Source organism: Rickettsia fournieri (genome assembly GCF_900243065.1).
GTDB classification, from domain to species: Bacteria; Pseudomonadota; Alphaproteobacteria; order Rickettsiales; family Rickettsiaceae; genus Rickettsia; species Rickettsia rickettsii.
This window is the reverse complement of record NZ_LT978484.1, coordinates 912,181-959,805: the sequence shown is the minus strand read 5'-3', so window position 1 is coordinate 959,805 and position 47,625 is coordinate 912,181. Positions and strand designations below refer to the sequence as shown.

Sequence of the window (47,625 nt, the reverse complement as noted above, 5' to 3'; positions counted from 1 at the left end):
TTCCAGATGATAAATCAATTCAAAAGATAATATTTTTAGCCTTGCAAAATGCGGCTAAAAAATGGACTATGCCTATAAAAGATTGGTCATTAGCTTTAAATCAATTTGAAATACTTTGTGGGAATTTTAAATATGATTTATTGGAAAATAAAAAATGAACTTACACAAAAAAAATGATTGACTCAATGACGTCGAAATATATCACATATTATTGTAATAGTTGAGATTAAATCTTACATTTAGTAAAATAAATTAATTATTAAATGGAGATGAAAAATGAACTTAAATCAAAAAATAATAAAGCCAAAAATAGGGTTACTAGAACTAGCTAAGAGTCTTGGTAGCATATCATCAGCATGTAAAGCGATGGGCTATAGTAGAGATAGTTATTACAGATTTAAAGAACTGTATGAAACTGGTGGCGAAGAGGCATTGTATGAAATTAGTCGAAGAAAGCCAATAATAGCGAATAGAGTTGATCCAGCGATAGAGAAAGCAGTAATGGATATGGCAATAGAATATCCAGCATATGGACAGCTAAGAGTATAAAATGAGCTTAAGAAGAGCGGTATACTTGTATCGCCTGGAGGAGTGAGATCAATTTGGTTACGTAATGATTTAAACAATATCAGTAAAAGGCTTAAAGCATTAGAAGCAAAGATGGCTCAGGATGGTATTGTTCTTACTGAATCTCAATTACAAGTGCTAGAGAAGCGTCGTAATGAAAAAGAAGCTCATGGAGAAATTGAGACGCAGCATCCAGGTTATTTAGGATGTCAGGATACGTATTATGTAGGTAATTTCAAAGGTATAGGTAAGGTTTATTCTCAGGTATTTATTGATAGCTATACTAGGGTAGCTGATGCTAAACTATATACTGATAAAACAGCTTTAACTGCTGCTGATATGCTTAATGACCGCGTGTTACCATGGTACGAGACTCAAGGGATACCAATACTTCGTATTCTTACAGATTGTGGGGCAGAATATAAGGGAAATATAGAGCATCATGCTTTTGAATTATTTCTAAGTATTGAAGGTATAGAGCATACTACTACTAAAGCATATTCTCCTCAAACAAATGGTATGTGTGAGCGTTTTAATAAAACCATGAAACAAGAATTCTTTGATACAGCTATGCGGAAAAAGATTTATACAGATCTTGATGATTTACAATTAGATCTTGATATTTGGTTAGAGCATTTCAATAATGAGCGACCACATTTAGGAAAATATTGTTATGGAAAAACTCCTATGCAAACTTTTAAGGATAGTAAAAAATTAGCTGTTGAAAAGAATAATGAAATCTTGTATCTTGAATACGTCTCTGACAGTCAAAATTTAACTGACAATCAGGTGCAAAATTTATAGTGTCTGTAAGATCAAATCTTGACTTCTACATATTAATAGTCCTCTTATCTACACTAAGTGCTGCCTCTTTTATAGCCTCGCTTAAAGTTGGGTGAGCGTGGCAGGTTCTTGCTATATCTTCTGAAGCTGCTCCGAATTCCATATAAGCCGTAAGCGAGGCAATTAATGTACCTGCATCAGCTCCTATAATATGCGCTCCTAAAACCCTATCGGTTTTACTATCGGCAAGGATCTTAACCATCCCTTCCGTACTACCGATTGCTCTTGCTCTACTATTTGCTAAAAACGGAAACTTACCGACTTTATAATTAATGCCTTTTTCTTTTAGCTGTTCTTCCGTTTCACCGACGCTTGCTACTTCAGGATAAGTATATATTACGCTTGGAATTAAGTGATAGTTAACATGTCCTGCCTGCCCTGCCATAATTTCCACGGCAGCTACAGCCTCTTCCTCGGCTTTATGAGCAAGCATAGCTCCTTTTACCACATCACCGACTGCGTAAATATTTGAAATTGCTGTTTGGAACCGGTCATTAATCTCAATGCTACCTTGCTTATCCGTAATAATACCGACAGACTCAAGTCCTAGATTTTGCGTATAGGCTTTTCTGCCTACCGCCATCAACACAACATCGCTTGTTACTACTGAACTCTTACCGCCCTCCTCTATTGTCAGATTTACTTTTCCTGACTTTACTTCAGCAGATAGCACTTTAGTATTCAGTTTAAACTCTATACCTTGTTTTTGCTGTAGTTTCATAAATTGTGTAGCAATTTCTTTATCAAGCATAGGTACAATGCTCGGTGTATACTCAATAACCGTTACTTTAGCTCCCAAACGACGCCAAACTGAACCAAGTTCTAATCCTATATACCCTCCGCCGACTACTATTAAGTTCTCAGGTACTTTAGAAAGTTTCAAAGCACCGGTAGATGAAACAATAAATTCTTCGTCTATTTTGATATTTGGTATTTCTATGACGCTGGAACCTGTAGTAATTAGGATATTTTTGGCTTTAATTTGCTCTTTATTTACTTCAACGATATTACTAGAGCTAATTTTAGCTTCACCTTTTATCCTAGTAACTTTGTTTTTGGCAAATAGACTTTCTATACCTTTTGTAAGATCAAGAACTACTTTATCTTTATTAGCTAGCATTTTTTGTAAGTCTAGTTTTACATCTGCAGTAATACCTATATTCTCAAAATGTTTTAGAGCTGCTTCATATTTTTCGGAAGAATTAAGTAAAGCTTTCGATGGTATGCATCCTATATTTAAACAAGTGCCGCCAAGAGTATCGCTTTTCTCAATACACGCTACTTTCATACCAAGCTGAGCAGCCCTAATACTGCCTGTATAACCGGCTGGACCGCTACCTATTACCACTAAATCAAATTCTTGCATATTTGTTTGACCTTAATAAATTGTTGGATCGTCATTGCAAGCAGCCATAGGCTGCGTGGCAATCTTGTCAAATATCCTGAGATTGCTTTGTCAATTACTTACATAATTTCCTCGCAATGATGTAATACTGCTAAAAATACACCATTATCACCTTTATAACAACTTTAATCTTATACTATTCTTATTTGGTGAAGCAATAAAACTAATTAAATTAATATTATCTTCAAAGCCGTTTGTATAATTTTGTAGTAAAGAAAACATCTTTTTAGAAATAGCATAATTATGACTAGCATTTAGTGAATTTGCCTCACCTATATTTTTTATTTCTCTCATTAAAGCTAAAGGATTATCAAATTTTAGCTCTATATTTTCATAGTCAACAATTACTTCGGCAAATCTTGCTTGCGAAAATAAAATCGGAACATGATCAAAATGAATAAAAGGAGCAATATGAGGAGAGTGTTTAAAATCACTTGCTATTTCGGCATCTATTAAGGATTTACGTAAATTCTTTAAGCTATTTCCTCCGACAAAATGACCGATAAAAATACCGTCAGACTTTAAAAATATTCTTATATTAGATAAAAAGCGTTGTACATCATTTATCCAGTGTAACCCTAATGAATAAATAATTAAATCAAAAGAGTCTTTTGGCAATTCTAAATCTTCATCATCGATTAATAATTTATGATTATGCTCAAAAGAATCAAGCAATAAAGGCGACATATCTGTTACGGTAATATCGGCACTTCGATAAGCATTTTTTAGTAAGCTCGTAAGATAACCGCATTTAGCCGATATTTCTAGAATATCCGAAAAATCCTTATCAATCATTCCTAATCGACTTATTATATCATTAGCTGCATGCTTGATAAATAAGCTGTTACTTATCCCCTCTACTGCATTATTTCGGTGATTTTTTAGCTTTAGTCTGTTGAATATATAATCCTCTCCTATCTTGAATTTTCTCTCCTAAAATTGTTGGTGGCGGTCGAGAAATAAAACCCCCCTAAAAAATCTCCTAGCAAACTATTTTGAACAAGTTCTCTCTGTCTTGCAGTGCGAATATCATCCCCTTTAACTCTATCTAGCCCTTCAAAATTCTCCTGAATATCTACAATTATAGGTTGCGTATTGTTATTATTAGGTGATAAAGGTTCTAAACTCAACAGGCTTTTTTCTGTAGGATTTAAATCCGAAGTTAGATCAAAATGCTCTAAGTAGAAAGGTTTTAGTTGTTTATCATTACTAGAAACTTTTTTTCTTTCTATCGCTGAAACATTGTTCTCGGTCTTATTAGATTCTCCTAGAGATTTATAAAACACAACAATACTAATATAAATTTCTTTAACATAAATAACCCTGTATATTATTACAGTTAATATAAATTAAATAATATATGCATCAAGTACTGAAATAAATTAAGGGAATTATATACTTGTATAACCTATATTTTCTTTTTATTTATCCAAGATGTAAATTCAGACATACTAAACGACTTCTATTAAATTACTGCCAACTTGATCCTTGAGCCATTTCAAGGTTTCTTTTTTATATCCATCACCATCAATTATTATTATAGTATCATAAATTCCTTGTTTTTTTTAGCACAAGATAAGTATATTTTTCCTCAACCGATCCTCCTGATTGTTGCCACTTAGATTCTATAACTAGGCAATTAGAGTGACGTTCTGGATGATATAATATAAAATCGCATTTCCATTTAGTATCATAAATATTTTTGCCAACTTCAAACTGTCTAGTATAAATAAGCTGCTTAAGGATCCTAGCTGCACTAAATCTTTTATTAGGTACAAAACAATATCCTTCTCTTTTTAGTCGATCATGTATAAAAATCTCAAGTTCGTTTCCAGTTTTATTAGCTTGTAAAATTGCAATTTGTTTTACCATTGTACTAATAATTTCTTATTAAAACTTCATTAGCTCCTTGCCTACTGTCGGATTTACAATTTATGCTTCTTGGTGCATTTACTATATCTATACTAAAAAACTTGTATAAGTTCTTTATAAAATCGCTATCTGAATTTGAAATAAAATATACCCCTTTCTTATTTAATGCTCTGCATTTTTCATAAAACTTAACCTGATCTGCCTCTGTAAAGCCAAGCTTTGTATATTTTGTAAATGAAGTATTATTAATAGGTTGATATGGCGGGTCTATATAAATGAAATCTTTAGGCTTAGGTGAAATATTGCTGAAATCCTGATATATTATTTCAGCATTTTGTAAAGCTTTACTACACGCAAGTATGTTATCCTTATCAAGAATATTAGGATTCATATAAGTCCCATCGGGACATTGCACTCTCCTTTGCTATTTACTCTATAAAGACCATTATAACAAGCCTTGTTAAGGTATATGAAACATGTTGCTATCTCAATAGGGTTATCGCTATTTGCGTTCTTTCTAACAGCATAGTAATAATCTTGAGAGTGATTAGCTTTATGCTTAGCTAACAGCTCAATTAATGCTCGAGCTTCATCCTTAACTGCCTTGTATGAAATCTAAGTTTATATCTGATATAATAGCTTTGTCTGGAACGAGTGCAAAAAAAGTGCTCCTCCTCCTATAAAAGGCTCATAATGATTATTGTAACTAGCAGGTAAGCGTAAGCACAACTCTTTGATAAGGCTTCTTTTTCCCCTGCCCATTTTATAAATGGTTTAAGGATTTTATCTTCTTCAATCTCTGGAGAATTAATTTTTAACGGAGCTTGACCTATCACTGCTAAAACCTCGTTAAAAGATAATTCTCCGTTTTTAACTACTTTGAGTTTCATACCGACCTACCAAGGCTTTATAAGATAAATAATTACCTGTATTTAAAAGTATAGCATTAAACATATTGCTTACATTATAGTTTTTATGGTTGCATCTAAATACAAACTCGCTTAAATATCTCTCTATGTGTTTTTTGCTAATAGAATAAGAGTCCCGATTATACCACGCTTAAACACCGCCCAAAAGTTTTCTATCGTGTTTGTGGACACAGACTCTCTTATATATTTACCTAAGTCGTGATTTATATATTCATGATTATATAACTTTTCTAATACCTTGTAAGCTTCCAATTCATCAGATAAAATAGTTGACCCTATTAGAATATTATTTATTGCAATTTTTTCTATGGTCTTTGAATTAACCTTTGTTATAACTTGAGCCTTAGCGTTACCGTTTCTCTCTATCATGCCGATTACAACGGTTTTTGTCTTTGTGCTGCAACCTTGTGTACCTTTAGTTTTTTTATTTTGATGTTGGTTCTTTTCTTTACCACCAATATACGTCTTATCTATTTTTACAGTGCTTTTTAAGGAATACTAAAACTTTCTAGTTTAGTCACTTCTCTAATCCTATGAAGCATAAACCATGCAGTTGTTTGGGTAACATTAATATCTCTTGAAAGCTGTAACGATGATAAACTTTTTTTTGCGTAGTAACTTGCAAAACTGCTGTAAACCATTTCTTTAAAGAAATCTTACTATTTTCAAACATTGTGCCGACTTTGATACTAAAACGCTTTTTACATGCCGAACATTTGTGATTCGTTCCATCCGCATAATGAAAAATCTTTTGGTTGCCGCAATACGGACAATAAGCTCCGTTAGCCCAACGTATATCAGTAAAATAATTATGCACTTTTGTTCAGTAGGTAATTGTTCGAATAAATCAACAACACTTTTAAAATCTAACACTTAACTATACTAACACAATTTTATATAAAATTATTATATCGAAACAATTTAGGTTATACAAGATATATAGTTGCCTTAATTAATTATTTCTAAAGATATTATCTTCGTATTTTTTTCTATAATATATTTTGTAATTCTCATTTCTTATATAATTAAACCATTGGTCTTGTTGTTTTTTAATATAATAATTTAGGGAATTAGATTTACTTTTACTAGTTTGAAAATTATCTTCACAAAATTTTAAAAAACCTGATATTAAAGTTTCTACTCCATTAGTCTTAGATTTTTTCTCAAGAAATTGCATAGAAAAATTAGTAGGGTTATTATGTTTTAAATAAAATTGTTTATATTTCTCATGAATTTTATTTTCTTTTTTTATTTGTTGTTCTGAAAAAGATAATTTTTCCTCTAATAATTTATGAATTTCGGTACAATCACTCCAAGGTAATTCTATTATTAATTGTTCTTCCTGATATTCAAAATTATCTTGAATATTGTTAAAATCGGCATTTACTTTTACTGCACTTACTAATATTAAAAAACATGTAATTAATTTAATATTCATAGAATTAATTAATTTTAGCAGGAACCGGTATCATAATACTACTTCTGTATCTTTTATTGCCACTAAAAAGTGATTTTTTTTGAACTTTGTTATTATTTACTGGAATTGTATCTTCTAAAGCCCCTTCATTATTATTTAGATAACTATGTAAGGATGCTTTATAAAGAGCCATATTACTTGCTATTTTAACTACATCTTGTTTATATTTAAACCCTAAAGAATGTGTAGCCGAATGATAATGAGCTATCGCCTTGTGCCAGCTCCCTAGCTGATCATATTTTGAACGCAAAAATTCTGCACCGTAACGAATGTTATTATTTGGATCAAATGCCTGTTCAAGGGAATTAAAAGCCCCTAAATGATGCCTTAAGTTAATCTGCATGCATCCGACATCAATACTCTCTCGCCCTTTTATAAGCTCTATTCTAACAAAACTTACGGCTGCTCTTTTTGTGTTAAAATAATAGCCTTTTCCTTCAACGTTTACCGTCCAAGGCCATACTACTCTAATTTTACGGGTTGTATGTTTTTTTCCCGATTCTTTTAAAGCTATTGAATGTAACGTATTAGATGGGATATTAAATTTTTTTTCAAAGTAAGGAAAAAGTTTTGAACATTTAAAGGATTCAGCTATTTCAGGATCGGCAATAGCCGGCTTAGAGAAGAGGATAAAGGATAATAATAGGAGTAGTATGGTTTTAACGTCATTGAGAGGAAAATTACTGAGTAATTGACGAAGCAGTCCAGTAAAAAATTCTGATTTACAGAATTTTTTTATTGTTTTGCTGGATTGCCACGCTCCTTGTAGTCGCTCGCAATAACAATTTTGGCATAATTCCCAAACCATACCGGCAACGCTAAAATAACTTGAGTTACAATAAGATAAACTAGCCTACCATAACTTATCTTATGAAGCAAGGGAAGTTATAGCATTTAAGAGGTAAGGATTTAATCTAAATCCCAAGCAGCATCATTAGTGTTTTGAGGATTACCTAATATATCGGGTACCATATCCAACAAATTATTAATATCGCCTCCTGTCGCTTGCAAAAGATTACTTACTTGTGTTACAACGTCTTCAGCAGTGCTACCTTGAGCATCTTGAGGATTAGTAGTCCCATCTAAAGCTTGCACTCCGGCATTAATTAATGTTACTAAATCCTTAAGCTTGCATACCTAAAATAGTATCTTCTGTACCGCTCTCTCCCCTATTAGAACTAGTAGAAGGTTGTATATGTGGTATTTCCTCCCTGTTAGCGTGAGCAGTTGCTTGATGAACCAAAGCTGCAAGTTGTTGATCGTTAAGATTATTTTGTTCCTTTGACATTTCGGGAGATATAGTAGAATCATCCTCAGATAGATCAATTAGATCTTTTTCTTGCAATATAGAGCTTGTATCCACATATAGCTTAAAGCTTGTAACATTGAAAAATCCTCATCTTTAATTATGCTTTCATACCATTTTTTATGTTCGTTAGCTGCATGTTTTGCATTTTCATTATTTTTATAATTATTTGGAATAGTGTATAAGCCGTATTCTCCTTTATCTGCTTCGTCTATTATGATTTTAGCTATCTTCAGCTCATCTATACTTAAGTCAATATTTTGTTTCACTTTGTTTAAAAGAAGTTTCAGTATCTGATCGCCTTGTGCTGCCCCTGTATTATTTTCCCAGCCTCTTATTAAACTACAATAATCTATACCTAATGTTTTAGCATGCTCTAATACTGCTTTTATAGCTTTCCATTGATTATTAGCTTTTTCATTTTCACCTTGCTGCTCATCTTTAATAGCATTCTCAGCCCATTTAGCAAGTTGAGCATATGATGCTAGCTCCCCTATTGCATTAAATATGGATACATGTTTACCTGGATAATCTACTTTTGTAATTATTTCAGATAGATCAAATTTTTGAACTAATTTCGGTAATTCAACAAGAAATTCATCATAATATGGTTTGTTTAAACTCCATTCTCTTCCATTTTGCTTGATTTCATTTATAGTTTCTTGAGTAAAGTTATATAATGAATATTTATTCATAATTTGATCCCTTTGTAATTATTGGTTAAATTTATATTTAAAAACCACGAAGCATGGTATTTTTTTAAAAATGCTTTAAATTGTTAGGTACTGTACACTTTTGATTAATGATTATAATTTTGAGATATTTTTTAGCAAAAATTAATAAGATTTTTGCAGAAATAGTTATTCATATTTCAAAAAAATCTTATAATTTGCAGCTAAAAATAGCCATAATTATGATTATTCTATTACAAGAGTACAGAACCTAATTGACTGATTAAATAAAAATGTTTATTATCAATCCAAATTAAATGTAAAAGTATATTTTATGAAAGTTGTTAGCTCATTAAAATCGTTAAAAAAACGTGATAAAGATTGTCAGATCGTTAAAAGAAGAGGCAAAATTTTTGTAATAAATAAAAAGAATAAAAGATTTAAAGCAAAACAAGGTTAATTAATCGTTTTTGGAGAAAAAAAATATACTCGATGAACTTGAAAAATTAGCTACGTCGTCTTTGTAAGTCCTCGGATGCTGAGTATTTATTATATGCTCCGCTCCTCGGTTTGCAGACTCCTTGCTCTTTTTCAAGTTGATCTTCGTATATTACTTTTCATTTTACTTCAGAGTATATAATACTACTTTTGAAAGAAAAGAAATAAATATGGCCGGTCATTCAAAGTTCAAAAATATTCAGCATCGTAAAGGGGCTCAAGATAAAAAAAGAGCAAAAGTTTTCACTAAATTAATTCGTGAAATAGTTACTGCAGCTAAAACCGGTTCTTCTAATAACCCTGAAAATAATCCACGTCTTAGAAATGCTTTAACCGCTGCACGTAGTCAAAATCTCCCTAAAGAAAGAATAGATAAAGCTATTAATAGTGCTAATGATTCTTCTAATACCGAAAATTATACGGAAATTAGATATGAAGGTTATGCATCGAATGGTATTGCTATAATAGTTGAAGCTTTAACCGATAATAAAAACCGCACTGCTGCAGAAGTACGCTCTAGTTTTACTAAATATGGTGGGAGTTTAGGCGAAACCGGTAGTGTCAATTATTTATTCAACCATTGCGGAGTTATTCAGTATCCAATAAATATAGCATCTAATGAAGATGTTTTAGAGGCAGTCATAGAGGCCGGGGGGTATGATATTATATCAGATGATACCACCCATACAATCTATACGGATATTGAAAATTTCTCTAAAGTTCTAGAATTTTTAACTGGCAAATATGGCATACCTGAAGATTCGTATATAGGCTGGATCCCATTAAATACAATAATTATAGATGATAAGGAAAAAGCTGAAAAATTACTAAAGCTTGTGGAAGTTTTAGAAGAAAGCGATGATGTGCAAAGAGTTTTTGGGAATTATGAGTTATCTGATGATGTTTACGAAATAATACAAGGAGAACCATGACTTATAACGATGCAAATTATCAAATAATTATTTTAGCAGCCGGTAAAGGTACTAGAATGGAGTCCGATTTACCGAAAGTAATGCATAAAGTCGGTGGAGTTCCAATGCTTGAAACGGTATTAAAGAATTCGCTTAATGTTACAAATGATGTAATTATAGTTTATTCAGAAGAACTTAAAAAATATTTAACGTCCTATGAAAATATGTGTCGCTTTGTACTGCAAGAAGAACCTAAAGGCACAGCTCATGCTACTTATGCAGCAATAGATTTAATTAATAAAAATAAAACAATATTAGTTTTATACGCTGATCATCCTCTTATTACTCCAAAACTTATGCATGAATTAATAGCTTATTTAAGCCTTACTAATTCTGCATTAGTGACTTTAAGCTTTGAGAGAGCAAATCCGGTTCAATATGGGAGAATAGCTACTGATAAAAATGGTGAATTTTTAGAGATAATCGAACATAAAAATGCAAGCGCAGAAGAGAAAAACATAAAGCTTTGTAATTCAGGTATTATGGCTTTCAGTAGCGAAATTTTAAATAAATACTTACCTTTATTTGCTACTAATACTAACGGTCATAAGGAAGTTTATTTAACTGAAATAGTAAAAATATGTAAAAATCACGGTGAAAAAGTTTCATATTTATTATCTACTGATCATGATTTAATTGTTGGTGTTAATACTAAAAATGAGCTAGAAGAAGCTAATAATATTTTTTCTCAGAATAAGTCTTAGCTTTGTCGTATGGATACCCGAGTCGTCATTGCAAGCGACTAAAGGCTTTGTGGCATAGATCGTTTTATGTCATTCCCGCGAGAAAGCGGGAATCCAGTAAAACCTATAAAAAACAAGTTTTTTATAGGTTTATTTTTTGGGATCCTCGCTTCCGCTGGGATGATATCGAGTAGGCTTTTTACTCTATGCAACAACATCAATACCTTGTGAGAATGACATAGGCAGCCATACAGGCAATGTTAAAAATTTGGGAGAGATGGCCGAGCGGTTTAAGGCGCACGCCTGGAAAGCGTGTTCACGGCAACGTGTCGGGGGTTCGAATCCCCCTCTCTCCGCCAGCTCAGTTTATGGTATACTCGCATGATTTCAAGCATTGAATTTGTTATCAAATGGTGAGTGTGTACAGTTTATACTTGATAAGTGAGTATGTGAATTCATGCAGATAACAAAGAGCAATTCTTAAAAGCAGAAGAGTATGTTATGCTCGTTTATTTTCTTTATAATACTTAGTATATTTATCTAGTAAAGGAACATGTGCAGTTGCTGCTTCTGATTTAAAAAATTCTACGCTCTCTTTACTTAAAGAAATGGTTACTTTTACTGAATCATCTTTTAATAAAAGTTCTCTAGGGTGCGGCAAGAAATCTTTTACTATTTTTACTTCCCATATTTCCCCATCAGTGTATTTTATTCTCTTGCTCATAAATTCTCTTACCTTTGCGCCAGTATCCTGCTCTAAAAATTCTTATATGATTATCTTGGAACGTAAAACGGCCTGTTAAAATATTACCATCAACTTTACCTAAACAAAAATATCTTTTGTAATACTAACTTACCACGCTCTAGTCTGGACAGTTAGCCAATTTTTGTAGTTTATCGAACCGGAAAGCCAAATAGTAATCAAGGTTTCCACTGTCGAGTATTTAAAAGTTTCATATGCATTTGTTATTACATTTATAAAGTCTAAAAGCTTTTTACAAAGCTTATCGTCTACTAATTACCTCATATTGATAGTCTTTTAATTTCTATTTTTACTTTTATAATAGGTAAAAAGCTTATGGAATATTTAGAAGAAATAGTAAAAAAATATAGCTCCAAATATAGCCCCGTAATCGTTGATCTTACTTCTGGTTATCGACGTGCTAAAGACAGTACGCATATATTTTATGAAGTGCTAGGTTATCATAATTCCGGAGAAATGGCTAAATTATATTTAAGAAAAGAGTTATGAAGAATGAATCTGTACAGAATATACGTTTAACCACTGCAACCGTTGCTGATTACCCTATAATCCAAAATATGGTACGGTTTTATATATATGATATATCGCGTTATTGTGGGTTTGAATCAGATGAATATGATTGGACATTGCCACGAGATGGTTTATATGAAGCTGATGATTACAAAAAATATTTTATAGAAACGGATAGGAAAGCCTATTGAATTAAAGTAAATGACGAAATAGCAGGTTTTATATTGCTTAATAAGGTTGGAACGCATTATAAAATCGATTGGAATATGGGGGAATTTTTTATTATAGCAAGATTTCAAAATAAAGGAGTTGGTAGGCAAGTAGCTAAGCAAATTTGGCAAGTGCATAAAAGATTATGGGAAGTTGCGGTTATTCCTGACAATAAACCGGCATTAATATTTTGGCGGAAAGTCATTAACGAATTTACCAAAGGTAATTTATCTTGAAGAAGTTAAACTTGTTCAAATTAGTGATTATAAGGCCGAAAGAGTTATTTTTGAATTTGGTGCCAATATATTATTTGTAGAAGTCAAGATTTGATCTTACAGACACTATAAATTTTGCACCTGATTGTCAGTTAAATTTTGACTGTCAGAGACGTATTCAAGATACAAGATTTCATTATTCTTTTCAACAGCTAATTTTTTACTATCCTTAAAAGTTTGCATAGGAGTTTTTCCATAACAATATTTTCCTGAATGTGGTCGCTCATTATTGAAATGCTCTAACCAAATATCAAAATCTAATTGTAAATCATCAAGATCTGTATAAATCTTTTTCCGCATAGCTGTATCAAAGAATTCTTGTTTCATGGTTTTATTAAAACGCTCACACATACCATTTGTTTGAGGAGAATATGCTTTAGTAGTAGTATGCTCTATACCTTCAATACTTAGAAATAATTCAAAAGCATGATGCTCTATATTTCCCTTATATTCTGCCCCACAATCTGTAAGAATACGAAGTATTGGTATCCCTTGAGTCTCGTACCATGGTAACACGCGGTCATTAAGCATATCAGCAGCAGTTAAAGCTGTTTTATCAGTATATAGTTTAGCATCAGCTACCCTAGTATAGCTATCAATAAATACCTGAGAATAAACCTTACCTATACCTTTGAAATTACCTACATAATACGTATCCTGACATCCTAAATAACCTGGATGCTGCGTCTCAATTTCTCCATGAGCTTCTTTTTCATTACGACGCTTCTCTAGCACTTGTAATTGAGATTCAGTAAGAACAATACCATCCTGAGCCATCTTTGCTTCTAATGCTTTAAGCCTTTTACTGATATTGTTTAAATCATTACGTAACCAAATTGATCTCACTCCTCCAGGCGATACAAGTATACCGCTCTTCTTAAGCTCATTTTATACTCTTAGCTGTCCATATGCTGGATATTCTATTGCCATATCCATTACTGCTTTCTCTATCGCTGGATCAACTCTATTCGCTATTATTGGCTTTCTTCGACTAATTTCATACAATGCCTCTTCGCCACCAGTTTCATACAGTTCTTTAAATCTGTAATAACTATCTCTACTATAGCCCATCGCTTTACATGCTGACTATATGCTACCAAGACTCTTAGCTAGTTCTAGTAACCCTATTTTTGGCTTTATTATTTTTTGATTTAAGTTCATTTTTCATCTCCATTTAATAATTAATTTATTTTACTAAATGTAAGATTTAATCTCAACTATTACATATTATGAATATAAATTTTACTAAAACCTAATCTCTGCTTTTGCTAAATCTTTTAAAGTGCGTGATCCGGTGCATAGCATGGTAATTTTAAGCTGCTCGATTATCAATTGTATCTCTTCGAAAAGCAAGCTTTCAGAAGTATCTGCCGCTTTTAAAAATTGACCGGCAAGTCCAAAAATATTAGCTCCTATACGAATTGCTTTTGCACCGTCAATGCCGGATTTTAACCCGCCACTGGTAATAATCGGAATATCTTTTGAAACTTCCCGCACCATTTTTAGAGAATCTAAAGTCGGGATTCCCCAGTTAATAAAGCTACTAGCTATACGGTTTTGTAACGAATTTGTAGCACGATAAGCCTCTACTTGACTCCAAGATGTCCCACCGCTCCCTGCAATATCAAGAACCTTAACCCCTGCGTCAATAAGACTCTCAGCAACTTTTTTAGATAAACCGTATCCTACTTCCTTAACAATTACCGGAATAGAGAGGTAATTAACCACTTCTCTTATCTTAGGTAACAGCTTTTCCCAGTTTCTATTACCTTCCGGCTGAGTCAGTTCCTGTAATATGTTTAAGTGTAAAATTAAGGCATCGGCTTTAATAGCATCCACTAAATACTGACATTCTTTAGGTGTCACTCCGTAATTAAGCTGTACTGCACCGATATTGGCTAGTAAAGGGATATCGGGAGCTATATGCCTTACTGCAAATGTCTTGATTGTATCCGGTTCCGTTAACAAAACCCGCATAGAGCCAAGCCCCATAGCAATACCGGCTTTTTGAGCGACCTGTGCAAGTCTATAGTTAATATCTCTAGCTCTAGTCGTGCCTCCGGTCATACTAGAAATTAGGATAGGTGCTTGTAAAGATTTTCCGAGGAAAGTAGTAGTTGTATTTACGCTATCGTAGTTAATTTCCGGTAATGCATTGTGAATAAATTGAATAGATTCAAAACCGCTTTTAAGTGTAGATTCAACGTTTTTCGTAAGATTAATTTCAATATGGTCTTGCTTTCTTTCTATATCTAAATTCTGATCTTTTAGCATTTTCTCACTAATTCTTTTTACACTTAATCTATATTAATATATCTAGGTTCTGTGAAGATTTCTAATTGATTTTTTATTTTGAAGTATTTTTTAGCGAAAATTAATAAGATTTTTGAAGGAATAGTTATTCATATTTCTTTCAAAAAAACTTATAATTTGCAGCAAAAAAGAGTCATAATTATGATTATTCTATTAAATGTCCACAGAACCGAAATATAGAGTCTATAATAAAATTTGTGTAAGTTGCAAAAAAAGCAGTAAGAGATTACTGTAAAAAGAAGTAACTAAAACAAAGGGAAATTATGGCTAAAGAAATAGGTAAAGATAAAGAAAAATTAAACATAAGTAATCAGCTAGTAGAAGAATTATTATCAAAAGCAGACCCATCAGAGTTATTTGGTCGAGATGGTTTATTTCAACAGCTAAAGAAACAAATAGTTGAGAAAATATTAGCAAGTGAGTTAGATCATGAATTGGGCTACTCAAAGCATAGTAAAGTAGAAAAAGTAGACAATAATCGTCGTAATGGTAGCTATGAAAAGACAGTAATTGATGATGATAGTCGTAAGTTGACATTAGAAGTACCAAGAGACCGGGAAGGTGAGTATAATCCACAATTAATACCAAAAGGGCTGAGGAGATTTAATGGATTTGATGAGAAGGTAATTTCACTTTATGGTAGAGGTATGACAGTCAGTGAGATTCGTGGTCACTTAGAAGAAATATATCAAACTGAAGTATCTAGTGATTTAATATCAACCATAACAGATGGAGTACTAGAGGAGGTAACTAGGTGGCAAAATCGCTATTTAGATAGGATATACCCAATATTGTATTTGGATTGCATATATGTTAAATCTAGAGATAATCATATAGTAATAAATAAAGCTGTATATTTGGCAATTGCGGTTAATATAGAAGGCAAGAAGGAGTTATTGGGCATTTGGATAGGAAAAAATGAAGGCTCTAAATTTTGGATGCAAGTATAACTGAATTAAAGAATCGAGGTGTAGAACAAATTTATGTTGCTTGCGTTGATGGTTTAAAAGGTTTTTCTGAGGCTATCAGTAGCATATTTCCTGCTACTATAGTACAACTATGTATAGTGCATATGGTACGCAATTCAGTAAAGTACGTGTCACATAAGGATTTAAAAGAGGTAACATCAGATTTAAAACAAATTTACACGGCAAATAACGAAGAAATGGCTCGTTTAAAACTGCAACAATTTAGTGTAAAATGGGATAAAAAATATCCAGTAATTTCTGATATTTGGCAGCGTAGTTGGTCAGGAATAATACCATTTTTTGCCTTTCCTGAGGAGATTAGAAAGGTGATTTATACCACGAATACCATAGAGTCTATAAATCGTCAAATTAGGAAAATTATTAAAAATAAAGGTGTATTTCCAGATGATAAATCAATTCAAAAGATAATATTTTTAGCCTTGCAAAATGCGGCTAAAAAATGGACTATGCCTATAAAAGATTGGTCATTAGCTTTAAATCAATTTGAAATACTTTGTGGGAATTTTAAATATGATTTATTGGAAAATAAAAAATGAACTTACACAAAAAAAATGATTGACTCGCAGCAGTGCTCCTGAAACATCCTCAGGCATTCAAGCAACTATTGGTAAAAACATTGCTGCATTAAGATATTTAAAGCCTGATGGCAATTTTAGTATTAGAAAATGGTTTACTAGCGAGGAAGGCTGGTTATTTATAACTAGCTCTCCTAATCAAAGAGTAACGCTGCGACCACTTATTGCTGCTTGGATTAGTATCGCTATAAAAGCATTAATGGATAGAAATATCAATAATACCCATCAAAACATGTGGTTTGTGATCGATGAGCTACCTTCTTTGCAAAAAATAGCTGCCTTAGGGGTAGCTTTAGCTGAAAGTAGAAAATATGGTGGTTGCTTTGTTGCTGGCATGCAGAATATTTATCAGCTAGAGGAAATCTATGGCCTTGCTGGAAGTAGCTCAATGCTAGATTTATTTGGCAGCAAATTCATCTTTCGAGTAAGTGATCAGCAAACAGCATATAGATCTGCTTTAATGCTTGGGGAGCAAGAAATTCTTGAAACTCAGGAAAACCTCTCTTATGGAGCTAATACCATGCGTGATGGAGTAAATATGAGTCATTTAGAGAAGAGAAAATTGTTAGTAATGCCTTCTGAAATCATGAATCTACCGGATTTAACCTGTTATGTTAAACTTGCAGGTAACTTTCCCATTACTAAATTACAAATGAATCTACAAACATAATCAAATCAGCAAAAATTTAGTAACCCATTTTAAAAGCGTTTTTAAGAACTTCTAGTCATTTAATGAGGGGAGAGAAGGTACCTAAAAAAGAAAAATCGCCCCAAAAACAAGCTTAAATCGCTAATCTGAATAGATCTTTATACATACAATATTACTTGGACTTGAAAAGAGAATGAATAAAAGGCTCATCAAGGCCAGTAACTTTAGAAATAGTTGCAGGAGCAAAACCCTCAGATAACATATTCTTTGCAATTTCAGCTTTACCTAATTGCATACCTTCAGCTTTACCTTCAGCTTTACCTTCAATCTTACCTTTTTCAATACCTTTTTCGATACCTTGTATTATACCGTGTTGAATTCCTTCATCTATGTATTTTTGAGCTATTGTTCTCATAATATTATCTTTCTCTTCTATTGATAAATGTTTGACTATTATTCTTTCTAACTCAGGTTGTTTCTCTTCCGCTACCTTAGTGTCAGTATACCATAAAAATGATCTTAAGTAAATATACCCTAATTCCTTATCCTTTATTATACTTAGTTTAAATCTACTTAAAAACTCATCCCAAAGCTTTAGCATATCTCTTTGATGTATGTGTTTTAAAAAATATTCCATCATTCCAAGACGTTTCTTCCTCTCTATCTCATCATCAGATTGATTTTGTAAATCAATTAACTTATATTCTTCTGTCATTAATTTCTTTGCTTGCTCCGGTCTTGCAAATAATGCCCATAAATTTCTTGGTGCACTGTACACTTCAGAACCATTATAGATCAACAATGGACAAATTAACGGCAATCTATTTTTATCCTTTGCATGACGCTCACATAACAATAACATATATTTCCATAATCTTAGTGCCATCCAATGATCACAAGTAGATTGTGCCTCTATCAAAACATATACAAAAGCCTTCTCATTATCCTTAGTTTTTACTGAATAAATTATATCGCTATATCTTCTTTTTAAATCATTTTCAACAAATGATTCTTTTTCTACTTTAATTTTTGTTAAATCTACTAAACTTTTAAATTCTATTGGCAGATAATATTCTAAAAATTCCTGTGCTGCTATCTTTTCAGTCAGAATCTTCTTTACTAAAGCGTCATGTTTTAATTTTTTTACCATAAACTTTTTTAATTAATTATAAGGCATATTTTATTTTGTACTACACTCGAGGCTATGTGAAGGAAATTTAACTTCCTTCACATAGCCTAAACTCTTATTCCTTGATTTATCTTTATCTTGGATGTTTGCTTTATCCCACTTCTGATCGCTTTGCCTATTTCTGAGCTGGGACTTATATACTGCATTACTTGTTTATCTCTTCCTATGGCACTTAAGTAATCTTCAGCTGTAGCATGGCTTTGGCCTTTAAAGTCACGAACCAATATATCACAAAATTTGATATTACCAAGATTATAATTAGGGTCAAACTTGTTATGCATAATTTGTAAATCTTTCTGTATCTTATGCTCTATTGCTGCTATGCAAATCTTGTGACTATAGAGCAGAAAAAAAATCTATGCCTTTTTCTCTGTAGATTTGTAAGGCAGTATTGATATTCTCTTCTGTGCCAAACTTTGCTAGAGCTGTTATTTGCTGCTGCTGCAAATTATTTAGTTCATTATTATCGTTATTTGCCAATTTTGAAAATAATAATTCTATAGAGTTAAATTGTGATTTTCTATCATCATTTGCTTTTAAGGATGATTTAAGTTCAGCTGCATTACTAGCTACTGTTAATTTTGCTATTTCAGGCTCTATAAGCTTTTTCACTGATTCTACTCCTTGTGATTTTAATATATCATTAAAATCACCTTTTTTTAGGCGGCATTATTATCGATACTACTGCCCCCCTTGACCATTAACTCCTTTTTAGCCTTAATTACAGTATTAATTGATACTGCTCCTGCTCCATCATTATCTGCGGCAATAATGATCTTTTCTTCTTCTGCAGGTTCATAATTTCTGATGTTAGTTACACCTAAACTACAGAGGATTTTTCCTTTAATGCCAGCTTCCCCAATATTTAAAGCTGTTTCTACCCCTTCTGCTATAATCGTTACATTACTAACTGAATTGCTGACTTGCTTATTCTGGTGCATGTTTTTCTGCTCAGTATTTTTACTAATTTCTACAAAAGAACCTCTGATTCTACCAAATGAACGTTTATTAACCTTAATATCAGCTTTAGCACCTGTTTCTCTATTTAAATAAATCGACTGTCCACCGGTAACATTACCTGCTTTATTTCTAGCAAAAGCAATTAGGGCAGGATAATATTGTTTGCTGCTATTATCCCATATCATATTAGTTCTAAGATCAAAACTTAGTTGATATCTTGTTAATATTTCTTTAATTCCACGATGTTCTGATAAATATTCTTTTGCTATATTATCTGGCATAGCATATTTTATAGAGTCTGATTTTTCATATAATCTTATAGCTTTCTTAATTTTTGCGGCTTCAGTATATTGTTCTTTTTGAGCTTTAATTTGTTGATTTCTATTTTCTGTCAAATTTGTTAGCAGATCTCTATTGTTTGATATACCAACCATATCTTGCAAATATTTCTTAGCTTGAACAAAATTGTAATTTCTTTCTCTTTGTACTAAAGTAAATAAATCACCACCTTCACCTTTGCTAAAATCATACCATATACCTGCATTATTACCGCTTATCTTCATCGCTATCTTACCATCTTTTTCCCAGCGGAGTAACTGACTATTTGATAAATGCTTATTTGGCAATCCAAGCAAGCTTCTTCCTATATCTGCTGCTTTAAATGATAATCTTTGCTTTAATTCTAATGTTTGTTGCTTATTAATAGCACTGTAATCAATTTTATTCTTATAATTTGCCATAACCTCCTCTTGCAACTTGACACTTGTTATTATATCTTGTTGACCGTCATGCTTGAGGCTGTAAGGAGGGCTTTTTAGCTCTTCTTGAGCTTTATAACTTGTTGGAAGATTTATGTCAGGCTGTTCTAAAACTTCTACTACTTTAGCGGATGACTCTGATTTTACTCTTAAGCGGTAGTAATTGTCATTACTGTGTAACCTATCCCCAATATCTTCTACTACCGATTTAAACCAGTTACCTATTTTATCCATGATATTAGGATTTGTGGATGTGGTTTCTTGAATCGCTACTAATTCTTCTAAAGTCTTTAAATTAATACTAGCGAACCTGCTATCTATTTTGCTAAGTTGAGATATTAAACTTACCATGTTTCTTGTAGTTTCTCTATTATAGTAGAGTTTTACCTCTTCTATATGCCTTGTCATTGCTACATAAGAATTTCTGCTATTTCCTGCTAAATTATGTAATACATAGACATCTTTAATTGATGATCCTTGAGCCTTATATACATCCATGTTTAAAGACTACCTCGTGAGGATTAAATTCTACTTCTTTACCATTATCTGTTTTAGCGATAAATCTATCGTTACTTATTATAGTGATTATTGCAAATTCACCATTTTCTATTTGTAAATCTTTGTTAGTTGTCTTAAATAAAATACGATCTCCTACCATATAATCTTCATGCTTTTTAGATGATATATAGCATCTATATTCTTTGCCAGTAAGAAGACCTTGAGCTTTTAATAACTCTCTAATTCCTTGATTAAGACTATCTACTTCAGCATTACGCATGGTAATTATTAAACGCTCATTTAGAGCAAATTTGCTGTTGCTCCAATCATCAATTAATCTTGCCATTGATTCTTCTAGTGTATGATCAACCTTTAAACAGTTATGTTGTTCTAGTAAATGCAAACCACCAGTAATATCTGATCTTGCAAAGCATGAAGCCATTTCTCTTGCCCATACTTTATTTTGTCTTCTAATTCTACTCAACTCATACGAGCCAAATTTACTAGCCAATACTGCAAACATTCCTCCCCGCTCAACTGAAGTGAGTTGTTTTTCATCGCCAGCAAGTATTAAATTACAATTATTGCTCCTTGCGACTTTCAGTAATTCCAAATAATCACTATTGCCTACCATCCCCGCTTCATCTACTACTAGCGTAGTATTTCTTGGTAGCTCAGCTTTACCATTATACAATTTAAATAAAAAACCTTTGACTGTGTAACATTGTAGGTAGCCCTTACTTTTAAGCTCTGATGCTGCTTTATGAGTTGGAGCTAGTCCTATAATATTTTGTCCATGATGAGTAGCAATTTTATAAGCTTCCACAAGTACTTGCGATTTACCAGTTCCGGCTCTACCTTGCAGGATTCTAATCCCTTGACTATTAATTAAAATATGCTGCAAGCTCTCTCGCTGTGCTTCATTAACACTTGTAATATTTTCAATATCACTTTTAATCTTCAGAACATTATTAAAATGCATTTGGCTATTTACCTTCTCAGCTATTCTAACTATCCTTAATTCTTCATCCCGTATGTCTGTAGTAGTATAGTATTTGGTATTAGTGCCATCTTCATTATATAGTTTGATTAATCTATCTAGATTTAATACCTCCCTTATCAGTTTTGACTTCTCTGCTTCTTCTGGAATTTCTTTGACTGCTTTTTCTATATCGAGTTCAGTAAAAATAGCTTGATGACGAATAATGCGATTAAGTACCCCATCTGCTCCTTTGATGATATCAAGATGAGCGAGCTTACATATGTTATTTTGCTCAGATATTTCATTGATGATATTTCTCATTCTAGTAGGACCAACATGTTGCTGTGGCACAAAACTTATCGGATCTACTCTGATGTCTAAACCTAACTGAGCAAAATATTTATTAATTACTTCTTTAGCTCTTTCATGAATTATTTTATCTTCCGGGATAATAAACGCTTTGCCACTTACTTTAGCAAATTTAGGATTTAAATCTACTGCCTTAGCTCCTAAAGATTTATCGTCCTCTGTAAATCTTCTAGTAGTAATAAGCAAATGGGCATGCCAATTCTTCTCTCCATCATGTGGCTTGTGGATATCAACCTGAACTCCTAAACCATTTTTAACCCATGCCATTTCTTTGATGATTTCATGAGTAATTGCTATTCTATCTTGTAAATCTAATTCCTTATCATCAGGCAGTGCTATTACTACATCTTTTAATAATTGACTATTTTTTCTCTTTTCTATACGTTCTACTTCATTCATCAAGACGCTTGAGTTTTTGAATTTTTGATCTACATGAGTAGGTAACAAAACTGCATGGTAAACATTATCTCCCTTCTTGCTAAAGTTGTAAGTAACGTTAGTTCTCTCATCTTTAATAATCAGCCTGGCATTATAGGCAGCTTTAAGGCAAGCATTTTTGCCTTCACTTCTGCCTACGATTTCTATTCTTGCAAACTGTATCGCCATGGTTAGTGAATCTCAATCTTATTCAATCCTGAATAACATTACCATGCAATCTTAAAATCATCCACTGAATCTAAAACATATGAACCAGCAAGCAAATAATAAACCTTTAGGTTTATATATTGCGTATTAACCTAATCTAAAGTTATGTTAATAACCTCTCTCTCCGTAGTTTTTCAGCTGTTACTTCAAATAATGGCAATTATCTTTGTTTATCTTAATTTTATGGTTTGGTGGGCAACGGGGATTCTTAAATTTTCTTATCCATTTATTATCTTACTATCACTTGTAGTCTTGTGGTTTATCAATTATCTGGTTCAGAAAAAAATATGGAAGATTTTTTATTGGTACTTAAATAATATGTTGGACTTCTTAAATTTATTGTGCATTCATGACATGTAAACAATAATATCTAAAATATTAGACTCATATGGATAATGTCATAAAACAAAGATTAAAATTACAGCAAAAGAAAGCTAAAATTATTACTGAAGAAGCTAAACTTAAAATTATAGAAAGAAAAGTGCGTACTCGTCGCTTAATTGAATTGGGGGGATTGATTGCTAAAGCAAAACTTGATGACTTACCTACTAATAGTTTATTTGGAGCATTAGTTTCTTTAAAAAATGACTTAACAGAATCCCCACATATCAAAAACCAATGGACTAAAATTGGTAGGGATATTTTTGATAATCTTGATTCTTAGCATGATTTGTATTAGCGTAATATATAAATTTCTAAATATTTTAATTAAAGATTAGATAAATTATGCAGTATGTGATACTATTCATCTAGATAATCTAATATAATTAAAAAAGGAAGAAATATGCAAGGTATGATGAAGGAACATTTTCTTCATTAACAACAGAACAAAAAAAGCTGTAGGATTATTGTCAATTGGAACATTTTGAGTCTGTCAGATTCTTTGTGTAAGTAGAATTTCTCCATTTGCCCAATTTTGTAAATTAGTATCACAAAGTATAGCAAATTGATTTAAAGCCATTGCCCAATTCTTGATTGGCATTGTCCATTTCTTAGAAGCATTTGTCAATGCTAAAAATATTATTTTTTGAATTGATTTATCATCTGGAAACACCCCTTTATTCTTGATAATTTTTCTGATTTGACGATTAATTGATTCAATAGCATTAGTCGTATAAATTGCTTTTCTGATTTCATCCGGGAAGCTAAAAAAAGGAGCTATACCAGGCCAATTTCGCTGCCATATATCAAAAATAACTGGATATTTATTATCCCATTTTTTGCTAAAACTCTGTAATTCTCTTAAAGCTTCTGCTTCATTTATTGCAGAATAAATTTTCTTTAAATCTGCTATAACTGATTTTAAATCTTTATACGATACGTACTTTACAGAATTCCTAATCATATGGACTATACAGAGCTGTACTATCGTTTTGGGGAACACACTGTTTATAGCTTCAGGAAAGCCTTTTAAACCATCAACACATGCAACATATATTTGTTCAACTCCACGATTCTTTAATTCTGTTACTATCTGCAACCAGAATTTAGCGCCTTCATTTTTGCCTATCCAAATGCCTAAAAGCTCTTTTTTACCTTCTAAATTCACACCTACAGACAAATAAACTGCCTTGTTAATTATTACATGATTATCTCTTGCTTTCACATAAATGCAATCTAAATACATCATAGGATAGATACTATCAAGTGACCTATTTTGCCAAGCATTAGCATCCTCTAATACACCATCAGTTACCTTTGATATTAACTCAGCAGACACCTTGGTAGAGTACAATTCTTCTAAATGGCCCTTGAATTTCTCTAGTAGTCATACCTCGTGCATATAATGATATTAGCTTATCATCAAATCCTTCAAATTTACGAACTCCCTTAGGAATAAGTATAGGTTCATATTCTCCGTCACGATCTCTTGGTACTTCTACTCTTAATTTACGACCTTCTTCATCTAAAATGGTTTTTTCATAATTACCATTGCGCCTTTATCTGACTCTTTCTCAGTTTTAGCAATGCTTCTCATATCCTATATGAGACTCCATTTCTTTCTCTAAGATCTTATTCACCAGCTGTTTTTTTAATTCTTCAAAGATCCCTCCTTTGCCAAATATTTCAGATGGGTCACTTTGTGATAGTATGTCTTATACTACTTTTTCTATAGTCGGATTTGATACTTTGTTCTTATTTTTCATATTAGCCTCATGTTAAGTTGTTTTAATTAATTTTATTCTTAACTATTTTTACAACTTACACAAACTTTCTGACACCCTCAAACAATAAAATTTAGTAAAGTTTCATTTATAATTTTCTTAATTTTTTCAGGAGATTTAGCACCAATTGTCTGTATATTATGCAGTCTATCAAATAACTTTATTAATAGTATATCATACTTTTTCTCTGTATACAGTAACTCTACCATTTCAGCGACACTAATCTTGATACCGTTTTCTTCAATTCTTGTTAAATTCATTACTTGATTTGCTATATTTTCTCCAAATTCTTCAGCTATTTTCTCTTTGGTAAGTAATGGTCTTGCAAAAATGTACACAATCAATTCAACAGAACCTTTCTTTATTAATATCTCAACCATTTCCATGGAAATTGATCTTTTCGCCGTCTTTAATTCTTGTTAAATCTTCAACTTGGTTTGCAACTTTTTCTCCAAATATTTCTTCTATCATTTCTTTGATAAGTTCAGTATCTTCAATAGTATTTAAGTAGTCTCACCTAGGAGAGCAGATAATGTACTATTGTCTTCTTCTGACCAGTTATTTTGATGTTGCTCTGGTTGCTCAGAATTACCATAGAGAGCATGCATTATTCTTAAAGCGATATTTACTTTTTGTTCTAACTGTCCTATCTTGTCTGCTCTTATTTGTTGTGGAGATGAGTAGTTATTATGAGATAAAGTTTTATTTGTTCCAAATAATTGTCCTGCTAGTAATGTGAGTAAATGCAGTCCACCATTAATATCAAGCACATTTGATACTGTTGTTATAGTACTGTTTGTTTGGTAATGGTCATCATTATAATCATTATTACTTAATAATTTGTCCTTTAGCCATTTGATCCCATCATTTATAAGTGATGGAGTTTTAGTAGCACTACTAGCAATGCCAGCTACATATAAATTTTGTTTTTCACTGTGCAGGTTTTTAGATTGTTCCTCAATAACCTCAACCTCTTGACCTGAATCAGCCTCACGGCGAACTCGGTGAAGATGATCAAGATGATCTATAGCATTTTGCAGTATATTTTGTAGTTTTTGTTGATGGTTATTAACAAACTGATGAAAGTCATCTTCTCCTTTGTTAATTGCTATTATTAAATCTCTTATCATTATTTCCTCAACTCCAAAAGATTTACTGATTTTTATTAGTAAGTTTTTGTGCATTTCACTGGGATTATGGATTACTGATTTAAAGTAGTGTCTTGCTACTAAATACATCAATGTTGTTATAGCTCCATTTTTATCATATTCTATTACTTGTTTAAGAATTATAGGGCCATAAATATACCAAAAATTCAGTGTTGATCGTCTTTCAAATAAGTATTTTACTGCACTAACTGTAAGATCACTTAACTTATCTAATTGTACATCGATATCATGCAGCATTTGCTCTTCATATTTTAGTAGACATTCCTTACGTCTCATACGATGATATCCTGGTAGCCAATAAGGTTCATTATATGATAGACTGCAGGAAGGAAGAGTATCGCCTATATTGTCTAATTTAATCTTATTTATTGTTTGCGGTTGTAGCGGTAATGGTGTGGAAAATGGAACATGAGGAGGACCACATTTAACTGGATCAATAAAGACAATAGATAATGTCTGCATCTTCGGTTCTTGGTAAAATCTGGGCAATGTTATTATATGAACAATATTATCTGCTAAGTTATCGGAACTTTTAAGTAAAATGGTGATGGAAGAATGATGATTATCTGTTTGGCAAAAGTGATTTTTTATTAAATGTTCAACAAATCTCACCTCAGTATTTTCTTCTACATCTTCTGAATTAATCGTGATATTAGTATTGTAACGATTATAATATACAAATGGTGGTCCTGAGTTAAATTTAATACTATCTTTTAATAGCTTAAATGATACGGAAAGTGTTTTATTATTAGATTCTTGGAATATTAAACTTGTTTTATCAGGTAAGTGATATAATGTTGCGTTATTGATGATAATTTTTTCACCCTCAACAGAAATCAGACTATCTTTTAATGATTTAGCAATAAGCACTGCTACTGTTCTTTTCTCATCATATTTTAATAACTTATTACCATCTATAGTACCACCAAGAACAGCATAAATTTTACTTTCTTTAATAAAATAATTAATATCATTAATTTGTATATCACCATACTTAAAATGATGCAATATTGTTCTACCATTACTAGAATAAAATTTTAGTATACTCCAGTTTGTCAAATTATGCTTACTAATATAATTATAATAAACACTAATATTATAATTACTACGTTTTAATACTTGATCAAACCTTAAATCATCTTCATATTTTACTATACTGCCATAATTTACTATCTCAGTATGTTCATTTTTTGGTGCTTCAGTTATATTTTTAACGATTTTTAAAATAGACTTCTTATCTTCAATCATTAACATCCCATCACTTTTATCTATTTTCCCTTTTATAGATATGATATTTTTCATAGGATCATTATTAGTTATTATGCACTGTCCTTTAATTGATACCCTGCTACTACACAGGAAAAGAAAATGCTCTGGAAAACCTCTGCTAGTAAAAGTCATTTCATCTAATACAGGTTGTAAATCATCTACTGTAAAAGTATAATACGATTTATATTCAGTATGTATAGCTTGTAAAGATATTGTAAAAGGTCTGTTATTAAGATGTCCCATATCTATAATAACGTCAGAAGCATTTTTATTCTTAATATCAATTCTGCTAATACTAGGTGCTTCTAATAATATTTTAAATGTTAGTACATTAGAACTGACTTCTATACGGGTATTATGAAAGCCATGATGTGTATGGCCTTTGGCATACAATATTTCTATATTTGGAATATCTATAGTTAATGTCCCATTTATAAGAAGATGTTCTAAGTTAAGCTTTAAGTAATCTTTATTTTTTAAAATAATACGACCAGTAACTGTATCCTCTGAATAGATGCTTTTTATTTGCATATCACTTGTATTACCTTTTACATAAGCGTTATACCCTTTAAAGAGTTTTCTATTTAAAAACTTTATACTTGTAGAGAGAGTATTATCTTCTAATCCAAAAGAGCTAGTACCATCTATATAATAGTTACTAGCTACACGTTTGCTATCATCACTTAATACAAAACGATGATTTCTATTACCAAATAATCCAATCTGATCTGGATAAGGTTTATGATATATCTGAGTAGTAACCACATATAGATTGGTAACACTAGAATTATTTTGTTGATGATTATTTAATTTATCTAGCCTAGTTAATCCTTCTTTAGTAAAATGTAATTTCATATCCCCTTCATTAGGATCAAAATTAACATAAATAGATTGTTTCTCTGTGCTATTACTGTTACCATAAAGTGCTGTAAGACCATCACCAGATATTTGTAATGGAGCAGCGTCAACACAATTATTATTTTGTTCGTCACTAATTACAGAAGAAATTCTCTTATAACCCGAACTCTTTTCTAAAAAGACATTGTCCTCCATGCAAAAACTACTATCTTTAGGTTTAAACTCAATCACAGAATGTCCTGAATGAGCTTCATCATATGACATCTTAGGTACTTTCACTACTACTAAACCATAACTAGTATTTGTTTGAGCGCTTAATCTATTTACTAATGATAAGTTAAGATCAGCTAATTGCCTTTCTGTAAGTATTGATTGTAACTTATCTTGCTCAAAGCCTAAATTCATTAAGAATGCTTCGCCAAATGGAATATCTAAGTGATACTGCTTACGTAATGCTATTGCTCCATACACTAATTGTTCTGCCATTAATCCAATCCATAATGGACCAGGTTCTAGTCCAAACAACTCTGCAACCATTAATCCTATGGTAAAATATTGCTCTCCTAATTGATGCTTAATAATACCGGCTTCTTCTGAATCAGCAGGCAAGTTATTTAATTGTTTATGTAATTCTATAATTGAATGAATTGTTAATATTTTAAATATAGGACTTGTTAAGGGTAGTTTTTTAAGTAACGCTATTCTACTTTCAGGTAATACTGATCCCAATTTACTTATTAGTGAATCATACATTTTATTAAAAGCCATATCTCCTAACATCATTTCAGCGTTTTTTTGTAATCCTGCAAAATTACCAGTGTTCATTGATCTAATGATATCAGGCAAGAAAAATAATGTTTGACTAGTTATCCCAAGTGCATGAGCACGCGTAGCAGCTACAGAGTGTAACTCCTTCACACTCTGTAGTGATAACTCTCTTAATTCAGATGAAATTTCAGGATGTTCCAACATTTTGTCTGCAATGATTTGCCAAGATAAACCAGATAACTCTTGAATAGTAATAGATTCTGATGTTTTGAACTTGTCGCTAATCTTGTTATGGTAAGAATGTAGTAAACTTTTTATACTTTCTGGCATATTATTAAGATATGCTGTATCTACCCGGAAGTTATGCTGTTTTACTAAATTAACCAAAGATTTACTTGCTTGTGGAGTTAGAAGTGATAAAACATGATGTAATTCCTCTACTCTAATAGAAATTCTTCCAAAATATTTAACAAAAAAGTTCTCATGTAATGCTGTAAGTGCTGGTACTTTACCATCTAAAAAGAATAACTCTCTTACCACTTTTGCTGTTATTCCCTCTATGTTTGAGAAAAACCCCTTGTCAAGTAATACTAAATCAGAAACAACTTCATCAGGATGCCAAAATTTAGCTTGCTTTATTCTAGTGGTAATTTCTTCCGGTACATTTGATTTTAAAGCAAACAAGTCATATTCTATGCTATCACTACGCCATTTAAAAAATGCTTCGGCATATAATTCTATATCCGTAAACCTTACTCCTTCTTTTGTTTGAAAGCTTTGTCTATAGTTCAAATCTTGACTATATATATGATAACGATGCCCATCATATGATACTAATAAAGAATGTTTACCATTATCAAATAACCAAGCACGACTTGATGAATCAATTTCTGCTCCTACTAATTCTAATACCGTATCTTTAGGGTATTGATTAAAGAAGTCTTGTGCTGCTTTATAATGAGTTTGTAGTAATTCCTGTTCTCGTAAACTATGGTTTATTCCTTCTTCACTAATTATATCGCCTATATTAGCCACATAAGTAAAAATATTATCTGGCTTGATGTTTGGGTTAGTAGATTCTAGTTGTTCTAAAGCTACAAGATATGCTACTTGTGAATATAGTCTTGCACTAATTTTAGAAGATTCTGCAATATTTTCTTCCAATGGTTCATATGGAAATATCTCTTCAGTTTCCTCTTCTTGACATAGATCACGTTTAAGGCGTTTTTTACTAGAGGGACGAGTAGAACAACTTGAGCCAGATGCTTGCAAACCTATATTATCTCTGTGTTCTTCTAGATTTTCTAAATTAAACTTCACTTTCTTTGTAGGTGAATCACTGCCTGTTCCTTTCCTCTTTAATATGCTACTCGTACCGGGTTGCTCTCCAATACTTACTCTACTTACTTGATCTAAAATACTCTTATGTGTTTTTTCATATTCTATAGAAGATTCACTCATTATCTCTTCTATCTCATCATATTGCACCTTACAAGGAGCATTACATTCAATACTTAATTTTATTATTTCTATCAGATTACTAATATTGATTAATAATTGAGAATTGTACCATTCAGGTATATCATCAGTAATCATGCGTAATTTTTTTAATTCTTCAGAACCTAATTTTAATTGTTTTTTAAATAAATCTGTAGTATCTGCACTATCTGTTATAGGTAATATTTTAAGTTGATTTCTATTTCCTTTATTTGATAACTTCAATAAAATTACAGAAGATATAATATCTTGTTGATTTGATCGTTCTATTACAACATAAAACTTATCACTAAATACAATTTTGTCTTTAGTTTCTTGTATTAATTGTTGCTTTAAATTATCTATGCAACTATAATATTGATCTGGAGCCTCTATGAGATAAACTTGTTCTATGTTTTTGTGTGGCAAATAATGTTGAAATATTAGTTTAATTTTATCAGACGTATATTCAATTTTAATTGCCTCTTTCTCTGAGCTTTCTATTGTAACATCAACATCTTCATATCTTGTTGGAGAAGCACCACTAGATGAAGAACTTTGATCAGATCCTGAATCTACTGTTTCAGGGTTATTTGTTATATATTCACTTAACTTATCTTTTAAACTCTGTTTTTGTTGTCTAGTTAATTGTTGCTTTGAATCAATTATCTGCTCACCAAATTTCTGCCTATCAAAAAAATCTTCTTTAAATAATTTATAATCATTTGACCCATTACTATCTAAAAATAAACGCAGTCCTAGATTTTCATCCACATTCTCCAGTAATGAAAACCATATTTTAAATAATCTTCTTGCATCACTGATAACAACTCCAAGCCTTTTAGGAGTTAATTGACTTTCAGGAGGTAAATCTATAGATTTACAATATTCAGGTAATATCTCATTAATTTTTTCTTTTAAATTATTAATCGATTGTATTTCTCCCTTCTTAAGACTTTTGATTAATTCATTAAATTGTTTATTTATTTTTTTTATTAAATTACCCTCTACTCCATAAGCTGTAGCTTCCTTTACTGCTCTAAAACTAGCTTCAGCTCTGGTATTCCACTCGTAAAATATAAAAGGTATAATATATTTCTCAACTATAGATAATTTCTGATCTAAACTTTTACTATCAAAGCCAGATATTTTATCTTTTATCCAGTCAAATTCTGAAGTGTGTTGTGGTTCTCTCCTTTGCTCAGGATTCAATATATCATCTTGTAAGTATTTTCCATAGTGATGTAGTAAATTCTTGATAGTAACTTCTGTAAGCTTTTTATTTTTAAGATTTTTCTCTAAAGATTTAAGGAATGTGGATACAGGAACAGTATGATTGTCTTGTTTATTACCACCTCTATTCCTTTTGATCGATACTTTATTGATAATTGCTTGTTCATTAACTTCTAGATCTATATTAAGATTATTTATACCATATAATTTTATTATTCTAAGTCCATGTTTTTGACTGGCATTATTATTAATTTCTAATAATACTTTGTTAATAGGCTTCTTTAATTGCTCTTCTGCCTTGTGTTTAATCTTTTTAATTAGTTTATTATATTCTGTCCGATCATTTGTGCTACTATCACTGGTTCTATAACTTGTATCTTCACTTTCAGTATCGCTAATAACCTCATGAATTACTTCTTGGTTGTAGATTTGTTCTATATATTCTCCTAGCTTACTACCTGTTAACCCATTATCTCGTATTATGTTCTTTATTTCATCTATAGTAATGCTAGGAGTAACTTTTTTATATCCTACATCTTTTAGATAATCTTTAATTATACCTAATCTTTGTTCATGTATTTTATTAAATATTTTTTGTTTAAATTGAACATCTTGAATCTTTTTAATATCGTCTATATCCAAATTTACTTTTAAATGTTCTGCGATAGATTTATTTATAGTTTTACGTAGTTGGCTAGCTTGTCTATGAACTTCTTGTCCAGTTTTAAATGATTTATATCCTTGTTTATATTTACAATATAATAGGATGATTTTTGCACTATCTTGCTGACTTGTAAAATAATCTACGATTTGTGCTGCTTCTAATTTTAATTGCTTGTCTAAAGCTTCTTTAACTAACTTTTGATTTAATATATTAGACTTATATTGTTTTAATTGCTTATATAACCATATGGCACTTACTTTACTTCTATTAGCTATTGATTGATCGCTACCACGAATATTTTCACTAAACCATTTCTTTATATTAGAAAGACCTGAATTCGAATTATCAAAATATTCTCTAAGATTATGAGCTAAAGTTGATGATATATATAAAAAGTCACGACTCATTTTATTACTTTATATATTACTTGTTAAAAATTAAGATAACTTTAAATAGTGGACAGCTGCTCATGATTATCTGTAATATTACCAGTTAATTTTAATTCAGAATTTTCTTGGTCATAATTTGTAATATCAACCAGTATTTCCGTATCAGTCTTATCATCAGATATAGGGATGATTATACTATTCTGGTCTTTTCCATCTATATCTATGTTACCAATTCTCTTTTCAATTAAATTTATTAGCTTTAGCTCAGGATGAGCCTTATAGAATCCTAACATATCAATATCACATTGAGAAAAGGCCTCTAACATAGATTCTTGGTATTCCCTGAAAAGATTAAGTAAATTTGGAGAACAATTTATTAAGAAAATATATCCTTCAATAATTTTATTTAATATCTCTTCTTTTACTTCACCGCACCCATGATAACATTCAGGACGATCATAATGATGCTTCGTTGAAATATGACTACCAAATGCACCCATAATTCGGTCACAATGCTTATCAAGTAAGTGTTGAAATTTGTCAGAATCTAATCTATTAGTATTAAAATATCTCTCTTCCCATATTTTTTGATCCCAATTCCAAGATGTAATACACTGTTCAAAATATTCTTCAACCTCATCTTTTTCTTTTGTTTTGACTTTAAATTTATGTTTTTTTCTCCTTATTGTATGACCTTCATTATCTTCTACTGTTGGATCCCAGGATACTGTTTTTTTTATGCTGGAGCTTGCAACAAATTCATCTTGATTCTTATCAACTAGGCTTAATTGATCTACTCCTTCATCATCAGTTAATTCTAATCTATTCAGTAATTCTTGATGTATCTTCTCATATTCTGCATAAGAAGTATTCATGATTTCTATAATTTTATCATCTGGTATTTGGTAAGGTGATTTATATTTTATACTTAATTTTATTATTTCTATGAGATTGCTAATATTGATTGGTAATTGAGTATTATACCATTCAGGTATATCATCAGTAATCATGCGTAATTTTTTTAATTCTTCAGGCCATGATTTTAATTGTTTTTTTAAATTTTTTAATAAATCTACAGTATCTTCATTGTCTATTACAGGTAATATTTCAAGTTGATTTTTATTATTTTTATTATACAGTTTTAGTAGGATCGCAGAAGATATGTTTTGATCTTGATTAATAGATTGTTCAATTATGACATAAAATTTATCATCTGATACTATTTTATCTTTAGTTTCATATATTAATTTGGTTTTTAAATTATTTACAAAATTATAATATACATGATCCTCTATTATTTTAAATAAGTAGATATCTTCTATATTTGCGTTTGGTAAATAACTTTTTAATAATAATTTAATATTTTTATCAGAATAGATTATACTTGATACACTAGAAGCCTGGTAAATTATATCTTTTTCAGCATTATCCTCCAATTTTCTTTTAGTCATGTTTAACCACCATGAAATAAGTTTAAAAAAAATTATATTATCCTATTGCCATAATTTTAGTATTAAAATTATTAACTGTAAATTTATTTTAAATGAATTTTAATAAACATTAACAACTCAAAAGTTATTGATAATCTTATGAAATAGTGAAAAATTAAGAAATCTAGAGACCTATACCAAACCTAATGACTATATTATTGATTTATCCTTTACTATAACAACAATTAGCAAAAGAACTATCTATGTAACACTAATAGATTTAGCAATCATATTAGCCTTTAGTTAATTCTTGACTTATATATTCTTGTTTTTTTGTAGCAATCTAATCCTGTATCATGAACAATAATTTTTAATATCTCACCTTACAATTACTATATTCCTGATAATATTAACTTAAATGTTTAGTCCCATATTGTGATGCGTGAGTAAGAGGGATAAATTATACTGCATTATTTGTAGAAGTCAAGATTTGATCTTACAGACACTATAAATTTTGCACCTGATTGTCAGTTAAATTTTGACTGTCAGAGACGTATTCAAGATACAAGATTTCATTATTCTTTTCAACAGCTAATTTTTTACTATCCTTAAAAGTTTGCATAGGAGTTTTTCCATAACAATATTTTCCTGAATGTGGTCGCTCATTATTGAAATGCTCTAACCAAATATCAAAATCTAATTGTAAATCATCAAGATCTGTATAAATCTTTTTCCGCATAGCTGTATCAAAGAATTCTTGTTTCATGGTTTTATTAAAACGCTCACACATACCATTTGTTTGAGGAGAATATGCTTTAGTAGTAGTATGCTCTATACCTTCAATACTTAGAAATAATTCAAAAGCATGATGCTCTATATTTCCCTTATATTCTGCCCCACAATCTGTAAGAATACGAAGTATTGGTATCCCTTGAGTCTCGTACCATGGTAACACGCGGTCATTAAGCATATCAGCAGCAGTTAAAGCTGTTTTATCAGTATATAGTTTAGCATCAGCTACCCTAGTATAGCTATCAATAAATACCTGAGAATAAACCTTACCTATACCTTTGAAATTACCTACATAATACGTATCCTGACATCCTAAATAACCTGGATGCTGCGTCTCAATTTCTCCATGAGCTTCTTTTTCATTACGACGCTTCTCTAGCACTTGTAATTGAGATTCAGTAAGAACAATACCATCCTGAGCCATCTTTGCTTCTAATGCTTTAAGCCTTTTACTGATATTGTTTAAATCATTACGTAACCAAATTGATCTCACTCCTCCAGGCGATACAAGTATACCGCTCTTCTTAAGCTCATTTTATACTCTTAGCTGTCCATATGCTGGATATTCTATTGCCATATCCATTACTGCTTTCTCTATCGCTGGATCAACTCTATTCGCTATTATTGGCTTTCTTCGACTAATTTCATACAATGCCTCTTCGCCACCAGTTTCATACAGTTCTTTAAATCTGTAATAACTATCTCTACTATAGCCCATCGCTTTACATGCTGACTATATGCTACCAAGACTCTTAGCTAGTTCTAGTAACCCTATTTTTGGCTTTATTATTTTTTGATTTAAGTTCATTTTTCATCTCCATTTAATAATTAATTTATTTTACTAAATGTAAGATTTAATCTCAACTATTACATATTACTCCGCATACGGCTCAAGCAATTTACTAACAGCTGCAATTAGTTGACCTCGCTTGCTATGTACTTGCCTATGACAGTTTGTATGCAATAAGCACAAATTGTTAATATGGTCAGTGCCGCCACATTTTGTAGGTCTTTTATGATGGACTTGCACATTTTCACCATTATCTATTAAATCTAAACAAACAAGACATTTACCTTCTTGTCTACGCCAAAGAATCTGTCTGGTTTTAAAGAAGTACTTTGGTCTACTAGCTTGACGTTTTTGCCAGTATTCCTTAAGTTCTGGATTATCAGGAGATGCTTTGCCTTTAACTAGAATATGCCTTTTGATTGCTGTCCATTGTAATTTCCATAGATATAGATCTTTACTTTTATCCATAAAAACCCAATTATCATTTCGTGCTTTGATTCTGCCCCAATACTTCTCCTTAAGCCACCACCAGTATTTATTAGGATGTCTTCGACAAACAAATCTTGCTTATCGCATCCACATCCACCGATCTAGTTGAGTAAAAGTTCTCTTAGAGATAACTTTGTTAAAATAACTGCACCATCCCATTATTCTAGGATTAAGATTTTCAATTATTCTATCAATTTCCCATGAGAAATTGCTTTTCCATTCTATCATCATTCGCTTTTTGAATGATTTTATAGTATCTTTGGATGGTTTAACTAGTAGTGTTACACCTTTTCTTGTACTTTTGGTATTATATTGACGGATATTAAATCCCAGAAAGTCAAACCCTTTCTTAATGTGGAGTATCTTGGTCTTTTCCTCTGATAATGTTAATCCTCTAATATTTAACCAATTGTTAATTATCTTCTTTGCTTTAATACAAGAGCTTTCAGATTTTGCACAAACTATAAAATCATCAGCATATTTTACTAAAGCATATTCAGATTTTGGATGGAGATGATCATATTTATCATAAGTTATGTTAAGTATGTCTTCCATTCCATGAAGAGCTGTATTTAAAAGTAAGGGACTGATTACTCCCCCTTGAGGAGTTCCAACTGTTGTTTTGGTGAATTGATATTCTTCCATTACGCCAGATTTAAGCCATGCTTTAATCCAATTTCGTGCTGGAAAATTTCCTATAATTTTCAAAAGAAAATTATGATTAATATTATCAAATGCACCTTTAATATCAGCGTCCAGTATCCATCCCCTGGTTGTGCCAGGGCAGACAAGAGCAGAAATTCTCTGTATTGCATCGTGGGTGCTACGTCCAGGTCTGAAACCATAGTTATTACCTTCAAACTTAGCTTCCCAAAATGGTTCAAGTGCTGATTTAACAACAGCTTGCATACATCTATCCAAAATAATGGGTAAACCTAAAGGTCTAAGTTTGCCTTTTCTTTTGGGAATATACACACGCTTGATCGGTTTAACAGATTATAGATTATTATTTGCTAACTTCTCCATTAACAAATTCCTTTCTTTATCTGTATTAACAACTATTTTATCAATAACCAGGGCTTCTTCTTCCTCGATTGATTTGGGTAACACGTCTTATAGCAAGTAATTTATTTGATCTTGACTTTAACATCAATTTCTGTAAACTACGTACTAATTTTATGTTACCATTTGCAGATGCCCTATAGATACGTCTACTAAGATTATTAACCTTTTTATTAACTTCTTGCCAATTTATTGCATGCCAATAAATTGGCAAGAAGTTATTATTATTGGTCTTAATTGTTACATTTGCGTTTTGCATCTAACTTTTCCAAAATAATTCATAATCTTGTTTACTTACCTAGGGTAAATCACCAGTCTTAAGTCAGCATCATTGCTGATTAGCACATAGTGCCTATACACCCAGTTATTTATTCCTGTAGTCTTTCGACTTAGTGTCATTCGCTTTTTAAGACCTCTCTTACCTACTACCAGTTGCCAAGTAATAGGCTTACCACGTTTCACTAATCAAAGATGCGTTAAGTTGGTTACCTTCTGTATACCGGGGAACTGGCATTTTTAAAGAAGGTCGCGTCTTCCTTCTTACAGCTAAGCTTTTCAGCTTTTATCCCTATAACAGATATTATCCGGAGTTTCTGCTTTTATATTTACGATATTTTCCATACAAAGATTCACTTTCGTTTAACCAATTTTAACTTTACCTTGCCCCTATTTCCCATCCAGATTAGTAATTTAGTTAGGCTTCTTATTGCGCTTAGCACAAGATCGTTACCAACCTTGCACCGCAATAATAGTAATTAGGTCTAAATGCAACCTAGCCGCAATATACTTGCAGACTTTATTTTAGTGCCATCGTGTCGCAAAACGAGGAATATAAAAGGTCAAAAAGCGAACTTGAAGATGCAAAATTTAATTATTCCAAAGCTCTAAAAACATATAATGATATGATAATTACTGCACCCTACTCTGGTAAAATAGGCGTAATTAAGTCTATGGTCGGCGATGAAGTAAAAATAGGTGACTATCTCTTTAGCATTACCGGAACAGAAAACTCACAAAGTATTTTTATTGAATTGCCGGAGTCTTTAAGCGGAAAAGTTGGCGTCGATACTGAAGTTTTAATTGCAGGAAAAATTAAAAGTACAATCGAGGCAGTATCGCATTACTTATCAGATAATGGTACTTTCACAGCTAAAATTATTTTACCTATGGGTACAAAAATCCTGCATAATAGCTTTGTAGATGTTACGCTTATAATTAACCCTCATAAAAACCTAACCGTTCCTGAAAGTTGTATTCAACGAAATAATCAAGGTAATTTTATTTATAAAATAGACGGTTATACGATAAAACAATTATATGTAAAAATCGGTACACGTACAGAAGGTCTAATTGAAATTATCTCTGACGATATTAAAGCAGGTGACTTAGTCGTTACCGAAGGTATGACTAAAATTGGTGACGGCTCAAAAGTTAAGATACTTGAGGAATAGTTATTTATATATGCTTTTTAAGCCATCTCTGTATTCTAGAGATTGTTGCACGTACTCCTTCTTGCCTTATAGAAGTAATAGTTAATAAAATCAAAATTTTTGTCACAAAGCAATAGGTTCGTATTTTTTGAATTACACAGTTATTTTTGAAAAAAGAAATATTACTTTTTTTATAGTCTTCATTTTTATTTTCTAGTAATCTTAATTGTGTAACAGCTGCTAATAACAAATTAATAGTAAACGGACTAAATTTACTTAAATAAGAATCATTAAGAACATAAGAAGTAATATTTATTAAACCTACTGAATATTTATTTGGGTCCATAAACGTATTAGTACCACCGCTAACTCGTACTTTAGACAATTCTTTGTCTATACCGCCTATTGAGTTTTTACTAGCAATAGATATCCATAAACAACAATCTTCACCGCTTCTTATATTTTCAGGAAATAAATTTTCTTGGAATAATGTCAAAGTTCCCATAACTGTCGGCATTGCTATTGGACAAGTTTGTATGACTTGAGGAAAAACATTGCCACTAAAAAGCCCGGAATGAACAGATTCGATATATTTTCCTTTTTCATTTATTTTTTGATATGAAGTATGAGAAAATATAAAATTATTTTCTTCCATAAACTTTAATTGGATTTCTATTTTATCCTTATAAAATAAATCGTCCGAATCAAGGAAAGCAATATATTTTCCTATAGCATTTTTAATACCTAAGTTACGTGCAGCAGCAGGTCCTTCATTTTTTTTATGAAAATATTTTATCCTTTTATCTTTTCTGCATATTGCAGTTAATTCTGATATATCATCAGTCGACCCATCATCTATTATAAGTATCTCAAAATTTTTGTGTGTTTGAATAAGTACACTTTCTATAGCTTCAATTGCCCAATTTATTCTATTATATACCGGTATAATAACACTAATTTTAGTATCATTTAGTACTTGTTTAGCCATAGTATTTGCTAAATCACAGGCTTTTTTATACGGAGTATTATTGGATAAAAAAGTAGCTGTACGAGTTAAAAATAAATAAGGAGAGCCTTCCATTTTGATCATTTCTTCTTCTGTTAACTCATGAAGAAACGATGACCATAATACATTACATTCTTCGTTATGATTTGATATTTTTTTACTACCTTGCTCTGAATGAAAACGAGATTTAATTAGGATAGATTCGTCAAAATGAATAGGGGCAACACGGAAAATTTTAAACCATAAATCATAATCTTGCGTTGTCGGTAAAGCCTCATTAAATATACCGACTTCATGAAAATATTTAGCAGGAATCAATAACGAACAACCATGTATTAATCCTCGTAATAAAGGTAATAAAGAAATATTAAGTTTATTTATAGGTAGCACACTATCCGGTTTAATATAACGTAGAGAGTTGCCTTTTTCATCGATTAATTCATAACCACCGTAAATGATAGTATCTTTATTATCTAATTTATTTAATATGTCAACTTGATGCTCGATTTTATTAGGATAATATATATCATCATGGCTAAGCCACGAAAAATATTCCCCTTTCATGTTTTTTATACCGTAATTTAAGGCCGAACCACAACCTCCGTTTTCTTTATGAAAATAGCGTATTTTATCACCATATGATAATGCTACACGTTCTGTCTCTCCATTATCTTTTGAACCATCATTAACAACAATAATTTCAATATTTTTGTAAGTTTGTGCTAAAGCACTATTTATAGCTTCTTTCATATAATTAGCCCCATTATAGACAGGTATAATAATGGAAACTAAAGTATGATAAATATTTAGAGGGTTATCTTTTCTAGTTGTCATAACTTTTAAAAATAATTTATAAAATGTTAGTTTTATTGTTTAAATTTTCTATAGAGCTTTAGAAAAATAGATTTTTCTTCTTCACTAATAATTAGTTTATTTTTAAGAATTTTTATTTCTTCTAAAGCATTATTTAGCTCTGTTACAGTATTATTTAATTTAGTTTTTCTCTTCGCTATTTTTAAATGCATCTCTAGTTTGCAGCAATTGTTTTAATATATCTTGGGATTGCAAACCTAGCTTTTCTAAAAATTCCAGAGTCCAAGCTGAGATTGGATAGTTAAATAATTGTTTTATAGGCTTTAAATCTGAGTTACTAGATATACAGATTATAGAATTAGGAGGATTTTTTCAGAATGCGTGTCGTTAGTTACACCATCTACTCCTTCATAGAAAAATTCTTTGTTCGGATATGATTCAAAGTCTTTTTCAGTAATTCAATTAACTAAATGATGTATATTTACCTTCCGGTTCATTAAAAGGTACATTTACTATTAATCGTTTTTTATATTTAAGATTAAGTGCTAACCCATCTTCAATATGCTCAAGTGCATGTCGTGATACAATATAATCATATTCTTCTGCCTTTTTAATAAAACTAACTAAATCAGATTTAATATATTGTATATTAGATGCTCCATAATTTTGTTCAGCATAAATTATAGATTCTTTACTGATATCTATTGCTGTAATTTCTACTCCTAATATATCGCTAAGCATGAAAGTTCCGTGTCCCGTTCCACAACCTATATCTAAAATTTTTATTTTTTGATTTAGCATTAATGGACTATTAAGTATATCGGCTTCTATAATTTTTTTAAAAATCTTATAGCTACTTTTATGACGCATTACCTCTAAAACATCATAAGTTTCCCCAAGAATTAATCTTTCTCCATCATTATAAATTTCTTCTAACATAAATTATTTAAACTATTATAATTTTAATAAATATTCGGCGATAAATGCAGCAGGGTTTTCTACAGGATCAAGCATCTTTTTAAATTGATTTCTGCCACTACTATTTTCATAATAAGGTAAATAATGATTTTGCTTAATAAATTCTATATAGTTAATAATATCTTGCGGCTCATAAGCAAAATACATATATTTTTTTAATTCTTTAGATAGAGCATTGCTATTAAATTCATTATTCCAACCATTACTTAAGTAAATTATAGGCTTATCGGCAACTACTACTTCAGCAAGAGATGAAGTACCGTCACTTATTACAATATCTGACACCATTATATCATCCAGTAACGACCTGAATGCATGTGCAGAAACAGTAACATTCTTTAAAGAGTTAAATCTACTTAATATATTATCCATATCACTTTGGCTTAAGTAATTTTTACCGACCGCATAGGTAAATAGTGTAACATGCGGTCTTATAATAAAATGAATATTAGGATGTTGTAATGCATAATTATAGAAAAAATAGTGATAATTTAAGAAAGTAGAACCTCCTTCATATAAATCTCTATTTTTAAATGATAATTCCCATCTAGGAAGCCATAAAATGGTTTCCGAGTTTGGTTTTTCTTTAATATTATAATTTCTTACTTCATAGTATGGTTGATAACCTGAAACAATAACTCTATCCTTAGGAAATTTATAATTACTAATAAAGATATCCTTTGTACTTTCTGAATCAACAAATACCGTCTCTATGCAACTTGATAACTTATCATCATCAATATTTTTTTGATGAAAGATATGCGGACCATAGACTATATACATAATTTTTGTTTTAGTTCCTCTAAAGCTCTTGTACAAATTAGCAGCCGTAAAAGGTTCTGATATATAGCCTTGAAAATTTTCGTAAGGATTTTGCGTAAAGATAAAATCCGGCTGATAATTTTTTAGTTCAGAAATTTCACATTTTGTATTAACATTTGAATAAGAAGCATACTTACCGCATGGATATATCACATCTTGTGTATCAAATTTACTAATAAACCCGGTATCTATTCCTCCTTGAATATTGGGATGAGGATGAGGTACTATTACAATTTTGACATCATGACCTATTTTTTTCATCTCATTATACATTGCGTATACGCCTTTGCCGCCGAATGTCTCTGTACTAACAAGAAAAACTATTTTTTTATAAGAATTTTCTTTGGAATAGCAAAAAGAAGATATAAAAGTTATTAGTAAAAAAACACTTAAAAATAAAGTGTTAAGTTTTATTAATTTAAAGAATTTCATGTTTTTGATATGATAATAATGAATAGGATTACTTTTTAAACCATACTGTATGGTTAACATAATCCACATAACTTAAAACTATACGTAATATTTTCTTTGATACAAGTCCTGCTTCTGCATAATCCGGCACGATATCTTGCAAGCGTTTATTATTCTCGTGTTCTTCTGTAATAGCTTTCACCGATTGTAGTACCCGTTCAGCCTTAAAACCCGACATAATAAGCGTTCCGGCGTCCATACCTTCAGGACGTTCATGTGCTTCTCGAATATTTAAAGCAGGTAAATTAAGTATAGATGCCTCTTCAGTGATAGTACCGCTATCGGATAAAATACAAAATGCATTCATCTGAAGTTTGACGTAGTCCGTAAACCCGAAGGCCGGCAAAAATCTTATTTTATCGCCAAGTTCTTTAAACTCCTCTAAATCCTCAAGCCTTTTTTTAGTCCTTGGGTGTGTTGAGAAGATTACAGGAAAATTATACTCTTTAATAAGCGTTTGTAAACTACTTAATAATTCTTTCAGATTATTTTTGACATCAACATTTTCCTCACGATGTGAGCTAATTAAGAAATATTGCTTTGTGGTAAGTGACAATTTATCTAAAATATCAGACTTTAATATTTTAGGCATAAAGCGATCAAGGACCTCAGGCATATGCGAACCTGATTTAAAAATAAGCTCAGGCGGTAAACCTTCGAAAATTAAATAACGTCTTGCATGCTCGGTTAACGTAATGTTAACGTCACTAATATGATCAATGATTTTACGGTTTATTTCTTCAGGTACACGCTGATCAAAACAACGATTTCCCGCTTCCATATGAAAAATCGGAATTTTACGGCGTTTAGCAGCAATTGCCGATAAACATGAATTAGTATCACCGTAAAATAAAACGGCGTCGGGCTTTTCTTTCTCAAGTACTTCATCAACTTTTTCGATAATAAGCCCGATAGATTTTGCCGTATTATCTGCTGCTACTTCTAAGAAATAATCGGGTTTTCTAATTCCCATATCATCAAAAAAAACCTGATGTAATTCATATGCATAATTTTGACCGGTGTGAACTAGTATGTGATGAGTATATTTATCAAACTCGGAAATCACGCAGCATAGTTTAATAAGTTCAGGACGAGTACCGACAATCGTCATTACCTTAAGCATTTTTTAGCTCCTCTTGTACGTAATCAAGAGTCAGTAATAACTCTTTTACTTCTTCTAAATTTAAACGTTTTGTATTATGGGAAGTGTAATCCTCTAAAAGTGCTACTTTCTTTTCACCTTCAACAAAATATTTTGCATAATTAAGATCGCGCCCGTCCATAGGAATACGGTAATAATCCCTTAAATCATCAGCTTTTGCCATTTCTTCTGATGATACTAATGATTCGTAATGTTTTTCGCCGTGACGTGTACCGATAAAACGTATTTCATTTTTACTATCGAATATATCTTGTAACGCTTTTGCGAGTACTTCAATTGTGCTTGCCGGAGATTTTTGTACGAAAATATCACCCTGATGACCATGCTCAAACGCATATAAAACTAAATCCACCGAATCTACAAGCGACATTAAAAAACGTGTCATTGACGGTTCTGTAATGGTTAATTCCTTACCTTGTTTTATTTGATTGATAAAAAGAGGAATGACCGAACCTCTAGAAGCCATAACGTTACCGTATCTAGTGACGCAAAGCACAGTCTCACCTGGAGAACGCATACGTGCTTTTGCTATTGCTAACTTTTCCATTAATGCTTTAGATAATCCCATTGCATTAATTGGATATACAGCCTTATCGGTACTCAGTACAATAACTTTTGTAACTTTGTTATTAATAGCAGCACTTAAAACATTTTCAGCACCTAAGACGTTAGTATTTATTGCTTCTATAGGATAAAATTCACAAGTCGGAACCTGCTTTAAAGCAGCGGCATGGAATACATAATCTACACCGTGCATTGCCTCATCAATACTTTTATAATTGCGTACGTCCCCGATATAGAATTTAAGTTTCGGATTATTTAAAGCAATACGCATATCCTCTTGCTTTTTTTCATCTCTACTGAAAATACGAATTTCCTTAATATCGTTAATAATATCGGATTTAAGAAAACGAGAAAGCACCGCATTACCAAACGAACCGGTGCCTCCTGTAATCATTAAAGTTTTATCTACAAACATTATATATAAATACCTATTTTGTTATTATTCATTCTGTCATTGTGTCAATCGAGAAACACTCTAAGGTAGTCATCCTGTGGCTTGTCCACAGGGTCCAGTTATAAAAAATACAAACATAAAAAGCTCGATTTATCTCACTTTATGCTGGATTCCGTGTACAAGCCTATATTCGCAATGACAATTTACTTAAACTCATACATACGCTTTACAAGCTCACGCCATTCAGGAGGCGTATATCCCGTCACCTCATTAAAACGAGTGCCATCTAGTGAACGATCTATTACAAGCTCATCTGATGAAATAATATCGATTTCTTTATTATATATTTCTGCTACTAATTTTAACAATTCTAACTTATTAATCGGTTTTGAGGCAACATGATAAAGCCCGTGCAACTCTTTATTAGGTAACACAAAATCCCTTATTATTCTTGCAAGCTCTACTGTCGGGAATCCTGAATAAATAGCTTTCTCAAACCCTTTCACTGAACCTTCTGCACTTAAAAACCAATTGATTAAGCTTCTATTGCCTGCTAGCTCATGACCTATAATGGAAGTACGCAATGTGATAGCATGCGGATAATCTACCTCACCAAGAAATTTTGAACGACCGTAAAGATCATAACAGTCAGAAAAATCGCTTTCCTTATAATTACCTTTTTTTCCTGAAAACACACAATCAGTACTAATATGGATTAACCTTGAATTAGCTAGTTTACATAAATTAGCTAGCCTATGAGGCAGCAAACTATTTATCGGTAATGCTTTTAACGGGTCATTAGCATCTGCCAATTGTTTTACAAGCCCTATACAATTTATTACTATATCGGGTTTTGTGTGATTAAATACCTCAACTAACGCATCATGGTTCTCAACATCTACATTTGTAATTAATTTATCGGATAAATCCTTAGAAAAGTAAGAACGAGCTGAATTATTTCGGGCTGTCGCAAAAACATCAAATTTTTTATCACTACTTAAAAACCTGAATATGCTATTACCTAGCATACCGGTAACACCTAAAATTAATATTTTCATAGTATATTTTATTTATTTTTACCGAATCGGTTCTATCATAAATAATATATCTTTACAATAGTGTTTTGAGTGCGTAACAATATTGAGTTATAAATAATTAACTTGCCATAGAAAAGGTTCTTATTCTATCTTCTGTAATTTTCCAACCTTCATCTTCTGCAAGCTCTAAATCATATTGGTCTTGCATATTCATCCACCAACGAGGATTAATATTAAAATACTTACCCAAACGAAGGGCTGTATCATCGGCAATTGAACGATGATGCTTAATTATATTATTGATCCTAGTAACGGGTACATCAATATCACGAGCAAGTTTGCTTTGACTAATCCCCATAGGTTCCATAAATTCTGCTAGTAAAATTTGTCCCGGTGAAATAGGAGGTAATTTATTCTGGGCTTTGTTGCATGGACCGTTTTATGTCATTCCCGCGTAGGCGGGAATCCAGTAAAACCTATAAAAACAAGTTTTTATAGGTTTATTTTGTCAAATATGCCACTTCTATATCAATATTGAAGTTATTTTGCTGGATCCCCGCTTTCGTGGGGATGACATTGAGTAGGTTTTTCGATCCATGCAACAACTCCTCAATTCTTTCCTAATTAAATATTTTTTATAGAATCAAGCACGGTTTCAAGAATCATACTAGCAGCTACTGCATCATCGTTATTATTACGGTCTTTTCTGTTCACTCCAAACGATTTAAGAAAATTATTTGCAGCTTTGCTAGTTAATCTTTCATCTTGTAAATATATAGGCAAGTTTATAGATTTTGCTAGCTCTTCAGCAAATTTCATCACTATATTTGTTTGCTCCGTTACTGCTCCGCTCATATCAATCGGTAGACCTATTATAACACCACAAACTTTATATTTCTCGATGATATTAAGCAAGGAAGTAATAACAATTTTTTTATTTATCTCGGTTATAGTATTTAAGGGCATAGCAATACTACGTTCTTGATTAGATAATGCGATTCCTAATTTTTTGCTTCCGTAATCAATAGCGATAAGCGGAGCATTTGGTATTAAAAGCCGATAAAATTCTTGAAGATTTTTTATGATCATGATAGTTATAAAAATTACTTTATTAATTATTATTTATGCTAAAAACTATTCAGAAACATTTAGATACGAAATTAATTAAATTATCGGCGATTTTAGCCTTTATTTATTGTTTATTATTTAATACCGCAATATTGATTTATAAATTTGATTATTATAAAGCAACAATCTTTAGAGGGATATTAGAGTTATCAAAAGATTTTTGCTATATTTATATATTTTCTTTTATAGCATTTTTCGGTCTTAGCGTACATAGATTAGTGTTAAAAATCGGCGTGGGGTTTTTATTTATAACATCCGCTATTGCTAGTTATTACATTTATTTCTTCAAAATCAATCCTACTAAACAAGTAATAGGTAGTTTTTTCTCAACTGATTTAAACGAAGTTTATGAATTAACC

Annotated in this window: 34 protein-coding genes, 1 tRNA gene and 15 pseudogenes (1 of these 50 only partly in view); 13 read left to right on the top strand and 37 right to left on the bottom strand. The window is 31.4% G+C overall.

Going from position 1 to position 47,625, the window contains the following annotated elements; all coding sequences use genetic code 11:
* Positions 1–276: 276 nt before the first annotated feature.
* A pseudogene (locus C4Q30_RS08420) lies at positions 277–1,371 on the top strand (IS481 family transposase).
* Positions 1,372–1,396: 25 nt separating this feature from the next.
* On the opposite strand, the gene lpdA reads toward C4Q30_RS08420, so the two are convergent.
* The 14 genes and pseudogenes from lpdA to C4Q30_RS10115 form a co-directional block, all read right to left on the bottom strand.
* A complete protein-coding gene (gene lpdA / locus C4Q30_RS08415) occupies positions 1,397–2,776 on the bottom strand; it encodes a dihydrolipoyl dehydrogenase (protein ID WP_103897716.1) in 1,380 nt (459 codons plus the stop codon).
* 153 nt (positions 2,777–2,929) lie between these two features.
* Complete coding sequence (locus C4Q30_RS08410; protein ID WP_261368760.1) at positions 2,930–3,649, bottom strand: methyltransferase domain-containing protein; 720 nt, start codon at positions 3,647–3,649, stop codon at positions 2,930–2,932.
* 31 nt (positions 3,650–3,680) lie between these two features.
* Positions 3,681–4,130: pseudogene (locus C4Q30_RS10130) on the bottom strand (hypothetical protein).
* 136 nt (positions 4,131–4,266) lie between these two features.
* A pseudogene (locus C4Q30_RS09285) lies at positions 4,267–4,687 on the bottom strand (PD-(D/E)XK nuclease superfamily protein).
* Between the two features lie 115 nt (positions 4,688–4,802).
* Positions 4,803–5,449 (bottom strand): annotated as a pseudogene (locus tag C4Q30_RS10125) (DNA adenine methylase); the annotation flags it as partial.
* Positions 5,365–5,577, bottom strand: a complete 213-nt coding sequence (locus tag C4Q30_RS08390) for a hypothetical protein (protein WP_103897715.1) — start codon at positions 5,575–5,577, stop codon at positions 5,365–5,367. The gene C4Q30_RS08390 and the pseudogene C4Q30_RS10125, both read right to left, overlap by 85 nt.
* A 123-nt stretch (positions 5,578–5,700) precedes the next feature.
* A complete protein-coding gene (locus C4Q30_RS08385) occupies positions 5,701–6,075 on the bottom strand; it encodes a transposase (protein ID WP_245207582.1) in 375 nt (124 codons plus the stop codon).
* Between the two features lie 29 nt (positions 6,076–6,104).
* Positions 6,105–6,257: a hypothetical protein gene (locus C4Q30_RS10120; protein WP_245207555.1), complete on the bottom strand. Its 153-nt coding sequence runs from the start codon at positions 6,255–6,257 to the stop codon at positions 6,105–6,107.
* Between the two features lie 68 nt (positions 6,258–6,325).
* Positions 6,326–6,433, bottom strand: a pseudogene (locus tag C4Q30_RS10800) (transposase); the annotation flags it as partial.
* Positions 6,434–6,568: 135 nt separating this feature from the next.
* On the bottom strand, positions 6,569–7,054 hold the full coding sequence (locus C4Q30_RS08375) for a DUF2532 domain-containing protein (RefSeq protein WP_103897713.1): 486 nt from the start codon (positions 7,052–7,054) through the stop codon (positions 6,569–6,571).
* 4 nt (positions 7,055–7,058) lie between these two features.
* Positions 7,059–7,901, bottom strand: a complete 843-nt coding sequence (locus C4Q30_RS08370) for a lytic transglycosylase domain-containing protein (RefSeq protein ID WP_103897712.1) — start codon at positions 7,899–7,901, stop codon at positions 7,059–7,061.
* Between the two features lie 101 nt (positions 7,902–8,002).
* A complete protein-coding gene (locus C4Q30_RS08365) occupies positions 8,003–8,188 on the bottom strand; it encodes a hypothetical protein (protein ID WP_103897711.1) in 186 nt (61 codons plus the stop codon).
* 28 nt (positions 8,189–8,216) lie between these two features.
* Positions 8,217–8,438 carry a hypothetical protein gene (locus C4Q30_RS08360; RefSeq protein WP_245207554.1) on the bottom strand — a complete coding sequence of 74 codons (222 nt, stop codon included), beginning with the start codon at positions 8,436–8,438 and terminating at the stop codon, positions 8,217–8,219.
* Positions 8,420–9,094 carry a hypothetical protein gene (locus C4Q30_RS10115; protein ID WP_245207553.1) on the bottom strand — a complete coding sequence of 225 codons (675 nt, stop codon included), beginning with the start codon at positions 9,092–9,094 and terminating at the stop codon, positions 8,420–8,422. Before C4Q30_RS10115 ends, C4Q30_RS08360 begins: the two co-directional genes overlap by 19 nt.
* A 310-nt stretch (positions 9,095–9,404) precedes the next feature.
* Here C4Q30_RS10115 and ykgO point away from each other — a divergent pair, with 310 nt between their 5' ends.
* The 3 genes from ykgO to C4Q30_RS08335 all read left to right on the top strand — a co-directional run bounded on the left by ykgO (position 9,405) and on the right by C4Q30_RS08335 (position 11,243).
* Positions 9,405–9,530, top strand: a complete 126-nt coding sequence (gene ykgO / locus C4Q30_RS08350; RefSeq protein WP_004998227.1) for a type B 50S ribosomal protein L36 — start codon at positions 9,405–9,407, stop codon at positions 9,528–9,530.
* Between the two features lie 208 nt (positions 9,531–9,738).
* The gene (locus C4Q30_RS08340; protein WP_103897709.1) at positions 9,739–10,500 is read left to right on the top strand and encodes a YebC/PmpR family DNA-binding transcriptional regulator; all 762 of its coding nucleotides are present in this window, start codon (positions 9,739–9,741) and stop codon (positions 10,498–10,500) included.
* The gene (locus C4Q30_RS08335) at positions 10,497–11,243 is read left to right on the top strand and encodes a sugar phosphate nucleotidyltransferase (protein WP_103897708.1); all 747 of its coding nucleotides are present in this window, start codon (positions 10,497–10,499) and stop codon (positions 11,241–11,243) included. The genes C4Q30_RS08340 and C4Q30_RS08335 overlap by 4 nt, the downstream gene beginning before the upstream one ends.
* A gap of 38 nt (positions 11,244–11,281) precedes the next feature.
* Here C4Q30_RS08335 and C4Q30_RS08925 read toward each other — a convergent pair whose 3' ends face one another.
* Complete coding sequence (locus C4Q30_RS08925; protein WP_198913050.1) at positions 11,282–11,443, bottom strand: hypothetical protein; 162 nt, start codon at positions 11,441–11,443, stop codon at positions 11,282–11,284.
* 50 nt (positions 11,444–11,493) lie between these two features.
* Between C4Q30_RS08925 and C4Q30_RS08330 the strand changes: the two genes are divergently transcribed.
* Positions 11,494–11,581, top strand: a tRNA-Ser gene (locus tag C4Q30_RS08330).
* 140 nt (positions 11,582–11,721) lie between these two features.
* On the opposite strand, the gene C4Q30_RS08325 is transcribed toward C4Q30_RS08330, so the two are convergent.
* The gene (locus C4Q30_RS08325; protein WP_103897707.1) at positions 11,722–11,946 is read right to left on the bottom strand and encodes a CopG family transcriptional regulator; all 225 of its coding nucleotides are present in this window, start codon (positions 11,944–11,946) and stop codon (positions 11,722–11,724) included.
* Positions 11,947–12,285: 339 nt separating this feature from the next.
* Between C4Q30_RS08325 and C4Q30_RS08320 the strand changes: the two are divergent.
* The 3 genes and pseudogenes from C4Q30_RS08320 to C4Q30_RS08310 all read left to right on the top strand — a co-directional run.
* Positions 12,286–12,474, top strand: a pseudogene (locus C4Q30_RS08320) (GNAT family N-acetyltransferase); the annotation flags it as partial.
* Complete coding sequence (locus C4Q30_RS08315; protein ID WP_103897706.1) at positions 12,471–12,686, top strand: hypothetical protein; 216 nt, start codon at positions 12,471–12,473, stop codon at positions 12,684–12,686. The pseudogene C4Q30_RS08320 and the gene C4Q30_RS08315, both read left to right, overlap by 4 nt.
* Positions 12,687–12,719: 33 nt before the next feature.
* Entirely contained in the window at positions 12,720–12,941 is a 222-nt protein-coding gene (locus tag C4Q30_RS08310) for an acetyltransferase (protein WP_245207552.1), read from the top strand.
* Between the two features lie 105 nt (positions 12,942–13,046).
* Here the strand turns inward: C4Q30_RS08310 and C4Q30_RS08305 are convergent.
* Positions 13,047–14,141 (bottom strand): annotated as a pseudogene (locus C4Q30_RS08305) (IS481 family transposase).
* An 84-nt stretch (positions 14,142–14,225) separates the two neighbouring features.
* Positions 14,226–15,254 carry a type 2 isopentenyl-diphosphate Delta-isomerase gene (gene fni / locus C4Q30_RS08300; RefSeq protein WP_103897705.1) on the bottom strand — a complete coding sequence of 343 codons (1,029 nt, stop codon included), beginning with the start codon at positions 15,252–15,254 and terminating at the stop codon, positions 14,226–14,228.
* Between the two features lie 302 nt (positions 15,255–15,556).
* On the opposite strand from fni, the pseudogene C4Q30_RS08295 reads away from it, so the two are divergent.
* Together C4Q30_RS08295 and C4Q30_RS08290 are read left to right on the top strand one after the other, a co-directional pair.
* A pseudogene (locus C4Q30_RS08295) lies at positions 15,557–16,818 on the top strand (IS256 family transposase).
* 28 nt (positions 16,819–16,846) lie between these two features.
* Positions 16,847–17,527, top strand: a pseudogene (locus C4Q30_RS08290) (type IV secretion system DNA-binding domain-containing protein); the annotation flags it as partial.
* A gap of 151 nt (positions 17,528–17,678) precedes the next feature.
* Here C4Q30_RS08290 and C4Q30_RS08285 read toward each other — a convergent pair.
* Both C4Q30_RS08285 and C4Q30_RS08280 read right to left on the bottom strand, forming a co-directional pair.
* Positions 17,679–18,656 (bottom strand): Rpn family recombination-promoting nuclease/putative transposase, encoded by a 978-nt coding sequence (locus tag C4Q30_RS08285; RefSeq protein ID WP_103897703.1) that lies wholly within the window; start codon positions 18,654–18,656, stop codon positions 17,679–17,681.
* Positions 18,657–18,742: 86 nt separating this feature from the next.
* Positions 18,743–22,868 (bottom strand): annotated as a pseudogene (locus tag C4Q30_RS08280) (AAA family ATPase).
* A gap of 427 nt (positions 22,869–23,295) precedes the next feature.
* Here C4Q30_RS08280 and C4Q30_RS08275 point away from each other — a divergent pair.
* Positions 23,296–23,571 (top strand): conjugal transfer protein TraD, encoded by a 276-nt coding sequence (locus tag C4Q30_RS08275; RefSeq protein ID WP_103897702.1) that lies wholly within the window; start codon positions 23,296–23,298, stop codon positions 23,569–23,571.
* A gap of 210 nt (positions 23,572–23,781) precedes the next feature.
* Here the strand turns inward: C4Q30_RS08275 and C4Q30_RS08270 are convergent.
* The 8 genes and pseudogenes from C4Q30_RS08270 to C4Q30_RS09260 form a co-directional block, all read right to left on the bottom strand.
* Positions 23,782–25,000: pseudogene (locus tag C4Q30_RS08270) on the bottom strand (IS256 family transposase).
* A gap of 134 nt (positions 25,001–25,134) precedes the next feature.
* A pseudogene (locus C4Q30_RS08265) lies at positions 25,135–25,386 on the bottom strand (HD domain-containing protein); the annotation flags it as partial.
* A gap of 189 nt (positions 25,387–25,575) precedes the next feature.
* Positions 25,576–32,916, bottom strand: a complete 7,341-nt coding sequence (locus tag C4Q30_RS09275; protein ID WP_209445230.1) for a hypothetical protein — start codon at positions 32,914–32,916, stop codon at positions 25,576–25,578.
* Between the two features lie 41 nt (positions 32,917–32,957).
* On the bottom strand, positions 32,958–34,349 hold the full coding sequence (locus C4Q30_RS08255; protein WP_103897701.1) for a hypothetical protein: 1,392 nt from the start codon (positions 34,347–34,349) through the stop codon (positions 32,958–32,960).
* A gap of 484 nt (positions 34,350–34,833) precedes the next feature.
* Positions 34,834–35,928: pseudogene (locus C4Q30_RS08250) on the bottom strand (IS481 family transposase).
* A gap of 66 nt (positions 35,929–35,994) precedes the next feature.
* On the bottom strand, positions 35,995–36,378 hold the full coding sequence (locus C4Q30_RS09270) for an HNH endonuclease (RefSeq protein WP_209445229.1): 384 nt from the start codon (positions 36,376–36,378) through the stop codon (positions 35,995–35,997).
* 99 nt (positions 36,379–36,477) lie between these two features.
* On the bottom strand, positions 36,478–37,383 hold the full coding sequence (gene ltrA / locus C4Q30_RS09265; RefSeq protein WP_458692644.1) for a group II intron reverse transcriptase/maturase: 906 nt from the start codon (positions 37,381–37,383) through the stop codon (positions 36,478–36,480).
* 82 nt (positions 37,384–37,465) lie between these two features.
* Positions 37,466–37,720 carry a reverse transcriptase N-terminal domain-containing protein gene (locus tag C4Q30_RS09260; protein WP_103896832.1) on the bottom strand — a complete coding sequence of 85 codons (255 nt, stop codon included), beginning with the start codon at positions 37,718–37,720 and terminating at the stop codon, positions 37,466–37,468.
* 562 nt (positions 37,721–38,282) lie between these two features.
* Between C4Q30_RS09260 and C4Q30_RS08240 the strand changes: the two are divergent.
* Positions 38,283–38,912, top strand: a pseudogene (locus tag C4Q30_RS08240) (efflux RND transporter periplasmic adaptor subunit); the annotation flags it as partial.
* Positions 38,913–38,916: 4 nt separating this feature from the next.
* On the opposite strand, the gene C4Q30_RS08235 reads toward C4Q30_RS08240, so the two are convergent.
* From C4Q30_RS08235 to ruvX, 9 genes and pseudogenes are all read right to left on the bottom strand, one after another.
* A complete protein-coding gene (locus tag C4Q30_RS08235) occupies positions 38,917–40,731 on the bottom strand; it encodes a glycosyltransferase family 2 protein (RefSeq protein ID WP_103897700.1) in 1,815 nt (604 codons plus the stop codon).
* Between the two features lie 32 nt (positions 40,732–40,763).
* Positions 40,764–40,922, bottom strand: coding sequence for a hypothetical protein (locus C4Q30_RS08920; protein ID WP_014014159.1), 159 nt, complete (start codon positions 40,920–40,922; stop codon positions 40,764–40,766).
* Positions 40,923–41,168: 246 nt separating this feature from the next.
* A pseudogene (locus C4Q30_RS08230) lies at positions 41,169–41,649 on the bottom strand (class I SAM-dependent methyltransferase).
* A 15-nt stretch (positions 41,650–41,664) separates the two neighbouring features.
* Positions 41,665–43,011, bottom strand: a complete 1,347-nt coding sequence (locus tag C4Q30_RS08225; protein ID WP_209445227.1) for a glycosyltransferase family protein — start codon at positions 43,009–43,011, stop codon at positions 41,665–41,667.
* Positions 42,971–44,104 carry a non-hydrolyzing UDP-N-acetylglucosamine 2-epimerase gene (wecB, locus tag C4Q30_RS08220; protein ID WP_103897698.1) on the bottom strand — a complete coding sequence of 378 codons (1,134 nt, stop codon included), beginning with the start codon at positions 44,102–44,104 and terminating at the stop codon, positions 42,971–42,973. Before wecB ends, C4Q30_RS08225 begins: the two co-directional genes overlap by 41 nt.
* The gene (gene capD, locus C4Q30_RS08215; protein WP_014014155.1) at positions 44,097–45,122 is read right to left on the bottom strand and encodes a UDP-glucose 4-epimerase; all 1,026 of its coding nucleotides are present in this window, start codon (positions 45,120–45,122) and stop codon (positions 44,097–44,099) included. Before capD ends, wecB begins: the two co-directional genes overlap by 8 nt.
* Positions 45,123–45,304: 182 nt before the next feature.
* Positions 45,305–46,159, bottom strand: coding sequence for a dTDP-4-dehydrorhamnose reductase family protein (locus C4Q30_RS08205; RefSeq protein WP_103897696.1), 855 nt, complete (start codon positions 46,157–46,159; stop codon positions 45,305–45,307).
* Between the two features lie 97 nt (positions 46,160–46,256).
* On the bottom strand, positions 46,257–46,496 hold the full coding sequence (locus C4Q30_RS08200) for a HigA family addiction module antitoxin (protein ID WP_245207551.1): 240 nt from the start codon (positions 46,494–46,496) through the stop codon (positions 46,257–46,259).
* A gap of 266 nt (positions 46,497–46,762) precedes the next feature.
* Positions 46,763–47,227 (bottom strand): Holliday junction resolvase RuvX, encoded by a 465-nt coding sequence (gene ruvX, locus C4Q30_RS08195; RefSeq protein ID WP_103897694.1) that lies wholly within the window; start codon positions 47,225–47,227, stop codon positions 46,763–46,765.
* Positions 47,228–47,262: 35 nt separating this feature from the next.
* On the opposite strand from ruvX, the gene C4Q30_RS08190 reads away from it, so the two are divergent.
* On the top strand, positions 47,263–47,625 hold the beginning of the coding sequence (locus C4Q30_RS08190; RefSeq protein ID WP_103897693.1) for a phosphoethanolamine transferase. It continues 1,206 nt past the right edge of the window; the window shows 363 of its 1,569 coding nt (coding positions 1–363); the start codon lies at positions 47,263–47,265; the stop codon falls past the right edge of the window.

What these genes read in the sequence shown, in the direction of transcription:
- lpdA (WP_103897716.1), bottom strand. Translation starts at nt 2,776, where the DNA reads ATGCAAGAATTTGATTTAGTGGTAATAGGTAGCGGTCCAGCCGGTTAT.
- C4Q30_RS08390 (WP_103897715.1), bottom strand. Translation starts at nt 5,577, where the DNA reads ATGAAACTCAAAGTAGTTAAAAACGGAGAATTATCTTTTAACGAGGTT.
- C4Q30_RS10120 (WP_245207555.1), bottom strand. Translation starts at nt 6,257, where the DNA reads ATGGTTTACAGCAGTTTTGCAAGTTACTACGCAAAAAAAAGTTTATCA.
- C4Q30_RS08375 (WP_103897713.1), bottom strand. Translation starts at nt 7,054, where the DNA reads ATGAATATTAAATTAATTACATGTTTTTTAATATTAGTAAGTGCAGTA.
- C4Q30_RS08370 (WP_103897712.1), bottom strand. Translation starts at nt 7,901, where the DNA reads ATGGTTTGGGAATTATGCCAAAATTGTTATTGCGAGCGACTACAAGGA.
- C4Q30_RS10115 (WP_245207553.1), bottom strand. Translation starts at nt 9,094, where the DNA reads ATGAATAAATATTCATTATATAACTTTACTCAAGAAACTATAAATGAA.
- ykgO (WP_004998227.1), top strand. Translation starts at nt 9,405, where the DNA reads ATGAAAGTTGTTAGCTCATTAAAATCGTTAAAAAAACGTGATAAAGAT.
- C4Q30_RS08340 (WP_103897709.1), top strand. Translation starts at nt 9,739, where the DNA reads ATGGCCGGTCATTCAAAGTTCAAAAATATTCAGCATCGTAAAGGGGCT.
- C4Q30_RS08335 (WP_103897708.1), top strand. Translation starts at nt 10,497, where the DNA reads ATGACTTATAACGATGCAAATTATCAAATAATTATTTTAGCAGCCGGT.
- C4Q30_RS08325 (WP_103897707.1), bottom strand. Translation starts at nt 11,946, where the DNA reads ATGAGCAAGAGAATAAAATACACTGATGGGGAAATATGGGAAGTAAAA.
- C4Q30_RS08315 (WP_103897706.1), top strand. Translation starts at nt 12,471, where the DNA reads ATGAAGAATGAATCTGTACAGAATATACGTTTAACCACTGCAACCGTT.
- fni (WP_103897705.1), bottom strand. Translation starts at nt 15,254, where the DNA reads ATGCTAAAAGATCAGAATTTAGATATAGAAAGAAAGCAAGACCATATT.
- C4Q30_RS08285 (WP_103897703.1), bottom strand. Translation starts at nt 18,656, where the DNA reads ATGGTAAAAAAATTAAAACATGACGCTTTAGTAAAGAAGATTCTGACT.
- C4Q30_RS08275 (WP_103897702.1), top strand. Translation starts at nt 23,296, where the DNA reads ATGGATAATGTCATAAAACAAAGATTAAAATTACAGCAAAAGAAAGCT.
- C4Q30_RS09275 (WP_209445230.1), bottom strand. Translation starts at nt 32,916, where the DNA reads ATGAGTCGTGACTTTTTATATATATCATCAACTTTAGCTCATAATCTT.
- C4Q30_RS08255 (WP_103897701.1), bottom strand. Translation starts at nt 34,349, where the DNA reads ATGACTAAAAGAAAATTGGAGGATAATGCTGAAAAAGATATAATTTAC.
- C4Q30_RS09270 (WP_209445229.1), bottom strand. Translation starts at nt 36,378, where the DNA reads ATGGATAAAAGTAAAGATCTATATCTATGGAAATTACAATGGACAGCA.
- C4Q30_RS09260 (WP_103896832.1), bottom strand. Translation starts at nt 37,720, where the DNA reads ATGCAAAACGCAAATGTAACAATTAAGACCAATAATAATAACTTCTTG.
- C4Q30_RS08235 (WP_103897700.1), bottom strand. Translation starts at nt 40,731, where the DNA reads ATGACAACTAGAAAAGATAACCCTCTAAATATTTATCATACTTTAGTT.
- C4Q30_RS08920 (WP_014014159.1), bottom strand. Translation starts at nt 40,922, where the DNA reads ATGCATTTAAAAATAGCGAAGAGAAAAACTAAATTAAATAATACTGTA.
- C4Q30_RS08225 (WP_209445227.1), bottom strand. Translation starts at nt 43,011, where the DNA reads ATGTGGATTATGTTAACCATACAGTATGGTTTAAAAAGTAATCCTATT.
- wecB (WP_103897698.1), bottom strand. Translation starts at nt 44,104, where the DNA reads ATGCTTAAGGTAATGACGATTGTCGGTACTCGTCCTGAACTTATTAAA.
- capD (WP_014014155.1), bottom strand. Translation starts at nt 45,122, where the DNA reads ATGTTTGTAGATAAAACTTTAATGATTACAGGAGGCACCGGTTCGTTT.
- C4Q30_RS08205 (WP_103897696.1), bottom strand. Translation starts at nt 46,159, where the DNA reads ATGAAAATATTAATTTTAGGTGTTACCGGTATGCTAGGTAATAGCATA.
- C4Q30_RS08200 (WP_245207551.1), bottom strand. Translation starts at nt 46,496, where the DNA reads ATGGGGATTAGTCAAAGCAAACTTGCTCGTGATATTGATGTACCCGTT.
- ruvX (WP_103897694.1), bottom strand. Translation starts at nt 47,227, where the DNA reads ATGATCATAAAAAATCTTCAAGAATTTTATCGGCTTTTAATACCAAAT.